Below are 57,671 nucleotides of genomic sequence, written 5' to 3' on the forward strand. Positions count from 1 at the left end.
TTCAGCCATGCATTTCTGGAACCGTACTTTTCCAAATCCGTCCTCGTGAAGATTCCTGCTTCATTGAGCTGGCGTTCCAGTTCTTTTCCGATATTCGGAAGTTTTTCAAGTTCTCCCATAATTAAGCCTTTCCAAGGTAACTTATTATTTGCGTTACATAGTTTCTATGATTAAAAATCAGTATGGCCGGGAACCGGTGCAGTGCCGTCTGAACCGTCCGTGCTGAAGAACAGAAACAGGTAAGGCGCGAACAGGGATGGAACGGCGCAGAGCCAGCCAGGAAGTGATTTTCCGAAGAGCAGCAGCGTCACGGAGGTAATGGGAGTGAAAATTTCCACAGGGAGATAAAGTAAAACGTTTATCTGACCGTAAGCTCCGGTGCGCAGCATAAGCTGTTCCAGAACAAGCGTGATGACAGAGTAAACAACGAGCAGGGACGCAGCCCTGAAACACGTCTGCCGGGTATACGTCCTGCAAAGACGCCGTCCGATGAAAATAAAAAGAACGGCGGAGGCGGCGAGATGGGCGGCAAGGAGGCCGTTGCTCATCCAGACAGACCATTCTGTGGTCAGACTGACAGCAGTCAGTACTACAAAGTAGAAGATAATTCTGGTAATAAGTCCTGCGGCAAGCGTGTAGAGCGGCAATTTGTATATCTGTTTATCCATAAGGAACCCTCCTTTGTATGACAGTCATTTACAGAATGTTGCAGGAAGCTCTAGAGCGTGTTTGAAAATTCATTCCCGCCATCTGCATCTGCACGTTCTAGTGGAAATCCATTCTGTTCCATATTCCGGAAGATTCTCCGGAGTAAAGGCTGTTATCCATCTGTTTCATCATTTTCCGCTCCTCGTCTGTATAAAATTCGATAGCCGTGTCCGTGGGACCGCAGGAAACATAGTATTTGCCGCCATGGCTGCCAAGATATTTCCAGTCGTCGTGCATACCAAGAGCGCTTGTTTCATCCATCTCTTCCCGGCTGTCAAACTGCAGGAGCCAGAACATGGTCTGAGTGACGGAGCTGCGGACTTTCCCGTCTATAATCAGAGGTTTGACGGGATAAAAATTCACATAAAGATTTCCTCCGTTTGTGGAATAACAGTAATGATTTTTCCAGCTATCCGGCAGAGTTAAGGTATAATCCGGGGTAGTTATCTCACTGCTGTCTTTCGGGGCGGTGAGCAGGGACACGGTTCCGTCGTCCAGGCGCTTGCCGCCGTCCGTCCCTATCTTTTGCCCGTACTCAGTCACGGTATCGGCAAGCATCCAGCCGTCAGGACTAAAAAAGTAGTTCTCATAGATGCCGTCCCGGTTTCCATCCAGCCAGAGATCACAGTCGGCGGCAAAGGCGCCGTCATCCTCCTGCCAGCGCCAGTTTGAAACTCCATCTTTTACAGCAGGTCGGTCCTGATCCTGTATCCATTGTCCGGCAAAAGCAGTGGAGAAGCAGCACATTGAAATGATTATCGCGGATGACAGGATTTTGATTCTTTTTTTCATTAAATACCTCCTTTTAGTAGGAATGCTTTTTGGGGCTGTATAAAAAAGAGTATCAAAATAAACACTCTAAGATTACAAGCTTCCATAGTCTCTTAGTAAACGGGATGTAGTTTTCATTCATCCTGAAAAACGCAGTGGCAGCGACAAGCGCCTCCCCCGTTGAAGAACAAGGACAAATCAGCCGCCGCAGGCCGGGGACCGGGCCGCCGTCCTGGCTGAGTCTTTCGTCCCGGCCATAACCTTCCTGCGGGGAAGAAGGGAGAAAAAGATTCCGGAGGGAACCTGGGAGTTCATCGGCACTTACGAGGTATTTTCGAGGTTAGTGACCGTTATGTACTCCAACGAGCGCAAGCGTTTCCCGCAGGAACTTTTTCTGCCCGGATTCCCCGCCCGCGACAACCTGACGCCCGGGACGAAAAACTCATCGATCCCCCCTCACCACCCCGGTCCCCGGCCTGACGGCGGCGTCCTCATTTTTCAATTAATTCCCATTATATCATGTCCCCGGGAGGCAGGCCAGAGCCTGGAGGTGAATTAATATAATAGAAAGAGAAAAGAAAGACAAATTCAAGAATCCCCCCTTTTTACACCCCGGCCGGGGGAGGGGAAAAATAAGTGGCCGTTGCATCTTTCTTTTTTTTAGTATATTATTACATGTGGGAATTTCTGTTACTGTTCAAACCGGATAGGTTACGTGAGGTTTATTCGCGTACTGTTTGTGAATAATCTGAATTTTACGTCGAAAGGAAGAGAGAGATGTACCGCTTATGTATTTTTGATCTTGATGGGACATTACTTAACACGGTCAATGCCCTGACTTATACAACGAATGTAACACTGGCTGCCTTTGGCCTCGGACCGATTGTACCGGAGCAGACGAAGCGGATGGTGGGAGACGGTTACAGGACACAGATGGAACGCGCCCTGAAGGCCTGCGGCGATGAAAAGCTGGCACATTATGAGGCGGCTCTTCCGCTGTATATGGAGAATTTTGCAAAATACTGCATGAAGGATGTAAAGCCCTATGAGGGAATCGAGCATCTTCTTGAATACCTGAGGAAGAAACAGGTAAAGATAGCAGTATTCTCCAACAAACCGCATGACCAGGCGGTGGAGAACATAGAAACCATTTTTGGGAAAAATTATTTTGACTGCGTAAGGGGAGAACAGGCGGGTACGCCTAAGAAGCCTGCACCGGACGGAGCGCTGATTGTCTGCCGTGAGATGGGAATGACGCCCAAAGAATGCCTCTATCTGGGCGATACCAATACGGATATGAAGACGGGAATCGCGGCCGGAATGGATACGGCAGGCGTTACCTGGGGATTCAGGGACAGGGCGGAGCTGGAAGCTTTGAGTCCGAAGTACATTGTGGAGCATCCCTCACAGGTGGAAATGATTGTAGAAAAAGCAAATATGCCGAATGAGGATTTGAATGAAAGAAAATAAAAATAGAAAAAGGGGAAATTGGATGAAGCGTTTCGCCATCCGTTTTCCTATCATGGTTCTGCTTTTTGCAGTCACTGTCCTTGCTGCGGGCTGCAGCCGTTACGGCGGTGGGAGCGGTGGTACAAAAGGCGGCGAAACGGAAAACTATGCTGCCGAAGAGCCGAAAAAGGAAGTCAGGGGTACAGACAGGAAACTGAATGTGGTTACAACCCTGTTCCCCTATTATGATTTTCTGCGCCAGATAGCCGGAGATGATATCGAGCTTACCCTTGTGGTTCCGGCCGGGATGGACAGCCATTCCTTTGAGCCGACTCCGGCAGACATGATTACCATCCAGAATGCAGATCTTGTCGTGTGCAACGGCGGCGCGATGGAACAGTGGCTTGAGAAAGTCCTGGATTCCTTTGGGGACGGCGCAGCTCCCGGCCGTGTTGTCACAATGATGGATTACGTGGACACTATGGAAGAGGAGATTGTGGAAGGGATGGAGGCGGAAGAGCATGATCACTTCTCGGAACACCATAATCATTCGGCCGAAGGCCATGAACATGACGACGGACACGAAATTGAAATAGAGTATGATGAACATATCTGGACCTCTCCGGTCAATGCAATGAAGCTGACGGGAGTCCTGGCAGATGTGCTGATGGAAGAAGATACGGCCCATGCGGCGGATTACCGCAGAAGGGCGGATGATTATATCGGCAAACTGAAGACTCTTGATCAGGAGTTCCGGGATGTTGTTGCGGCGGGCCACAGGAGACTCCTGGTTTTTGGCGACAAGTTTCCGCTGCGCTATTTCTTTGAGGAATATGGTCTTGAATACCGGGCGGCTTTTACCGGATGCAGCACAGATACGGAACCTAGCGCAAAGACGATTGCCTACCTGATAGACAAAGTGAAGGCGGAAAATATACCGGTAGTCTATTACCTGGAGCTTTCCAGCCACCGTGTCGCCGAGATTATAGGGGAAGAGACAGGGGCGGAGCCTCTTCTGTTCCACTCCTGCCACAACTTAACGAGGAGGCAGTTTGATTCGGGGGTAACTTATCTGGAGCTGATGGAGCAAAATGTGGTGAACCTGAGAAAAGGACTTGAATAAATGGGATTGTTATTAAGATGTGAGCATGTCGATTTTGGATATGAAAACCAGGATGCGGTCATTGATGTGAGCCTGGAAGTCAATACGGGGGACTATATCTGTATTGTAGGTGAGAACGGATCGGGTAAGAGCACTCTGATGAAGGGGATTCTGGGCCTGTTAAAGCCGACGGCGGGAAAAATTGAGGTGTCGGAGGAGCTTAAAAAAGCCGGGATCGGTTATCTGCCCCAGCAGACAGCGGCGCAGAAAGATTTCCCGGCTACCGTTTTTGAAGTGGTTCTGTCCGGCTGCCTGGGGAAGAGAGGGAACCGGCCTTTCTACTCTTCAAAAGAAAAAGAGACGGCGCTTGCTAATTTGGAGCGCCTTGGAATTATGGATTTGAAAAAAAGCTGTTTCAGGGATTTGTCGGGAGGGCAGAAGCAGAGAGCGCTGATTGCCAGGGCGCTTTGTGCCACGGACAAGCTTTTGATTCTGGATGAGCCGATAACCGGGCTGGATCCTTCCGCGATTCAGGATTTTTATTATATTATCAGAAAGCTGAACCGGGAGGAAAAGGTGGCCATTCTGATGGTTTCCCATGATATGGCTAATATCGTAAAACAGGCGGGAAAAATCCTGCATCTGCAGCAGAAGGCAGTTTTCTGCGGGACAATGAGAGAGTATCTGAAGAGCGGTATCGGCAGACAGTTTCTGGGAGGTGACGAAGGATGAGCATTGTAAGAGAAATGATGTCCTACCCTTTTATCGTGAGAGCGCTCGTGGGAGGTGTGCTGGTGTCCTTATGTGCATCACTTTTGGGGGTCAGCCTTGTCTTGAAACGGTATTCCATGATAGGAGACGGACTTTCCCATGTATCCTTCGGCGCTTTGTCGGTGGCGCTGGCGATCGGATGGTCTCCCCTGAAAGTATCGATTCCCGTTGTAGTCCTGGCGGCATTTTTCCTTCTCAGGATCACGGAGAGGGGAAAGATTAAAAGTGACGCGGCGATCGCAATGATTTCAGCCAGCGCGCTTGCCATCGGCATTATTGTGACCTCCATGACGACGGGAATGACAACTGATGTGAGCAGCTATATGTTCGGCAGCATCCTTGCGATGAGCAGGGAGGACGTGCAGTTTGCCGCCGTTCTCTCCGTAGTGGTATTAGGGCTTTTCCTGTTCTGTTATAATAAGATTTTTGCGGTGACATTTGATGAGAATTTCGCCAGGGCAACCGGCGTGAACGTTTCTCTTTATAACGTGCTCATTGCGGTTCTGACCGCCGTGACTATTGTGCTCGGAATGAGGATGATGGGGGCGATGCTGATTTCCAGCCTGATTATATTCCCTTCCCTGACTGCGATGAGGATATTTAAAAGCTTCAAGGGAGTTATGATTGTCTCCGGAATTCTTTCTATTATCTGTTTCTGCATTGGAATGGTTATTTCCTATGTCTATTCCACTCCGGCGGGAGCCAGTGTGGTCGTAGTTGATCTGGCGGCTTTTATACTGTTCAGTCTGGTGCAGGCGGTACGGCAGGGATTTAAGTGGTAAAACGGAGAAAGCAGTAAGAAGTTCGAATTGAGAAACGGATGCGGAAAAGATTTGGCAGGCCGGAAGTTTAAGATGGCAAGGACAGCATAATTCCTGAGGGAATCAGATGCTGTCCTTTTTGCGTACGGAAGGAGCCGCAGGCCGTTTTGTCTGATACGGAACATGGTATAAAAAAGCTGATTGAAATTCTCACCTGCTTGACTTTATCCTGTATTTGTGTAAAAATAATAAATTAGGTTTAAACTATTGTAAAAAGAAGAAAAGAAGGTTGATAATAATGACAAAGATTGATATCATTTCCGGTTTCCTTGGAGCAGGAAAGACTACATTTATTAAGCAGCTCCTCAGGGAAGCCATCGCAGGTGAGAAAGTCGTGCTGATTGAAAATGAATTTGGTGAGATCGGAATCGACGGAGGATTTTTAAAAGACGCCGGGATTGAGATCCGTGAGATGAATTCAGGCTGCATCTGCTGTTCCCTGGTTGGGGATTTCGGCAGGTCGCTTAAGGAAGTGCTCACAAAATACCAGCCGGACCGTGTCATCATCGAGCCGTCGGGCGTTGGAAAGCTTTCCGATGTCATGAAGGCAGTGAGAGATGTGGCTTCTGAAATAGAAGTAATGCTCAACAGCGCCGTTACCGTTGTAGATGTAAACAAGTGCCGTATGTATATGAAGAATTTCGGTGAATTTTTTAATAACCAGATTGACAATGCGGGTACCATTGTGCTGAGCCGTACCGATATAGCAGCGGCCGATAAGGTCCAGGCAGCTGTTGAGATGCTCAGGGAGCATAACGCAGCGGCAAATATTGTAACAACTCCATGCGGCCAGCTTACGGGTGCGCAGCTTCTGGAAATTATCGAGAAAAAGGATGATATGGCGGAAGAACTGATGCAGGAGGCCAGGGAATACAGACAGCATGAGCATCACCATCATGACCACGGGGAAGAAGAGTGCGGCTGCCACGATCACGGGCATCACCATCATCATGACCACGATGAGGAAGAAGAATGCGGCTGCCATGATCACGGGCATGAGCACCACCACCATGATCACGGTGAAGAAGAATGCGGCTGCCACGACCATGGGCATGAGCGCCATCATCATGGCCACGATGAGGAATGCGGCTGCCATGATCATGAACATCATGACCACCACCACGACCATGATCACGGCGAAAACTGCACCTGTGGCTGCCACGATCATGATCACCATGACCATCATCATGCAGATGAAGTTTTCACAAGCTGGGGAAGAGAGAATGTATCCGCCATCAGCCGCGAAAAATTGGAGGCAGTGCTTCATGAGCTTGCTTACAGCCGGAAATACGGCGAGGTACTCCGTGCAAAAGGCATGATTCCAGGCGAGAAAGAGGGAATCTGGCTTCATTTTGATCTGGTTCCGGAGCAGGTGGAAATCCGCGAAGGAATTCCGGACTATACCGGTAAACTCTGCGTAATAGGCGCAAATCTGGATGAGGAAGGCCTGGAAGCGGCGTTCAAAGCCTGATGAACCACGGAGGGAGATATAAGTAATGGATGACGAGAAGATGCCGTTATTTCTGATAAACGGTTTTTTGGAAGCCGGTAAAACCGCCTTTATAAAATTTACACTTCAGCAGGACTACTTCCAGTCTGAGGGAAAGACATTATTAATTGTCTGCGAAGAAGGCGAGGAAGAGTACGAGGCGGATTTGCTCAAAGAGACAAAGACGGCGGTAGTCTATGTGGAGGAATTCTCAAAGCTCACTCCGCAATATCTGGAAGAGCTGGAGCTTTTCTATAACCCGGAGCGTATGCTGGTGGAGTGGAACGGCATGTGGAACCTTGATGAGCTGAAACTTCCGCCCGACTGGGAGCTTTACCAGCAGATCACGATTGTCGATGGTTCTACCTTCGATTTATATCTGAACAACATGAAACCGCTGGTGGGCGCCATGGTCAGAAACACGGAAATGCTGATTATGAACCGGTGTGACGGGATTGAAGACCTGGATACCTACCGCAGGACCTTAAAGGGAATGAATCCTCAGGTGCAGATTGTCTTTGAGGATGCAGAGGGCGAAATACAGGAAATTTCCGAAGCGGATTTGCCCTATGATGTAAATGCAGAAGTGATAGAGATTTCACCGGAAGCTTATGGAATCTGGTATATCGACATGCTGGACAAGCCTGACCGCTACCGTGGAAAGACTGTGGAATTTACCGCGATGGTTTTAAAGACTCCGGATTTCCCGAAGAACTACTTTGTGCCGGGAAGAATGGCGATGACCTGCTGTGAAGCGGATATGACCTTCCTGGGCTTCATGTGCAAAGCCAAAAATGCCAGACTCCTGGAAACTAAAGAGTGGGTGAAAGTTACCGCGAGAGTGGAATACGAATTCAGCCCGGAATATGAAGGTGAAGGCCCGATGCTCTACGCGGACTATGTGGAGAAGGCAAAAGAGATAAAAGAGATAGTGCAGTTTTAGACTAGAACGTGTTTTGATCTATAGGACGTAACTTTCTATGGATTAAAAAAGTGCCATACCCGGTACAGGAATCCAGCATTCCTGGCGCCGGGTATGGCACTTTTTTATCATCTCTTTTCTACTCGCTCATCTTCGCGACCGGAGTAGGCCTTCTTCTGTCAAATACCTCGCTAACATCAAATAAATCGCTCAAATGATCTTTCGTCGGATTCGTCTCCGGAAGGTCGTAATACATTCGGAAGCCATCCAGGTTTCTTCGTCCCTGCCTCATGTAGTCGTCGCCAATCTGTACCCAGTACTGACTGGAATCCACGTTGCAGAAATACCGGAATCCCTTGGAATGGAGATACTGGTAACGCTCCCCGCTGGTGTCGTAAGGCATCCAGCCGCCGATATCGCTGCCGAACGGGAACAGGATGATATCGCATGGGCCAATCAGGGTTTCCACCTCTGCCTCCCACTTATCCGTATCTGTGCGGAAGTTCTCCATCGAGATCGTTCCCATGTTTCTGTGGCCCCAGCTGTGGGAAGCCAGCTCAAAACCGTTTTCTTTCAGGCACTCGGCTACCTTGGCGGCCTCTTCCCGCTCTTTTGCATAGTCAAAGCCCGGGTTCTTGGCTCTGTACTCGTCTGAGTCGTAAGACGGGGCAGTACGGTAACCGAGGATACCGTTATATCCCGTAAGAGCAATAACTGCTTTTGCTCCCTTATAGGAGAAATCAGGGTGCTCTTCGATAAAGTCGTCGAGCAGCGGAACCAGGTCGTAGGAACCTACGAGTACGGAACCGTCTTCCAGTTTCATCTCATTGGTAGGTTTTCCGTCTTCTCCGATAATCATCTTTGTGGCAAAACCGTCGTCTGCCATATATTCATAATAACATACGTCATCCTGTGACATGACGAAAGGCTGCTTGCCCGGAGGCAGCATAATGTCGCCCTGGACAAAGTGCGGATTGCCGTCCTCGCCGGTGGTCTCGTAGGCTACATCATGGAGCTTGACAAGAACAAAACCGCGGTCATACATGGACTGAAGAATTTTCATAAATTCCTCTTTGGTGGTCATCATCTGATTATAGCCCTTTTCCCTCGAATCGCCGTCAAAGGCCTTGGAGGTATCCATAATCAGGGTGTGGAAAAATACATGTGTGACTTTCTTCGGATCGGCGCGCACAAGAGTGCTCTTTGTCTCCTCAAAGCCTGCGATTGCCGCAGTAACCTGCTCATCCGATGCATAAGGGCTTTCATTTAAAAGCGCGATGGCAGCGTCGTAATCATAACCGGCTGCAATGAGATTAGCGCGGGCCAGATAGCTCTCCAGGCTGTTTGCATTGGCGGAAGCTTCCGCGGCATCCTGGGATTCGGAAGAATCTCCTACCGTCCCCGCAACTCCCTGATTGTCTGGATCGGGTCCCTGCATGGACGGATCCGAGGCAGTGTAGACCTCCCCAAGTACGCCTCTGGTCTCCAGGCTCTTATTTCTCATGTAGAGATATGCCGCAATGCAGAGTAAAATAGCCAGAATCGACACCAGGACAATATAAGGCAGTACCCGCAGGAACTTCCTGCGCCGGCGCCTGGAATAACTGGAATATCCGCTGCTTTTCAGTAAAAAATCATCTTTTCCCATAGTATTAAATCACCTTTATCTAAGAATATGTTTTGTTTGAGGCGCCTGTAAGGCATGAAATTAAAATTCAGGATGACAGACAGGCAAAAAAGTAGACCGGAAAAAATTCCGGCTTCCATTGTTGTCGATGGAAATAAAAAAGAAAATGCATTTCATCGTTTGGATAACATTATAGCATAGATTTTTGGGAATAACTATTACAGTTTACTTAAAATTTATCCCTTTATTTGGTTATAAGAGGGGATTTAGTTGAGATGCGAGGACGCCTCTGTAAGACGGCGGACGGGGGAGTGGGGGGATGGATGAGTCTTCAGTCCCGGTTTATAGGTTGTGGTGAGGGGGAATCCAGGAGAAAAAATTCCTACGGGGACTCGCTCCAGCTTGTGGAATGCGCTGCGGATGCTAGTGCGCCCAGAAAAGGGTGTGATATTTAACAGGTGGAAACCCTGTCCGGCAAGGTGCTAACCACACCACCGGTAGCGAGTCTTGGGCTGACAACAGTAATGCGGCCAGTTAAGCGTAGACAGCCAGGTAATAGGGTTGAGTGATAGAGCACCGAAACGCTGTGAAAATCCAGCAGGCCGACGCTTTTAGTGTAGTGGAAGGCAATATGTGGGCTTATCGATAGGGTGAGATTTTCCACACTGCTGCGGTGTCCGAGAGCCAATCATGTTATACAATGATATCATGTCAACTGGGGAGAGCCTGCCGTCTCCCCTCCTTGTGTGGGGAAGGGGTATGCCGACCGGAAAGGGAGGCAAACGGGTGGCAGGCAGTCGGAAGGCCGAATAGTACCGAAAAGGCGGGGAACCGCACCGCTAAAGGGAAGTCGAGAAGGGGCCGGGGAATCCTCCCGGCCCTGCCTTATAAGGCAATATCAAAGAGGAAACATCAACTGCACACAGAGGTAGGAGAAAAAAAGATGGAAACGAAATTGGCGAGAATATCACAGATGTCAAGCGAAAATCCGGACATGGTATTTACGTCCATCGGGCATCTCATCAACAAAGAGCTGTTGAAGAGCTGCCATGAAAAGATGGATGGAAAGAAAGCAGTGGGAATCGATGGAGTGAGCAAAGCGGAATACGAAAAGAATCTGGAAGGGAATCTGGAAGATCTGGTACTGCGGCTGAAAAAGAAATCGTATAAGCCAAAGGCAGCCAGAAAAGTGGAGATACCGAAGGAGAATGGGAAAACGAGGCCGCTGAGTATCTACTGCTATGAGGATAAGTTGGTACAGGAAGCGTTAAAGGAACTGCTGGAAGCCGTGTTTGAACCCCATTTCTATGAAGAGATGATGGGATTCCGTCCGGGAAGAAGCTGCCATCAGGCAATAAAGAAACTGAACGGGATGCTGGAACGGGAGAAAACGAATTATGTACTGGATGCAGATATAAAATCCTTCTTTCAACATCTTGACCATGACTGGATTGTACGGTTTATAGAATCCAAAATCAAAGACCCAAATATCACGCGCCTGGTAAGGAGAATCCTGAAGAGTGGAATCCTGGAGGATTACCAGTACCATGAGACCTTGGAAGTAAGCGTCCAGGGAGCCGTATGCTACCCGGGGCTGGCTAACCTGTATATGCATTATGTGCTGGTATGGTGGTTTGTGGAGCAAGTGAAGCCGGGGATGAAAGGCTACTGCGGCATGGTGGTGTAAGCCGATGATTTTGTAGTGTGCTTCCAAGATAAAGAGGAGGCGGAAGAATTCTATGAACGGTTGAAACGTAGGCTGGGGCACTTTGGGCTGAGCCTGGAAGAGGATAAAAGCCGTCTAATTGAATTCGGTAGGTATGCGAAGGAACGCAGCCAAAAAGAAGGGAAAAAGGCGGGGACATTCGACTTTCTAGGCTTTACACACTACTGTAGCGAGAACCGGAACGGGAAGTTCAGAGTGAAGAGGAAAACCAGTAAAAAGAAGTTGGCGAAGAAGAGCCGGGAAATGAACGCGCATATTAAGCGGAAGAGACATGAAGACCCCAAGGAGCTCATCAAAAAGCTGAACGAAATTTTAATTGGCTACTACCATTACTACGGAATCACAGATAATAGCCGAAGTATCTGGTGTTTCTACGAGCGTGTAAAAAGACGGCTGTACTACTGGCTGAACCGAAGAAGCCAGAGAAACAGCTATACGTGGGAGGGATACAGGGAGTTGTTAAAACAGTATCCCCTCAAACGGCCAAAAATCTATGTCAACGTATACGCATGATAGAAGTGAACGATGCGCCTTATAAAGAGCCGGATGCGGGAAAGCCGCACGTCCGGATTTCTGTGAGGGGTGTGCCCTGTAAGGGGCACATCTACTCGACGATTCGAAAATACCTCATCAAGCACCGGCGGATTCCAAGGTCCCCTTCGGAAAGTTTTCTCCTTCCTTCCCCGGGCAGGTGATCGGCGGGACTGAAGACTCAGCGAAGGTTATTGCCCCGTCCGCCGGCTTCAGGGGCTGATTGTCTCTTTCGTCAAGTGCGGAGGGAGGTCTTGTCGCGGCCACTATATAGTCGTGAACCTTTCAATTGAATACCATACAAGAGGCATTCCCCTGAAATTCAAGGAAACGTAGTGGCAGCGACAGTAGCCCCCGCACTTGAAGGAAGAGAACAAATCAGCCCCCGCAGGCCGAGTTTCGGGATGGCGAAAACCTTCGCGTCTTCAGTCCCGGGCCATAACCTACCTGTGGGGAAGAAGGGAGAAAAAGATTCCGGAGGGAACCTGGGAGTTCATCGGCACTTACCGAGGTTTTTCACGAGGTTAGTGTCCGTTATGTACTCCGAAGAGCGCAAGCGTTTCCCGCAGGAACTTTTTCTGCCCGGATTCCCCACCCGCGACAACCTAACATACGGGACTGAAGACTCATACCCTCCCCCTCCCCATCCCGCCCCCCGCCCGTACCGGCGGCGTCCTCATTCCTCACATTAAAATTTTGTCGGAAAGAAAAGAACACTTCCTGTAACACAGTGGCATAAGTACATGCATTCTGTCCATATCCTGATTAAAGAAGGAAATAGATGCGGAGAAAAGGTATGAAACGATTAACGGCGGTTATTTTTACGATTATGATGGTCCTGCAGGCGGGGCTTAGCGTGTATGCTTCAGTTCCGGAGATTCCGGCCGCGGCTGCTTCGGCGATGGTCCAGGCTGCGGACGGGCCGGAAATTCAGGCTCCGGAGGCAATCCTCATAGAGGCGTCCACCGGAACGGTGATTTATGAAAAGAATGCCGATGAGGCCAGGAACCCGGCCAGTGTCACGAAGATTATGACGCTGCTTTTGACATTTGACGCCCTGAAGTCCGGAAAAATCCATCTGGACGACGAAGTTGTCACCAGCGCCCACGCAAAATCCATGGGAGGTTCCCAGGTATTCCTGGAGGAGGGCGAAGTCCAGACCGTAGAGACACTGATCAAGTGTATCGTCATTGCGTCCGGCAACGATGCCAGCGTGGCAATGGCGGAATTCATAGGCGGGGATGAGGCAACATTTGTAAAAATGATGAATGAGCGGGCAAAAGGTCTTGGAATGGAAAACGCAAACTTTGAGGACTGCTGCGGACTGACTGATTCCACAACCCATGCAATGTCGGCCCGTGATATAGCATTAATGTCAAGGGAGCTTATCACAAAATATCCCGAGATTTTTAATTATTCCACGATATGGATGGAAAATATCACCCACGTGACAAAACAGGGCACAAAAGAATTCGGTCTTTCCAATACCAACAAACTGCTCAAAATGGCCACTAATTTTGAGGTGACCGGCCTGAAAACGGGTTCAACCTCCCTGGCTAAATACTGCCTGTCGGCAACGGCAAAAAAAGACGGTGTGGAACTTATCGCCGTCATCCTTGCGGCTCCCGATTTTAAAGCCAGGTTCGGCGATGCTCTGACGCTTTTAAATTACGGCTATGCCAACTGCCGGATGTACCGCGATGAAGATCCGGGCACGGTGCCGCCGGCCACGCTTATAAACGGAATTCAGGACACCGTACAGGGAAGGCTGAATGGAACCTTTTCTTATCTGACAATGAAGGGGGAGGACTTCGGAGGCATTGAGAAAGAATGGGTGTTTGAAGAAGGGATCAAAGCTCCCGTCAACGAGGGCGATATTCTGGGCCGTCTCGTCTACCGGTTAAACGGGCAGGAGCTTGGAAGCGTGGATATCGTAGCGGCGGAAGATGTGAGAAAGGCCAATTTCTTTGATTATCTGAAGCGGGCCGCCTCCAGCTTCTGCGTATAGGAACTGTGTATATCATATACCTTTAAAACGAAACAGGGATTTGTCACTGACAGCCAGATTTTTGGCGCTATTACATAGTGACAAATCCTTGTTTCTTCATGTTGAAATATTTCCCTCAGGGCGGGTATAATAAAACTATCAAAAGGAACGACCGGCCGGTCACTTTTACCAATTTGGAATTACATGAACGGAAATTGGAAATTGGAAAATAGAACATAAAAGTGGAAAGAGGGTATCAGTATGAAAGAAAAAGTTCAGTTATTTGGACGGTTTTTAAGCGGAATGGTTATGCCGAATATCGGCGCGTTTATCGCATGGGGCTTAATTACGGCATTGTTCATCCCGACAGGCTGGATGCCGAATGAGGCGCTGGCCACGCTTGTTACACCAATGTCAACCGTGCTTCTGCCGCTGTTAATTGCCTATACGGGCGGCGCTGCCGTACACGGACAGCGGGGCGGCGTAATCGGCGCCATTGCGACCATGGGCGTAATTGTAGGTTCCGATATTCCAATGTTTATCGGCGCTATGATTGTAGGTCCTCTGGCAGCATGGATTATGAAAAAGACAGACAATGCAATAGAAGGTAAAATTCCGGCAGGTTTTGAGATGCTGGTTAATAACTTCTCACTCGGTATCGTAGGAGCAATCCTGACGCTCCTTACCTTAAAGGGCGTTACACCTCTCGTAGAATCATTAAATGAGGCAATGAGGGCAGGCGTTGGTTTCTTCGTTGACAACAAACTCCTCCCAATGGCAAGTATTTTCATCGAGCCTGCAAAGGTTCTGTTCCTGAACAACGCAATCAACCACGGAATTTTCTCCCCAATGGGAATTCAGCAGGTGGAGGAGACGGGAAAATCCATTTTCTTCCTGCTTGAAGCTAACCCGGGTCCGGGACTCGGCGTGCTGCTGGCATACTGCCTGGCAGGAAAGGGTTCTGCCAAGAGCTCCGCACCGGGCGCCGTAATCATCCATTTCCTTGGCGGTATCCATGAGATTTATTTCCCATATATCCTGATGAACCCGCTTTTACTCCTCTCCGTAATCGCAGGCGGGGCCAGCGGTATCTTTGTGGAGCAGATGCTGGGCGCAGGGCTTTCTGCACCGGCTTCACCGGGAAGCATCATTGCAATCCTCGGAATGACCCCGCGAGGCGGCTATATCCCGGTTCTGCTGGGTGTTCTTGTAGCAACGGCGGTATCCTTCTTCATCTCCATGCCGATTCTCAAATTCGCAGGCAGGGATGAAGACCTGGAAGCTTCAAAGAATAAGATGAAAGAAATGAAGAATGCGGCAAAAGGAATTGCCGAAGAGCGTAAAACAGTTAATACAGGTGATGCAAAAGAAATCAGAAAGATCGTATTTGCCTGTGATGCCGGAATGGGTTCCAGCGCAATGGGAGCAACTGTACTCAAGAAGAAACTGGCGGCGGCAGGCCTTGGAAATATCGAGGTTATGCATTCACCCGTATCATCCATCCCGGCCGATGCGCAGATTGTGGTAACGCATCAGGAACTGGGGGAGAGAGCCGGACACAGTAATCCGGACGCACAGCTCATCCTTATCACCAATTTTCTGGCAGCGCCGGAATACGATGAACTGATTCAGGAATTACTGAACCGATAAGGAAAAATGTTCTGGTTCCGTTACATTGACGGGATGGGACACGTATAGAAGAATGTTAAGGCAGAAACCGGGTGTGGCTTCACACCCTGTTCTGTCTTTCTATCGTATAAGAGAACCGGGCGGAAAAGGGCCTGAATGACAAAAAACAGGTAAGCGCGGTTAAGTGTCGGAAAATGGGAGAGGGAACGGTAAATATATGGATTTTACGCCGAGAATGCAGCAGATACTTCGGATCATGCTGAATGAAGATAAAGTCATATCCGTCAAAAATCTGGCGGAGCAGATGAAACTGAGCAAGCGCACGGTCCAGAGGGAACTGGAATATCTGGGAAAAGCGCTGAAAGAATACAATGTGACATTCTGTTCCAAGACGGGAACGGGAGTGTGGCTGGAAGGAGAAGCGGAAGATAAAGAGAGGCTGTATCATCAGCTGAGTGAGAAGGATACGCTGGACGTTTCGGACAGGACGGAGCGCCGCAAGCGGCTGCTCCTGGAAATCCTGAAGGACAAGACACTGAAAAAGCTCTACTATTACAGCGATCTGTTCGGAGTCAGCGAAGCGACCATCAGCGCGGATCTGGAGGCGGCGGAGGAGTGGTTTGCCCCATTCAACCTGAAAATCAACCGGAAACCCGGTTATGGGATATCCATAGAAGGCAGGGAGAAGGATTTCCGCCTGGCTCTCAGGTCCTTTATCGATGAAAATATCGACACACGCTTTATCCGGGATATTTACGAGGAAAAAGACCAGGCGCTGTTTGAACTGGTGGAAAATAAAAATGATAAAAACATCTATAAGATTTTAAATAACGATCTTCTGCTGCGCGTCATTGCGTGCATCCAGAGGGTGAAGGACAGAAGACTTTTAAATCTGACCGAGAATTCCTATGTGGGACTTGTCCTCCATGTGACGATCGCGGTAAACAGGATTCTGGGGAAAGAGATTCTGGAAGAGAATGAGGCTATGGTCAAGTCCCTGTACGGCGATGAAGATTATCGTCTGGCCGGCAGAATTGTGGAAGAACTTAGAAAGGAATTTGAGATCGAAATCCCGGAGATCGAGGTCGCATACGTCTGTCTTCATATCAAGGGGGCTAAGGTGCAGCAGATAGAGCTGGATGAGGACTCAAAGGCCAGGGTGAGCGGCCAGAGAGAACTGCTGTCGGTGGTAAACGCGATGATTGACCGGTTTGATCCGGCCGTTGCCTGGCAGCTCAAGCAGGATGAGGAGTTCGTCGTCCAGGGGCTGGCCGCCCATCTGCAGCCGACGTTAGTGCGCCTTGCCAACAATATGAAAATTGAGAATCCTCTTCTGGAACAGATAAAGAACGACTATGCCGCCATTTTCGAGCGGTGCCGCGACGTTGCCGAAGTAATAGAGGAACATTACGGTTTCACGGTACCGGAGCCGGAGATAGGCTATCTGGCTATCCATTTCGGGGCGGCTATGGTGCGCCTGGAAAGCCGGAAGGAAGTAAAGAGAAAAGTGAACATGGGTGTTGTCTGTGCCAGCGGAATTGGAATATCACGTCTGATGTGCTCCAGGATCAACAAGTTTTTCAAGGAGCGCATCGAACTTACGGCATACGGGGTCAACGATTTGAACCCGTTCGCACTGGAGCATACCGATTTCTTTGTATCCACACTCCCTGTCAGGGAAAATGCGGATATCCTTTACGTAAGCCCCCTTCTGACGTCCCAGGAGATGGAGCAGATAGCCGCCAGGGTGCGTGAATACGAACGCATGCCCGCGGCCGGGAAAGAGAACGAGGCGTTTACAAGACAGCTCGAGGAAGTCAACTATCTGGCGACCCAGATTAAATCGCTGATCAAACGTTTCAGACGCACAAAGATTGGGACGGCGGCAACATTCGGGGAACTGCTTTTAAAGGCGGGGGAGGAGCAGACGCCCTACGCGGATCGGCAGACCATGATCATAGAGGCATTAAAGAGAAGGGAAACGATGGGCTCCCAGTTTTTTCCGGATTACTCTTTCGCACTCCTCCACGCACGGACGGCGGGGGTCACGAAACCGGTATTTACGGCCTTTGTACCGGAATCGGGAGAAAGATTTACCGCCCCTGATATGAAGGGGATCAGGGCAGCTATTGTCATGCTGATGCCGGAGGAAGGCCACACGCAGGAAAACGCAGACATGCTGGGCTATCTGAGCCAGATGCTGGTGGAAAAGGATGAGTTTCTGGATACCATCATAACAAAGGAAGAGGAGGACGTACGGGATTTGCTGTCGCGGTATCTCAAAAAATATTTTGATCAGTACCTGGACAGGATGTGACCACGGAGACTTCCGCCTTCAGCTTTTGTCACTATCTGATGATGCCAAATGCATTTTTGTTTCAGTTGAATTATACGGTGCGGCGGGGCTATAATTGAGACATAAAAGGGAACAAAAAAACACCGGAACGGGAAAACCTGTAGACAATGAGGAGGAATAAGAAAATGTTTGGTTTTGGAAAGAAAAAAGAACAGGCTGAAAAAATTCAGAAACCGGAGCTTTTAGAGAAGAAAAATATCCGTTTAAACTGCAGCCCGATGCCGAAGGATGACGTAATCCGGGCGGTGGGACAGCTCCTTTGCGACAGCGGGTATGTAAATGAAGGTTATATCGATGCAATGATAAAAAGGGAGCTTTCATTCCCTACCAATATAGGAAACGGAATTGCGCTTCCCCATGGAGTCGAGGAAGCAAAGAAAGAGATTAAACAGTCCGGAATTGCAGTAATGGTATTCCCGGAAGGCACCGACTGGGGGACCGAGAAGGTCAATCTTGTAATCGGAATCGCCGGAGTAGGGGAGGAGCATCTGGAAATCCTCTCAACCATTGCAGAAAAGATGGCGACGCCGGAGGCTGTCGAGGAACTGATTAAAGGCAGCGAGGATGATATCTACGCCACATTTACAACAAAAGCGTGATGGAATCATTTTCAGAATGATGGAATTTAAAACTGGTAATCATAGATAATATAAGGATATCAAACAGAACAATCATTGGAGGTTGAAAATATGAAAACAAAAGCAGTGAGAATGTATGGGCTCGATGACTTAAGATTAGAAGAATTTGAATTACCGGAGATAAAGGATGATGAAATCCTTGTAAAGGTGATGAGTGACAGCATCTGCATGTCTACCTACAAGCTGGTTAAGCAGGGTAAAAAACATAAACGCGCTCCGCAGAACATTGATACCAACCCGATTATCGTCGGACATGAATTTGCCGGAGATATCGTACAGGTGGGAAAGAAATGGCAGGATCAGTTCAAACCGGGACAGAAATTCTCCATCCAGCCGGCTATCAACTATCAGGGAAAACTGGACTCCCCGGGATATTCCTATGAATTTTGCGGCGGAGCCGCCACATACTGCATTATCCCTCACGAGGTAATGGAGATGGGCTGCCTCTTAAATTACGACGGCGAGAGCTACTTCCAGGCATCCCTCGGAGAGCCGATGAGCTGTATAATCGGCGGATACCATGCTAATTACCACACCAACAAAAAGAATTACGAGCATGCGATGGGAACAAAAGTGGACGGCAATATTTTAATCATGGGAGGCTGCGGCCCGATGGGCTTAGGAGCCGTAAGCTACGGCATCCAGTTTGAAAATAAGCCGAAACGGATCGTTGTAACCGATGTAAATGAGGACAGAATCAACCGCGCAAGAGAAGTGATTTCCGAGGCCCACGCCAAGGAGATGGGAGTGGAACTCCACTATGTAAACACAGCGGCAATGGCAGATCCGATCGCTGAGCTTATGGATATTACGGAAGGTTTGGGATATGATGACGTATTCGTATACGCCCCAATCAGACAGGTAGCCGAGATGGGAGATAAACTGCTGGCATTTGACGGCTGCATGAATTTCTTTGCAGGCCCGACCGACAGCCAGTTTTCAGCAGAGATTAATCTCTACAACTGCCACTATACAAGCACCCATATCATGGGAACCACAGGCGGCAATACGGATGATCTGATTGAGGCCAACGACCTGTCTGCAAAAGGCGTGATTGAGCCGGCCGTTATGGTAACCCACGTAGGCGGAATCGACAGCATTGCGGAGGCCACAAAGAACCTTCCATCCATTCCGGGAGGAAAGAAGCTGACGTACACACAGTTTGAGATGCCGCTGACGGCCATCGACGACTTTGCTAAGCTGGGAGAAACGGATCCGCTTTATAAGAAGCTGGATGAGTGCTGCAAGGCCCACAAAGGCCTCTGGAACGCCGAAGCGGAGAAAGTTCTGTTTGAACATTTCGGAGTAAAATAAGTTTTATATATGGCAGTGAAAAGCACGCTTCGCGAACTTTTCATTGCCAATCAACAAAAAGAGACAGGCGCCAGATGTTTAATCATCTGCCGCTCCGTCTCTTTTTTGTAACCATTATATTGCGTAAATAACAGGGGATTATTTCTCCTGTGTCACAGGGCCGTAGAAGCCGATGAGATATAATCCGCAGATCCCTACCAGGGCGTAAATGACTTTGGACAGCATGGAAGCGGAACCAAAGAGATAGGAAACAAGGTTAAAATTAAAGAACCCGATCAGTCCCCAGTTGATTGCACCAATAATGGCTATGGTGAGAGCAATTACATTTATAGTTTTCTGCATATTCTACCATCCTTTCCTGTATGCGGATTTCTCCGTTTTGCTTATTATTGTCCGGAGAGTAAAAAAATATACGGACCTTCCAGGAAATTTTTAGTAATTGCACAAAAAATTGAAAAAACCGGCCCGATTTTCGGGCAAAAAGCAGAGAATCAACTTGAAGTAAGATCCCATTTATTGTAAGATAGAACGAGGAGTTAACAAGCTGAAGAATCAGAATCTTACAGTCAGAGGACGGAAGCATTTAAGTTTAAAACGAAATCTGAAAAGTTAGAAAAGGAGGGGCTTTATGATAAAAACATTTTTGTGTTTTGAATTAGAAGCTGCTCTTTTTTTGATTCCGCTTGAACTTGTAAAGCATATTCTTCCGGGAAAAGAAGACGACGGGGGTAAGGTTGTCTATGGCGGCAATGAGGTGTGCCCTTTTGATCTGTGCAGTCTGTGGGGCAAAAGCGCCGGTATTTTTGGGAAATATATGATACTCCTGAACCGGGAGGACTGTCTCTGCGGATTCCGGGCCGATGAAATCATGGGGATTTTTGAACTGGACGCCTCCGGCCTGAAGGAGATGCCGGAAGAAGTGACGGAGGGAAATGGTTCCCGCCTCAGGCGCGCGGCATATGTGGAGAGCCTCGATGCATGGGCGTTTGTCATAGAGACAAGCATACTTTTATAACGGAGGCAGCGAAGATGGCCGAAGAGAAAAGAAAAATTCTCAGATTATATTCCGGGGACGGATATGGTGAGGTTTTGATGGAACAGATTGGAAGAATCCTGCCGAAGCCCCGTGTGATTAAAGTACCGGGAGCGCCGGACGGTATTGCGGGCATGGTATATTTCCACGGCCGGCTTATCGCAGTAAAATATCTGGATGGAGCGCAGCACAAAGAGGAGTTTGGGTGTGCCGTACTGATGATCCGGGAAGACGGCAGCCTCTGGGGACTGCTGGCAGACGAGTTGTCCGGAGGTGAGCGGTTTGATACGGTTTACGAGTAAGGAGTTTGAACTCCTGATAAAGTATATGAATGGACAATATGGAATCGATCTTTCCCAAAAGAAAGTCATTGCAGAGTGCAGGATGAACCAGGAGATGGAAAAGAAAGGGATTACCTCCCTGAAACAATACATGGAGATGATGGAGGCGGACCGGACAGGAAGGATGAGGGCCGCCCTGCTGAACCGCCTTACGACGAACTACACATATTTTATGAGGGAACCGAAACATTTTGAATTCCTTGAGCAAAATATACTTCCCGAGTTCCGGCCGGAAACGGCGAAGTCGCCGTTCAGAGTCTGGTCTGCCGGCTGTTCCAGCGGGGAAGAGTGCTATACGCTGGCGATGCTGCTTCAAAATTATACTGACGGAGGGGGAGGTCTCCCTTCTTTTGAAATCCTCGGCACGGATCTTTCCGAGAGTGTGATAGGAAAAGCAAAAGAAGGACGGTACCCGCTCAGTGAGCTGGATGCGATACCGCTGTACTGGCAGCAGAAGTACTGCAGGAAGGAAAAGGACAAAGGCAGTTTTACAATCATTCCGAAGCTCAGGGAAAAGGTCAGATTTCAGATAATGAATCTTATGAGACCCAATACGGGTATTGAGCGTTTTGAGCTGATTCTGTGCCGCAACGTGATGATCTATTTTGACGATGCGTCGCGTAAAAAATTAATAGAGAATTTATACCGGGCGCTGAAACCGGGCGGCTATCTGTTTGTGGGCCATACCGAGCTGCTCCCCCGGGACCATGAACTGCTTACTTATGTGCGCCCGGCTGTCTACAGAAAATAGAGGGAAATGCATATGGAAGAAATCAGGGTTGCAATTGTCGCGGAGACCGTAAGGATACAGGAAATGCTCAGGACCGCGCTGCAGTGCGATGGAATATCGGTCTCTGTCCTAAGAACCGGCCTGCGGCGGAATGGAACTCAGCCTGCCCCAGAGTATGATGCAGTAATACTGGGATGTGAGACCGCGGCGTTTTTTGAAGGGGAATACATGTCTGTCCACACATTCGGGAAAAAGGATAAACATCTTATCGCAGTCTGCGGGGATAGGAACGGAGAAAAATTTGCCCGTAAAAGCGGATGCGATTTTCTAAAGATGACGGCCATGGATACGGAACGCGGCAGGGATCTGTTCGCCAGGGAACTGATCATCAGGATCAAAGTGGGAAATTCCCAGGCAGGAAGAAACTTGTTGTGCGGACGGGAAGATAAAAACAGCCGTTTTTTAGTGGGAATCGGTTCATCGGCCGGAGGCCCCAAGGCGCTTCTCCGAGTTTTAAAAGACTTGCCGGCGGATACCTGCGGAATTCTGCTCGTACAGCATCTGAGCAGTGGATTTGCAAGAACCTTTGCACAATATATGGATTTACAGATTAAGATGAAGGTAAAAGAGGCTGAGACCGGAGAGATAATTCAGGACGGGACAGTTTATCTGGCTTCCGACGGCTGTCAGATGAGCGTGGGCAGGAGTGGTATGGGATATGTCGTCAGAAATACTCCGGGAGAGAAAGTAAACGGCTTCGCACCCTCGGTCAACTATCTTTTTTCTTCCCTGGCCGGTGCGGCGGGGGAGAATGCGATGGGAATGATTCTGACCGGCATGGGAGATGACGGAGCTAAGGGGTTACTGGAAATGAAAAATGCGGGAGCCTGCACCGTTGTCCAGGACAGGAGGACGAGCGAAATTTATAATATGCCTTCGGCGGCGCTTGAGCTTGGAGGCGCGCAGAAGCAGCTTCCGTTAGACAGTATGGCCGGAGAGATAAGACGATTTTGTATACAGATGCGGGATAAAGAAAGGAGATAAAACCGGATGGAATCAAAGATAATGATTGTAGATGATGCAATGTTTATGAGAATGGTAATTAAAAGGGCGCTTAAAACAGTGGGATATGAGAATTTCACGGAGGTTGGCGATGGAAGAGAGGCGCTGGAACGCTATAAGGAGGTCCGGCCTGATCTGGTGCTTCTTGATATCACCATGCCGGAGAGATCCGGGCTGGAGGTTCTTGACGATATCCTGACTGAGGATCCCGGGGCAAGAGTCATCATGTGTTCCGCTCTGGGACAGGAAGCGGTCATTGCCCAGGCAATCCAGAGGGGAGCCAGGGATTTTATCGTGAAACCGTTTAAAGACGAGATGCTGGTGCAAATGGTCAAAGTCAATTTGCAGGCATAGGATAAGACGGAAAAGAGAGAAGATAAGCAGGGGGCTGGAAAAGCAGATTAAAACTGCGTCCGGAACAACCCGGTGGAAGGGGATAGACGTAAGAAAATGAAGAAGCTGAAGTTTAAGGATCTTAGGATTGGAAACAAATTACTGGTTTCCTATATGTCAATTATTTTACTGTATATTGTCACTGTGATGGCGGCTCTGTTTGGAGTTACAGAAACTTCCAGGACCCTGGATACATTCTATAAGAAGGCGTTTGCCATATCGTACACGGCTCAGGATATGAAGTCCTCCGTCCAGGGAATCGGAAGGTGCATTCTCGATGTGGCTACGAAAGTTACAGAGCAGGAAAAGATAGAAAAAATAAAAGAAGCCAGGAATATGGAATCGGTGCTGCTCAAAGGATATGATTATCTTGCGCAGAATCTGGAAAGCGACGAACTGCTTGTCGGTCTGAAAGGACAGATGGATAAGATCAATCCCGTCAGAGCGGAAGCGATCGGGCTTCTTGAGGAAAACCGCTATGAGGAGGCGATGGAACTTTACGATGCCGAGTATGAGCCGAATACCGAGGTGGAAAGGGAGTATCTTCAGAAAATCGCTGACAAATCCCTGGAGCGGGCCAAGATATACCTGGATAATGGCCATGACGTGAAACGGCGGATGAGCGGCATTATCACAGGACTTGCCGCTGTCGTCCTCATTATTTCCACATTACTGTGGATTCGCATCACAAAAGGGATCACAGGCCCGGTTAAGGAAATCCAGGAGGCGGCCAGACAGATGGCTGAGGGGAATCTGGATGCATGTGTAGCTTATGAATCGGGTGATGAATTAGGCGCTCTGTCGGACAGCGTGAGAGAGACTCTGGGTACGCTTAAGGCTTACGTATCCGACATAGAGAAGTGCTTATATGCCATCGGAAACGGCAAGCTTACCTATCGTTCAGAGATTACATATAAAGGCGATTTTGTTGCGGTCGGTCTGGCTATGGAGCAGATTACGGAGCTTTTAAACAGGGCGATCCTGCAGATTGCCAATACGTCCGAACAGGTGGCGGGAGGTTCCGAGCAGGTGGCGGGCGGCGCTCAGATGCTGTCCCAGGGGTCTGTGGAACAGGCGGCCGTGATGCAGGAGCTGGCGGCCAGTATCAATGAAATTTCCGATAAGGTAAAACACAATGCCGACGATGCGGTGGCGGCCAGCCGGAAGGTTGATGAGGTGAACAGAATCGTTGCCGGGGGAGACCGCCACAAGACGGCCATGCTGGAGGCAATCGGCGATATCAGTGAGAATTCAAAGACGATTGGAAAAATTGTGGAAGAGATTGAAGATATAGCGTTCCAGACCAACCTGCTGTCCCTGAATGCATCGGTGGAGGCAGCCAGGGCAGGTGAAGCAGGACGCGGATTTGCAGTCGTTGCCGCCGAGGTGCGCAATCTTGCCGTCAAGACGGCGGAGGCGTCCAGGATGATGGCGGAGCTGGCGGAACAGACCGGGGATAAGGTGGACAAGGGCGCAGATGCGGCAGGAAAGACGGCGGAAGCGTTCGACCGGGTGGTACATGGAACCGGAGAAATCCTGACTATGATTGACCGGATTTCGGATGCCTCCGTACAGCAGGCTGATTCAGTACTTCAGATCAGGGAGAGTATCGAGCAGGTGATTTCCATTGTGCAGGATAACTCTGCGACGGCAGAGGAGAGCGCCGCGGCCAGTGAGGAACTGTCGGCGCAGGCTCAGATTATGAAACAGCTTGTGGAGGAATTTGAATTATAGAAAGCATGATGTGCGCAATAAAAGAAATGTATCTGTCTTTCAGGGATATATTCCAGGAGAAGCAGAGAAGAGAGGCAGCGGATGGGGAAGTATTACAGTTTAAATGACAGTATGAGCGATATACTCAGGGAGCTTGGTAATATTGGGAGCGGTAAAGCGGCGACTGCCCTGTCGGATCTGATGGGACATGCAATCGGAATGAAGATTCCGGCGGTAAATATCAGGGGATTTGAACAGGTTTCCAATATACTGGGAGGAACTGAAAATACCGCAGCCGGCGTTCTGATGGATTTAACCGGTGATATCCGGGGGATGTTCATGTTCCTGTGCAGTGAATCCTTTTTAAAAAGTGTCATAAAAGGAATGTTGGGGTGCGAGACGGAAAATGTTTTTACTCTGGATGAGATGGCTCTTTCGGCATTCAAGGAGATCGGAAATATCATGTGCTGCTGCTACATCAGCGCTCTGGCGGAAATGCTGGATATCACGATTGATGTGTCGGTTCCGGATGTAAATGTGGACATGGTGGGAGCGCTTTTAAGTGTCCCAATGATCCGTATTGCGAATGTAAGTGATGAGTTTTTGTTTATAGAAACCGAGATCAGCACCGGCGGACTGTCGGAGCAGGGTTATGTCCTGTTCTTCCCGGAGCAGGAATCTCTGGAGAATATCGCTTCGATACTAGAGGAGAAATATGAAAAATAGCCCGGTTAATGTGGGGATTGCCTGTGCGCTTGTGGTGAAGGAGCCGGGGGCGCTGATTACTTATGCGCTGGGTTCCTGTGTGGGAGTCTGCCTTTTTGACAGAAAAAAGCATATTGCAGGCATGGCCCATATCATGCTGCCGTCTTACGAAGATGCAGCAGACCGTCAGAATTTATATAAATTTGCGGACAGTGGATGTGAACTCCTGCTCCGTTCCATGCTCCGGCAGGGAGCCGGGCGTGACGATATCACCGCGAGGCTGGTGGGCGGAGCCAGAATGTTCCGCACCGGAGGTTCGATGGAAGGGATCGGTGAGCGGAATGTCAATGCGGTCAGGGAGACGCTGCACCGCCTGGGAATTCACATTACTGCGGAAGATACAGGGAAAGATTACGGAAGAACGGTAACTTTGGATTCGGTAACCGGGGAGGTAACCGTGAAAGCCGTCAACGGAGAGATTAAAAAAATTTGACGGGCAGATGCCTGCCAAATGGAGGGAGAAAGAGAAATGGGAAGCGGACAGACAATATTAGCGATTGATGACAGCCTGTTAATTTGTCAGCAGATAGAAAAAGTTTTAAAGAGTGACGAGGTGGCAATCCACAAGGCACACTCGGCAAAGGAAACAATGGATATGCTGGATCAGATTCAGCCGGATCTGATTCTGCTTGATGTGGTTCTTCCCGATATGGAGGGGTATGACCTGTTCCAGAAAATCAGGGATCACGAAAACGGCCGTGCACCGGTTATTTTTATCACATCAAAGGACAGTGAACAGGACATTACAAGAGGATTTTCCCTCGGCGCCTGCGATTACATCAGAAAACCGTTTCTTCCGGAGGAACTGAGATCCAGAGTCAAGGCCCATCTCCATGACAAGCAGGAGAAGGATGAACTCCGTTCCCTGAATGAGACGCTCAAGGCAAATATGGAGAAGCTGAATCGGGCGGCATTCCGTGACGAGCTGACGGGACTTTACAACCGCCGTTTTATCGTGGAGAAGCTGGCGAAGGATTTGAAGGAAGAGGGCCGCGACGATGCCCTAGTCATGGTGGACGTGGATAATTTTAAGCGGATCAACGACACCTACGGCCATTCAGTGGGGGATATGGTTCTTGTCTGTATTGCCAATATCATGGAAAGCATCTGCCGGAGGCATAAGGTAGTGCGCTGGGGCGGAGAGGAATTTCTCCTGATCCTGATGGCGGTCACAAAACAGGAAGTGCTTGAAATCTGTGAGGAAATCCGTAAGGAGATTGCAGAATTTCCGTTTATGTTTGGGGATACGAATTTCACATGCACAGTTACGCTTGGAATCGCACTCTATGATAAAGCAAAAGACTTTGATGATAACACGAACTGTGCCGATAAGGCTCTCTATTATGGCAAGACGTCGGGAAAAAACCGGGCGGTACTGTTTGGAGCGGAGAAGGAAACAGGGGTGTGATGTAGATGGGATTTTTTGATACAGATATGGAAGATATGCTGGACATCTATCTTCTTGAGACGAACCAGCTTCTCGATCAGGCAGACGAAATCCTGTTAAATGCGGAACAGGAAAAAGCGCTTACAAAAGATGAAATCAATGGGATTTTCCGTGTAATGCATACGATCAAGAGTTCTTCTGCTATGATGGGTCTGACCGGTTTGTCGGTGCTGGCCCACCGCCTGGAGGATATTTTCGCCGTATTCAGGGAAGGGCCGTTCCGGCTCGGGGGTTTTGAGCAGGAAACCTTTGACCTCGTCTTTGCCGCCGCCGATTTTATCAGAGGCGAATTGGGGAGGATGAACGAGGAGACATTCCAGCCGAACGAACCGGAAGGATTTGATGAAAGGATTGACGCCCTGGTCGCGAAAGTAAAAGAGAAAAAGGATTTTACCGCCCATATACGGTTTGAAGCAGACTGTAAGATGGAGAATATACGGGCTTATATGGTTGCGCGCCAGATAAAAGAGGATTGCACCGAGATGCATACCTTTCCTGAGAATGTGGAGTCGGATCCGGGTACGGCGGACTATATCCGGGAACATGGATTTTATATCCATTTTGTTTCAGAAACCCCGGGCCGTGTGTTCGATAAGCTGGCCGAAGCCCTCTTTGTGGACCGCGTGACTGCATCTGAAGCCATGCCGGGGCAGACCGGGATGGGAGAAGAAACAGTGACGGTGTCAGGGCAGCAGGAGACAGGCTCCGGGGATAAATCCGCAAATAAGGAGGGCTGCAAGGAGGCTGATAAAACAGCAAAACAGGCGGGCCAGAATGGGGCAGCGCAGGCCGGGAGCGAATTTATCCACGTAAAGGTGGAACGCCTGGACGAACTTCAGAATCTGACGGGAGAGTTAATGATAGCTGCCCAGGCCGCCGATTTATACGGAAGCAGCGCCGCGGGAGCGGGAATGCGGGAAGACAACCAGAAACGCCAGCTGGAACGTCTTTTAAGGGAATTGGAGGAACTTGTAATTTCCATCCGTATGATACCCTTTTCCAGTGTTGTCCCGCAGATTAGCCGCGTGGTCAGGGATATCAGCCGGAAAGAAAATAAAAAGATAACATTCACTGTGACAGGCCAGGACGTGGAAGTAGATAAGAAAATCGCGGACAATATTTTGGAGCCCCTGCTTCATCTGATCCGCAATGCCGTGGATCATGGCATTGAGACACCGGAAGAACGTGAAGCGGCAGGAAAATGCCAGACCGGGCAGATAATGTTGAGCTTTGAAAATATGGGCGGAGAAATCTGTGTATCCGTCCAGGATGACGGCTGTGGAATCGATACGGAGAAGGTGCTTAGAAAAGCAAAAGATAAAAAACTATTTACCGGAAATGAGGAGGACTATTCTGAGACAGAACTGATGGAACTCTGCCTCCTGCCGGGTTTTTCAACAAGAGAGCAGGCTAATGAATTTTCCGGCAGAGGCGTCGGTCTAGACGTGGTCCGCCAAATGGTGGAAAAATTCGGAGGGCACCTCCATCTGGAAAGCAAAAAGGGAAGCGGAAGCCGGTTTATACTTCACCTGCCCTTGACACTGACGATTATTGACGGCATAAGGCTTCTGGCGGGTGACAATTGTTTTGCCGTTCCAGCCAGGCAGGTGATGCAGTTTTTCCCTTATCCTCCGGAAGAAACAGAGCTTGTAAGACGGGGAGATAAGGAATTCTGGCTGCACGAAGGACGCTATATCCCGATTATTTCCCTGAGCCGGTTTTACGGCATGGACAAGAGTGTAACGGGACGCCGAGTGATGGCATACGTAAGGGGCAGTTCCCGGGAGGCCTGCATCCTGGCCGATCGGATTGTCGATCAGATGAGTCTTGTGGAAAAGCCGCTCCCGCAGATATTTGGCCCTCATTTCAGGTATTATACAGGCATTTCAGGCTGCAGTCTTCTTGGAGACGGTTCAATCTGTATGCTGCTTGACATAGAAGATTTAATCCGCGTTGCGGGAGGTGCAAAATCGTATGAGTGATTTAAGCGGGCTGAACGCCCAGATGGCCTTTTTTAACGAGGAATCAGAAACGACCGCCGATTTTCGGGAGAATCTCGAATTAATGGCAGTTGACATGGGTAATTTCTACTTTGGAATTGAGCTGGAATGCGTAAAAGAACTGATCCGTGATCCGAATATTACGCATGTTCCTTGCCTCCCCTCCTATTATGAGGGCGTATGTAACTGGAAAGGCAATATTATTCCCGTAGTATCCATGCGCGCCGCCGGAGGAATTTCTCAGAAGGAACCTTCGCAGAAGCTGGTTCTGATTGTGAAATCGGGAAGCCTGGAATGCGGTATACTGATCGGAGCGGAACCGCGGATCCTGGGTATCGCACCCGAGCGTGAGCTGACAGGGGAACTACCGGAAGCCGTTGGGAGCATGCTTGTCGTCAAGCAGGCATTTGAGGGGGAAGATAAGGTCATTTCGGTGATTGATGTGGAGAAATCCCTCAAAAAGATGGTAGTGTTTGGGTAGAAAAATGAGGACGCGGCGGGATGGGCGAAAAACTACGCGTCTTCAGTCCCGGCCGCGTCCTCATTTTTTAACCTACTTTACAGCTTCTTCCGAAAATGTCGTAGTTACAAGATCTTCATAAGGAACCCTCTCATTCAGTTCTCCGGCCTCTTCCAGGATATTCTCCAGAAGTTCGAAGCTCTCTTTTTCAAACACGGTATCATTTTTCCACGTATCCTGCTCTTTATAACGCTCAATGATAGTCGCGATGGTATCGGCGTCCGTCTCCTTAAACTGCGGCTTGATTGTCTGCGCAATCTCTTCCGCGGAATGTGTGTTTACATATTCAAGGCCGCGCTGAATGGCGTTGGTGAATTTCTGGATGATTTCAGGATTTTTCTCCAGATAGCTCTTCTTTACACAGTAAGCGGTGTAAGGAACATAACCGGAATCTACGCCGAGAGAGGCTACGACGGTTCCGTTGCCCTCTTTTTCAAGGCCCGTGGCGAACGGTTCGAACTCGACGGTGTAATCGGCATCATTGCTGGTAAAGGCAGCGGCGGTCAGGCCGAAATTGATGCTCTGGTCGATAGTCAGATCGGTTTTTGGATCAATGCCGTTCTTTTTCAGGATGTATTCGAATATCATCTCCGGCATTCCGCCTGCGCGGCCGCCTAATACTTTTTTCCCTTTCAGATCCTGCCAGGAGAAGTTTTCCTGGGGACCGCGGGCAACGAGAAAGTTTCCGGCGCGCTGGGTTAACTGGGCAAAATTGACCGCATAGTCTTCAGAACCTTCCTGGTAGACGTAAACGCTGGCCTCAGAGCCCATGAAACCGATGTCGGCGTCCCCGGAAATCAGGGCAGTCATGACTTTGTCGGCGCCTGCGCCGTTGACAAGGGTAAGATTAATCCCTTCATCTTTGAAATACCCCAGTTCAATGGCAGCATACTGAGGAGCATAGAAGATGGAATGAGCCACTTCATTTAATGTAACTGGAGTAAGAGCATCAGATGCCTCTCCACCCTGACAGCCGGAAAGGGCGGCTGCAGTCACGGCGGCTGTCAGAAAAACAGAAATAAATTTTTTCATAAAACTCTCCCATAGATTTTGTCTATATTATTTAAGATATAGGAAAAACTGTAGGTTGGTGCCTGTTTCGTTGAAAGGAATTATTCGGTTATTTTTTGTAAAGTGAACCCCGGTTACGATTATTTAATTGTATTTTCTCCCCACTTCCTTTATAATAACGCTGGGGAATAGGAAAGGCCGGTATCAGACCGGTGTGCAGAATTTACAGGAGCAGAGATGCAGATGGACAATTATGAAATTATCGTTCTGGATTTAGATGGAACGCTGACAAACCGTGATAAAGTGATTACTCCAAAGACAAAAAAGGCCCTGATGGAGATTCAGGACAGGGGGAAAAAGATTGTACTTGCCTCCGGACGTCCGACGGACGGGGTAATGCCACTTGCCCGGGAACTGAAACTGGAGGAGTATGGAAGCTATATTCTCTCGTTCAACGGCGGTATGATAACGAACTGCCGGACCGGAGAAGTGGTATTCAGCCGCCTGCTTCCGGTGGAGGCCAATGCAAAAATTATTGGTTTGGCCGAGGATGAGAGGGTGACGGTGCTCACCTATGACGGACATACCCTGATCACCAATGATGCGGAGAGTCCCTATTCAAAGCTGGAAAACAAGATTAATAATATGGAAGTCCGTCAGATTGATGATTTGAAGTCATATGTAACGTATCCTGTACCGAAATTTTTAATGATGGATGACGGGGATTATCTTGCCATGGTGGAACCCAGGGTGAAGGCGGCAATGGGAAAGAACTTCAGTATTTACCGTTCCGAACCGTTCTTCCTTGAAATACTGCCGAGAGGAATCGATAAGGCCCAGTCCCTGGCCAGGCTGCTTGAGATCCTTGGACTTCAAAAGGAGCAGATGATTGCCTGCGGAGACGGTTACAATGACCTGACGATGATTAAATTTGCCGGTCTCGGCGTAGCGATGGAGAATGCGGTGCTCCCGGTGAGAAAGGCCGCCGGCTACATTACATTATCCAACAATGACGATGGCATTGCCCATGTTGTGGAAAAATTCATGCTGTAGAACGGCTTAGAAACGGTTTCCTGTCAGAATATTCTCCGAGGTTGCGAAAACTTTGCAAAAAGAAGTGGAAAAAATATGGACTTTACAACTTTAGTATGCTAAAATTGTAAGGAGCTGGTGGTTTACGGAAAGCAAAAATATATAATGAAGAGGTGCTTTTACATGAATAAAAAACTCAAGACAGAGGCGGTTGACCATTTGTTTCAGGCGATTCTGACCCTTAAGAGCACGGAAGAGTGCTACAGCTTTTTTGAGGATGTCTGCACAGTCAACGAGCTGTTGTCCTTCTCACAGCGTTATGAAGTTGCCAAGATGCTGAGAGAGAAAAGAACGTATCTGGAGATCGCCGATAAGACGGGAGCGTCCACCGCGACAATCAGCCGCGTTAACCGCTCATTGAACTATGGAAATGACGGTTACGACATGGTATTTAAACGCCTGGAAGACCAGGCAGGGGATGAGGAAAAAGAGGCGGCAAAGGCTGCTGAATGACATAAAAACAGGACAGATTTTAAAGAAGAGCCGGAGATTTTCCGGCTCTTCTTTATTGCCAAAAAGACTGCTAAGAGCACACACAGCATATGTATATTGATGTATTGTGTATATTATTTTACTGCAGGTTTGACATTGCTGCCGAACCTGTCTTTTTTTCTGCCTTTTCCGCTGTGCGCGCATAGAAATTGGCAAGCACGGCACCGGAGATATTATGCCACACGCTGAATACGGCTCCAGGGATTGTAGCTAACGGATACTGGGCAAAATGAGTAGCGGCGAGGGAAGTAGCCAGCCCTGAGTTCTGCATGCCGACTTCGATCGATATAGCACGGCACTTGCTTTCGTCCAGTTTTAAAACCTTTCCGATGGAGAAGCCCAGCAGATATCCAATCACATTGTGGCAGATAACTACTGCTACGATCAGGAGTCCGCTTGTCAGAATCTTAGATGAATTGGCGGAAACAACGGCAGCGACGATGGCTACGATGGCGGTCGTGGAAATCAGAGGCAGCACCTCCACGATCTTCTGTGTAACCGCAGAGAAAAAATGGTTGATAATAAAACCGGCGGCAATCGGCACAATCACGACCTTGACGATGGATAAAAACATGCTGGCCATGTTGACGTCGACTCTGGCGCCCGCGTAAACGTAGGTGAGAAGCGGGGTGAGGAAAGGAGCCAGCACGGTGGAAACGGCGGTCATGCCGACGGACAGGGCCACATCTCCTTTGGAGAGGTAGGTCATGACGTTGGAGGAAGTGCCGCCCGGGCAGGTTCCCACCAGGATCACGCCGATAGCCAGTTCCGGCGGAAGGTTAAATGCCTTAGTCAGTCCGAATGCCAGAAGCGGCATCACCGTGAACTGAGCGATACATCCGATAATAACGTCCTTGGGGCGGGAGAAAACAACCTTAAAGTCTCCAGGTTTCAGGGTAAGGCCCATCCCGAACATAACAATGCCCAGGAGGGTATTGACGTAGGAAGTTTTGATGAAACTAACGCTCTGTGGTACAAACAGGGCGAGGGCAGCGACGGCGATGACAATGACGGCCATATTCTGTCCGAAGAAATTACTCAGCTTTTTCAATGTGTTCATAATGAAAATCCCCTTTCAATTTTGTGTGTATTCCACAGAGGTTTATTGCTTTACTGGATATAAAAACAAAAAAACCTCTGTCTCTGTTAAGAGACAAAGGTTATATTCCTCTGCGGTACCACTCTTATTGCCGTAAAACGGCCCCTTAGCCACATCTGACAATGTGTAACAGGATAACGGCTGTTAACCGTTCAGTCTTACTGGGTGAACTGTTCAGGCTGAAAGCTCAGAGGTGATTTTCTTCCGGATTTCCTGCTGACTTGCACCTGCCGTCAGCTCTCTGAAAGGATGTACAGCGGAATACTTTTCCTCGTCATGGCTTGTTGTTGCTTGTTTCTAGTGATTCTACTGCGCTGAAGTGGAAATGTCAATAGTCAGATTTATCTTATTTGAAAAATGAATTGACCTTTATTGACATACGGCAGCTCCTTATTTTTTCTTCTTGGGAGGATTCTCCTGTCTTAACTGTTCCGCCAGAAGCTCTATCATCTGCTTTTTCAGGTATACGTCAAAGGCCAGTTCACAAATAAAAGAAAAGAGGCGCAGATATTCCTGATCATCTCCCTCGGCATCGGGAAACGTCTCGGAAGCTGCCTGGAATTTGGCCATCACGTCCTCTTTCAGGCGCTTGCGCTGGCCCCGCTCCAGCGAGAATATCTCCGTGTAAAGCTCAGCCAGTTCCGGATTGGAGCCTTGGGAGAAATGGTTCTCACTGATTGGAGAAAAAAGCTGCTCAATATCATTAAAAGAAAGTACATTCTTAAAGTAGTAGATAAAAATCAGCAGCAGGATATGGTTCTTTGAATACTTTTTCTTCTCCGGGGGAGGAAGCAGGTTGTTCTTTGCATAGTTGTTAATCATTGTCTTTGTCAGGATCTTGTCCTCGCCGAACCGCTTACAGCCCGACAGATGGCTGTCCATGAAAGTAGTGACCTGATCCATATATAAATCAATAGCGGGAATGTCGGACGGGTTGATCCTGGTCATACTGTCCAGATAAGCCATCAGATCCTGCAGACGTTCTTCGTTCGTTTTCATAAAATTCACCTCATGTCTTATTATATAGTATTGAATACTAGATGACAAGGGGGAAAAGTATTTATTTGAAGTTCCGGTTGCTCTGCTTTTTTCCGTGACAGGAGCAGTAAAATATATTATAATAATGGTTATTGTCCGTGCCTCTATGGAAAGCACAGGTACCGCGGACAGCAGAACGAAAGAGGTTCGCATCGGTTACCGCCCCTGGACGGCCTGCACAGTGCATGCTGCGGAGCACGGAGGATACGGTAACTGACATCACCCTGAAGATGGAATCAGAAAAGGCGGTAGGAAACATGAACAAATACGAATTACTCAATCCGATGCAGCAGGAGGCGGTTTACCACACGGATGGCCCCCTTCTCGTGCTGGCGGGCGCGGGTTCCGGAAAGACCAGAGTTCTGACTCACAGGATTGCATATCTGATAGAAGAAAAAAAGGTAAATCCATGGAATATCATGGCGATCACTTTTACCAATAAGGCGGCGGCCGAGATGAGGGAGCGTGTGGACAAGATTGTCGGCTTTGGCTCCGAGAGCATCTGGGTGAGCACCTTCCATTCCTCCTGTGTGAGGATTCTGCGTCGTCATATCGAATATCTCGGCTACAGTACGAATTTTACAATTTATGACGGTGACGATCAGAAGACCCTGATGAAGCAGATATTCAAGAAACTGGATGTCGACACGAAACAGTTTAAGGAGAGGGCGGTTCTTGGCAAAATTTCTTCTGCAAAGGATGACATGATCACGCCGGAAGAATTCGAACTGAATGCAGGCGGAGATTTCCGTGAGAAGAAGGTTGCCCAGATTTATAAAGAGTACCAGAAAGAGCTGAAAAAAAATAATGCCCTGGATTTTGACGATCTGATTGTAAAGACCGTGGAGCTGTTCCAGAACGTGCCGGAGGTTCTTGATTATTATCAGGAGAGATTCCGTTACATAATGGTGGATGAGTACCAGGATACCAACATGGTCCAGTTTAAGCTGGTCGATCTGCTGGCTGCAAAATACAGGAATATCTGTGTAGTGGGTGACGATGATCAGTCGATTTACAAATTCAGGGGAGCCAATATTGAGAATATCCTGAGCTTTGAGAAGGCATTTCAGGGAGCGAAGGTCATCAAGCTGGAACAGAATTACCGCTCTACCCAGAATATCCTGAATGCGGCTAATGAAGTAATCCGTAACAACCGCGGTAGAAAAGACAAGACGCTCTGGACGGCCAATGACGAGGGAACCCAGGTGCGTTTCCTGCAATTCGACACGGCTTATGAGGAAGCGGAGGCGATTGTGAAGGATATACGCCGGGAAAAGGAAGATTCCGGATGCGAATATTCCGATTTTGCGGTGCTTTACAGGACGAATGCCCAGTCGCGTCTTTTAGAGGAGAAATGCATTCTTTACAGTATTCCGTACCGTCTGGTGGGAGGCGTTAACTTCTACCAGAGAAAAGAAATTAAGGACATTCTCTGCTATTTAAAGACGATCTCCAACGGGCAGGATGATCTGGCCGTACAGCGTATCGTCAATGTGCCAAAGAGGGGCGTCGGTGCGACGTCCATCGGAAAGGTAACGATGTTTGCCTCCGCCAACGGGATGAGCTTTTACGATGCGTTACTGCGCGTCAAGGGAATCCCGACCATGGGAAAAGCGGCGGATAAGATAGGCGTTTTCACGGAGCAGATCGAAGATTTTAAAGCGCGTATGCCGGAGATGACGATCCAGGAGCTGATTGAAGAAATTCTTGAAAACACCGGTTACAAAAAAGAGCTGGAGGCAGAGGGCGAGATTGAGTCGGAGACACGCCTCCAGAATATAGAGGAACTTATCAACAAGGCGGTCAGCTACAGCGAGAATGCGGAAGAACCGACGCTGGACGGCTTCCTGGAGGAGGTTGCGCTGGTTGCCGATGTGGATAATATGGATGAGTCGGAAAACCGGATTATTCTGATGACGCTCCACAGCGCCAAGGGACTGGAATTTCCGTATGTATATTTAAGCGGCCTGGAGGACGGACTGTTTCCAAGCAGCATGTCTATCATGTCGGACGACAAGGATGCGGTCGAGGAAGAACGCCGCCTCTGTTATGTAGGCATTACAAGGGCCAGGGAAAAACTGACGCTGACCGCGGCCAGACAGCGCATGACCAACGGCGAGACGAGATTTTCCAAGGTCAGCCGTTTTGTGGAAGAGATTCCTTCATGGCTGTTGGAACAGGTGGAGCAGCCGTCCGTATTCGGAAGGGCAGCCGGAAGATCCTGGGGAGGCGAAAACTCCGGGAACGGGGACGGATTTGGCGGTGCCGCATCCTCCGGCTGGGGCGGGAAGTCTTCCGGAGGAGAGGAGGCAGACCTGCCATGGAACCGTTCAGGCGGTATTACGACCGGATGGGGAGCATCCGCCGGCGGCCAGGGCGGAGCGGGAGAACGTAATTCCAGCGTTTCCATCGGCAGCAGAGCCGGATCAGCCGGCAGCTCCGGCGGCGGACGCGGTCTCAGCGCTTTTGGCCAGAAGCCAAATGCCTATGCCTCAAAGACGGCTCCGGGAGCCCCTTCCTTCGGAAAGGCATTTTCCGTACAGAAGGCATCTCACCTGCCGTATTCCGAGGGAGACCGGGTAAAGCATATGAAGTTCGGCGAGGGTACCGTTAAACAGATAGAGGACGGCGGCAAAGACTACGAGGTCACCGTAGAGTTCGAACGCGTAGGTGTCAAAAAAATGTTTGCATCTTTTGCCAAATTGATAAAATTGTAATAAAAATCTGTTTTTTATTCAAAATAAGATAGTAAAAACCTGACTTTGATGATATAATATAAAAGAAAAAACATCGGTGCAGGATCACGGAAGAAAGGATGTGGAACCTATGAATAAATTCGATATGATGGGTAAGGATGCATTATCTAAAGTGGAAGAGATCATGAACGCAACAAAGCTGAATGAGTTTTTACACAGAAAAGAAGAGGAAGAGAAGAAGAAAACCTGTATCCTCTGGATTCTTGCCATTATCGGTGTTGTAGCGGCTGTAGCAGCTATCGCTTACGGTGTTTACCGCTTCTTTACACCGGATTATCTGGAAGACTTCGAGGACGATTTTGAAGATGATTTCGACGACGATTTCTTCGAAGATGATGCAGAAGACGAGAAAGAGTAAGAAAAGTAACAAAGGATCGGCTCAGAAGGTACGTTAAGAGTGGCTGAGAGCATGAAATACGGAACGATAAAGTACAAGTATAGTAAATACGGATAAAGATAAAATATAAGATAACGGCAAGGATTACTCTATTATGAGTGCCTTGCCGTTTTTCGCTGTTACATTCCCGCCAGCTCGGAGAGCTGATCGAGGATACCTTTACCACCGCTCACGGAGATGCTGCCTACTTTATCGCAGATTCTCTCCAGATACTCCATCTCTTTCAGTTTCAGCAGTGTCTTGTTCTCATCCATCAGCCGGGCTGTGTTCAGCAGGCTTCTGGTGGAGGCTACCTCCTCGCGGCGCATGATGACATTAGCCTGGGCTTTTTTCTCGGCAACCAGGACTGTGTTCATGATGTCGCGGATTTCACCGGGAAGTATGATGTCTTTGATACCGGCGTTTACAATGCGGACGCAGTAATCCGACTCCCGCTCTTTGAGCTGTCCGCAGATGGAACGGCCGATCTCTTCCTTTTGAGCCAGCAGCTCATCGAGACGGAAACGGCCCACATACTCCCTGATGCAGAGCTGGGCTCCGGTGTAAAGCTGGGCGGATGCACCCTCGATCGTCTGCACAAGTTTTTCCGGATCGGTGATTCGGTAGCTGCAGACTACGTTTAAACGGATGCTTACCTTGTCGGCGGTCAGGATTTCCTGGCCCTGGATTTCGAGCTGCTGTACTTTCATATTGAAGATTTTGCAGGTCACCTCTTTACCGTAATTCCAGAAATACCAGGTACCCTGCTCCAGGCGCTTCTCAAACCGGCCGTCGAAGTACAGAAGGCCGATCTCACCGTCCTTGATTGCGATTTTTTTATAGAATTTCATCGGCATTAAATCGATGTAATATCTCGGCAGAGTCTGATCCATGTAGGGATTGGTGATATCTACCAGGCGGATTTCCACATCCTCATAGACATTCCAGTAGAGAGCCTCAGGGCCGGTAAGTACCTCTTTGAACGCTTTGTTTACAAAACGGATACCGAGACATTCGTCGGGAATCGTTACGTGTACGACTCTGTCCGCAAAAGCCTGATTTCTCAGCAGGATTTCAGCCGGGATACCGCAGGTGTCGACGCTGCCCGTCATTGGTACGGTTTTCAGTTCGTATCCCAGTCTCTTTATGTAATGGTAGCCGCCGGCGGTGAGAAAACTCTGAAATCTCCCGTCTTTTAACAGATAACCGCATTCTTGCTCTTTGATTGTATATTTCATACTACTACCTCCTTTAGAGTTTAAAATTTGTCACTTTGTTTTAATCGGATTTTTTGAGAATGGAAATGCCCCTTCTTCATCAGAATGCTGCGGACCGTTCGTTGAGGGACGGCGTTCCCCGTATGGAGACGGCGCCTCTAATCGGCGCTGTCCCGGAGCGGATTCTGCCGGGCCGGTATCCTGATTGGCACAGGCAGTTTCCGACTGCTTTCCGTGGAAATTGTCCGGCTTTGAAAAGTCCGCTGAGCGTCTTTTCTTTGCTGCACGATTTCTACAGAGTGCGGAAGGAGGGACATTTCTGATCCCTGGTGGTTTTGGTTTGGCCAACATCTTATCAGGATGTTCCAAAGTTTTAATGATTGCTATACCCGCTTAGCTACATGCTTTCGCAAGGAAGGATTCGAACCTCCGACACATCATGTGTTCCTGACTGCCCGGAATACCCTCCGTTCAGGGACGGCGGCACCGCGGAGGCTCCTGTGTGGAAAACCTCCCGCCCGTGAGACAGCCCGCCTGGCAGTTCCGTACCGGATTGCCATGGCTTAATAATAGAGGATAGAGGGAGAAAGATCATTTAAAAAAAGTTGCGAACTTCCTGAAAATGGTATTTCTCAAAAATAGATGTGTTCATATACCAGTGTGTATCTGAAAGCAGTTTGTTTCGGGATGCGCGACACACTTTGTGGGAGACTTTTTAGAAACGTTCTAAGATTTGACAACGGGAGGGGCAGACGTTAGACTAAAGACAAACAGTTACGGTTTTCCGGTAAAGGGAATGAAGATAAAGGGAATGAAGATAAAGGGAATGAAGATAAAGGGAATAAAGATAAAGGGAATAAAGATAAAGGGAATGAAGATAAGGGGATATGGAAGATGACGGAGTTTCAGGAACTGATAAAAAATTTTGACCGCATCCGCGATTATATGCGGCAGTTTTATATATACGGATTTAAGGTGCGGGGAGACTATGATAAGAAGAGCGCCAGAACCTATGATAATGAGAAGCGGAGGATTGAGAGCTGGCTCTCCGATTATATGGAATCGGAATATACCCAAAAGGGAAAACAGGTCTATATCAATGTGGACAGCAGGACGGTCAGCCAGAACCCGCTCTATGCCGCATGGAAGGCAAAAAGCTTTACAGACAACGATATTATGCTCCACTTTTTTATTCTGGACCAACTGTGCGGGCGGAGTGAGGGAATGAGCGCAGGAGAGCTGGGCGACAGGATAGCGGAGAGCTACGGGGTTGTCTTTGACAGCCAGACGGTTCGGCTGAAGCTAAAAGAATATGAGGAACTGGGGATTCTGGGAGCGGTGAAAAAAGGAAAATCGCTGGCGTATTTTCTAAAACCGTGCTTTTCAGAGAATACGGAGTACATGCCGGAACCGGAAACGTGGGAACATGTTTTGACGGCAGTAAAATTCTTTCAGGAGGCGGCCCCCTTCGGATTTCTCGGCAGCACCATTCTGGATCGGGAAAGTGCGTCCAACGATAGTTTTCAGTTTAAGCACCATTTTATCGTTCATACATTAGAGGACGGCGTGCTGTTTCATATTCTGGAGGCGATCCGGGAACGGCGGAAAATATCCTTTGTCAATAAGAGCAGCCGCAGCGGCAATACGTCGGTTATTAAGGGACTGCCCCTCAGAATCTTTGTAAGCGTCAGAACCGGACGGAGGTATGTATGCTGTTACCTGGAGAACAGGAGGCGGTTTATGAATTACCGGCTGGACTGTATCGAGCATGTCAAAATGGCGGAGGAATGCGGAGAATGTGAACAGTGGAAGGAACTGCTTAATAAGAATATCGCCCGGTGCTGGGGAGTCTCATTCGGAGGTCCCGGCCGGCTGGAAGAAATTCGGATGAAGGTGTACATTGATGAGGAAAAAGAAGATTACATATTGAACCGGCTCCGCCGGGAAGGGCGCGGAGGGGAAATTACCAGAACAGGGGAAAATGAATATCTCTACAGTGGCACATTTTTTGACACTAATGAGATGCTTTCCTGGGTTAAAACTTTCACAGGCCGGATTTTAGATATCGAGGGCAGCAACCCGGCTGCCATAGCCAAAGTAAAGCGGGATTGGGAACGGATGTACGAGATGTATTGTGAGGAGTAGGAAATGGAATTATTTGATAAAGTTTATAGCTGCTATTATCAGGTGGTAAGACAAATCCTGGCAGAGGCCAAGAAGCAGCCGCTGACGGAAAAGCAGATGGAGGCGCTGATAAGGAAATATGGATTTCAGGAGAGCGTTTTCGTGATTCTCCCTAAACTGCTGGACGGAGAGTGGGCGCTTTTGAAAAAAGAAAAGGAAGACAGCAGAACTTATTCCCCGGCCGTAGACGGAGAACTCCGCCCTGCCCTTACCCGGCTTCAGAAGAGCTGGTTAAAATCACTGCTGGCGGACAGAAGAATAGGCCTGTTTTTAGATGATCGGGAACGCGAGTGGGCGGATGAGGCCCTGAAAGATGTTATGCCTCTTTATAATGAGGCGGATTTTTACAATTATGACAGATACAGCGATGGGGACGACTATGAGTCGGAATTGTACCGGGAGAATTTCAGGACGGTACTGAATGCGCTTCAACAGGGGCGGGCTCTGTTCATCGCGTATGAGGGAAAACAGAAGGATACATTTACCTATGAGGTACTGCCGTACCAGCTTCAGTATTCTTCTAAAGACGACAAGTTCCGGCTCTGCTGCCGCCAGTATACGCACAGAAGTTTTTGCAGGGAAATCCTGCTGAACCTGGGCAGGATTCGGGCCTGCCATCCCTCAAACCGGGAAGTTTCAGAAAATGTGGAATCCTTCCGGTTCAAAAACGGCAGAAAATCGAAGGAACCCGTCGTGATAGAAATCAGCGGGGAGAGAAATTCACTGGAGCGATGCATGCTCCACTTTGCAAGCTATGAAAAACATACGGAATTTGACGGGGAGAAAAATACCTGCCGCTGTTCCATCTATTACGACAGGGCGGATGAGACGGAGCTGCTGATTGATATTCTCTCATTTGGCCCCGTAGTGCGTGTGCTGGGGCCGGAAGCTTTTTTAAACCTGGTCAGGGCCAGAGTGGGCAGGCAGCACAGGATGATGGGAGAGGAAGAAAGATAGTTACTGTTTGCAGCAAAGCCGCTTTCTGGCTGTGACGTGAACCGTAACAAAAGGCGGCCTGGGAGGACAAGATTAGCGGAATTTACTTTTCATCTACCCGGTTTTCGTGTATACTAAAGCATGTTTAAAGCGGCCTTAATAAGTTCTTGATGGCAGCGTTTCATATAGAATCAGAGAAGGAGTTAATTATAGAGATGAAAAAAGGCGAAGTATATGAGGGAATTGTGGAGAAAATTGAATTCCCGAACAAGGGAATTGTCAGAATAGAAGATGAGAAGGTAATCGTAAAAAACGCTCTTCCGGGTCAGAAGATCCGCTTTCTGGTCAATAAGAAGAGAAAAGGAAAATGTGAGGCCCGTCTGATTGAGGTTCTGGAACCTTCTGATATTGAGACGGAAAAGAAGGTATGTCCTCATTACGGAATCTGTGGCGGCTGTCTTTATCAGACCATACCGTATGAGAAACAGCTGGAGATCAAGAGGGAACAGGTGAAGGAACTGATTGACGGCGTATGCGGCGATTATGAATTTGAGGGGATCAAAGGAAGTCCCATCCCGGACTGTTACCGCAACAAAATGGAATTTTCCTTCGGCGATGAGGTGAAGGACGGCCCGCTGGCCCTTGGCATGCACCGCCGCGGAAGTTTCTACGATGTGGTGACTACCGGGGAATGTCAGATTGTGCACAAAGATTTCTGTGATATTCTTCTCTGTTCTAAACAGTATTTTGAGAAAAAAGGGACAAGCTTTTATAAGAAAATGCAGCATACGGGATATCTGCGCCATCTGCTTGTGAGACGGGCGGTTAAGACCGGGGAAATATTGATTGACCTGATTACGACAACCCAGATTGAGGCGGAGGAGGAGAAAGCGCTTCTGAACGGATGGATTCAGGAAGTCCTGGCCCTGCCTCTGGAAGGAACGATGGCGGGAATCCTGCACACGAGAAATGATTCCCTGGCCGATGCCGTGAAGGACGAGGGGACGGACATCCTGTATGGTCAGGATTACTTTTTTGAGGAGCTCCTCGGCCTGAAATTCAGGATCTCACCGTTTTCCTTCTTCCAGACTAATTCTCTGGGAGCGGAAGTGCTCTACGAGAAGACCAGGGAATACGTGGGCGATACAAAGGGAAAAGTGATTTTTGACCTGTACAGCGGAACCGGCACGATTGCCCAGATTCTCGCTCCGGTGGCCGAGAAGGTGGTTGGTGTCGAGATTGTGGAGGAGGCCGTGGAGGCCGCAAAGAAGAATGCGTTGTTAAACGGCCTGGAAAACTGCGAGTTTATCGCAGGAGATGTCCTGAAGGTGGTGGATGGGCTGGAAGATAAGCCGGAGCTGATCGTGCTTGATCCGCCGAGGGATGGAATTCATCCCAAGGCTATTGAGAAGATTATTGATTTTGGGGTCAACCGGATGGTGTATGTGTCCTGTAAGCCGACCAGTTTGGCGAGGGATCTGGTGATTTTGCAGGAGAGAGGGTATCGGGTGGAGAAGGTTTGTTGTGTGGATATGTTTCCGGGGACGGCGAACGTCGAGGCCGTAATTATGATGCGGAATTGTGGTTTGAATGGAAAAATAGAAGAATAAACCACAAGATATAGTGGCTTTGGAGAAAAAACGAGGCTAAAATTGAGCAAAAAACGGCCGATTTTAGCCTTTTTTTTCAATGATGTGAGAGCGATTTAAAGAGATATCAAGCGTAAGATGTTACTTGACCGTGAGCCATGATCTTCATTTTTGAGGAACATGGCTCACGGTCAATTTGTAAGATTTGAAGGACCAAAAGACGAAAATGTGAGGAAGGAGGTATCATGCCAATGAGAGATTATGAGGTGAACACCGCCGTGTTATTTCATACCGGTTTCGATGACATGGAATGCAACCGCCTGATGTTTGAGGGTATGAAAGATAAAATCGTCAATGAAAGGAAAGAAGGGGAGGACTTAAACTATTTGGAGTCGATGCTTCTAGAAGACAATGGTCAATGGTGATTCCAATCTAAGGCATTAAGCATGAGTGGTTTTAGTATATGCTGCATATCATCCTTTTTGTAGGCGTACTCTACCACCATCATTTCAAGTAACGCACGGATGCTGCAGTCATCTTCAATCTTGAAATGGATATATTCAGCGGCAAACGAGTTGGTAGCCGGGTCAAGCAAAAAATGAAATAACTTTGAGGTGGCAGACAGCATAGGGAGGTGCTCGTCTGAGCTACTTCTCCTACATCTGCTTTGAAGAAATTCCGCACCGTGCCAAGGCTGTTTATATGTACCTTAAAGACCGCTCCAACAAGGACGGCAAATGTGGCCCGCCATTGGCACCATGGATCGTGAACGCCACCTCTCCCGCAGAACGGTAAAGTTCACAGGCCATCGCCGATCTGGAGAAAGCAGGCAGGCTCACCAAGGGGAATCTCTGTGCTTTCGGTGGCGTGAGGTAAAATGCAGATCCAAAACGGATAGTAATACATATTAATGAGTCCTCTGGTTGCTCTGGTGAAGCTACACTTAGATTTAAGATTTTGAAATGCTAGAAGTGCCAACCGGTTTATAATATTTTAGATCTTGACAGGATATCTTTAATAATTCTCAAACAATTTTCAATCAATACAAGAACAATTAGGAGATAGAATACAAATATCAAGTGACAAACCATTAAAAATATTGGAGGAAATTTAGTATGGAGAAGAAAAATTTTGTATCACTAATTATGGGAACTGTCGGCGGTATTTTGTTCGCAGTTGGTATGTGCATGTGTATGTTGCCTGAATGGAACGCATTTTCTCAAGGCATTGTAATTTCTGCCGTAGGATTAGTTGTGCTGCTAGCAATGATGGTTGTTCGACGTAAAATGGAAGGGAAACCTGCAATCAAGTTAAATGCAAAAGTGCTTGGTACCATAACACTTGGTATTGTTGGAGCTTTAGCACTAGGAATTGGCATGTGTTTAACAATGGTGTGGGGTATGCTTGTATCTGGTATCATAGTAGGAATTATTGGTATCGTCTTACTGATGTGTTTAATTCCAATCTGCAAGGGATTAAAATAGAAAACTATGAAAGGTTTAAAAAATCTGTTCAGATAATAATCTTGAATTTAATAGGATGAAACAAGATGAAAATTCAAATCTTATCATTGGAAGAGAACTCTGTGCAGGAGCTCGCATGTTACCAGAATTCGATTAGGGAAAAAATTGCGGAACAATAGATATGGTTATATATGTAAAATAGTATAACTCAACGCAATAAACAATGTACACATGGGGGATGAAAAACATGATTCCGTATTTTGACTGCTTTATCAGCTACCTTAGTGAATCGCAGCAATTGTAATTGTTATAATGAGGTTAAATAAAAATACTAAAATTAGAAGGAGATTATAAAAATGGCTAAATCAAAGCTGGTTGAAGTAAATGAGAAGATTGCAGAGGGCGTAGTTAGTGGTTATAAGAAAATAGAGGAAGGCGTTGTCCAAGGCTATCAGAAAATGGAAGATGGCGTAGTTGGCAGTTTTACAAAAGTGACGGATAAATTTGTGGAATCATTTTTAACAAAGGATGTGGAATCAATCGAGGAGGCAAAACTGCGCATGACAGAGGCACAGGATGCCCGAGAAGCGGCCAAAAAGGCAGCAGAAGAGAAACATGCTGCACATCCTAACTATAAACACGAGAGTAAATAATGCAAATAGATATTAATAGAATACAGACCGAATTACAGAGAATTATATCTTTGTGATTCGGTCTTTTTAATTCGATTATTGGTATTTCCAGTAAGAAGTAACATATTGAGTCGGTGCGTTCAACTTTAAATGTAGAAGAGTAATTAATTATTCTCAAACAAAACTCGAATAGTATCAAAATATAGACATGGTAATCTATCAACATGATTAACAGAGGGGAGGTGAATGGGGAAACAAATACTTATATAAGACAGGTACAGAAAACATAAAATGAGAGGAGATTATTTATGAAATTATTTGAAAGTATTGACTGGCTGTTAATAGGAACTAAGTATTTATCTTGGTCCATAGGCCTGATTGGGATTATAGGGTCTGTAATTTTATTTTTTGTAAATATTCCGCTGGGGATCGGATCGGCAATGGTATTTGCAGCCACATTTTTTTTGGCTATTTCCGTTACACTCCTGTTACTTCCGAGTCGATTTGCAAAGGGGAGATTGGAGGGAAATAAACGTTATATTACAGGCGCAATTACGTTTGTGATTGCTTTGGTTATTATGTTTGCTGTTTGGAATGTAAGCGGTGGATTTCCAAACCTGAACTTAATCTTTGCGTAAAATATATGATAGTGAATAATCAATATTTGGAGGGGCTGGTACTCTCCATTGATTTCAGAACAATGCATGACATGCGCCATAAAACAGATTACAAAGCGGAGTAGGAATATTTGTTCATGCTTGAGGGTCAGAATTACGTTCTCTATCAGCCGGAGCAAGGAAAATTTGTAAGACGGGGTAATGATAAATATCAGCTTGAATATGTAAAGGAAGCGACAAATGGATTTAAGGAGTATGTAGAAAAATCCAGGCTTACCCTGGAGAACACACCAACCGGGCAGGCATCTGTTGCGGGAAGAACTTGTGATATTTATTCGATCTCTATAAAATTTGCTAACTTTGAACAAAGATATCAGTATGCGGTTGATCAGGAAACATTTGCCTGTTTGGAAGTAAAGAGCGAAGAGAGCATATCCGGTTTTGAGAAATCCGGAAGCGGTAGCTTTACTTGCATCAGATTTGATATAGATCAGATTGATTTACAGAAAGAATTATTGGACAACAAAAGTTTATAAAAACTGAGAAACAGAGGGGATTTTTTGGGAAATATAATTTCTTATCTGCATTGGAGGGGGGACTTAACATGGTTAGAAGCACCTTTTAATGAGGTGGACAATCTAATTTTGTCTTGTTTATCTTATTTTGATTTTGAGGGTATTGTACCGGGAGCAGAAGAAAATCCAGTTTCCTTAAAACAAGCGGCAGTTCGAAATTCCATTATTTATTGGAGGCGGTGTCTTCACATCACAGGATAAAGAACACTTTTTAAGTTTGGGAGCGGATGGTGTGCAGGTTGGGACACGCTTTATAGCGACAGAAGAATGCGACGCCATAACCCAACAACCGCAAAATATTGTATATCCCAGGCTTTAATTAATGCGGTTAAGGGAGATGTGGAAAACGGGTTGATCTTTTGCAGTGCAAAAGTAGGACAGATTAAACGGATACAGACGGTCAGGCAGGTAATGGAAGAGCTGGGAGTATAGGAGGAGTGTTTGTGGAAGATATTTTATATGAAAAGCTGAAGAGGACTGATATTACCATTGGGTAAAAATAAGACATGTCATAATTAATATGATTCAAACAATACTCGAATCAATCTAAAACAAAAGGGAGGTATAGTATCATCATAGTAACTTTTGAGTGCAAATAAGAAAGTGAGCAAAATTATGAAAACAATTCTGAAGGCAGTGGCATGTATTTCTATGATTGGTCTGGTTGTATATTGTGTTAAAACATTCTGGGAACGGCATCAGGAAAAGAATTATTGCTAAGAAGCAATGATAGAATGATTATGGGGAGATGGCGGCTTGGACATTAGGAGAAAAGAAATTTATTTTGACTTATTAAAACAAATGGAGGAAAATCCAAACCTCCAGGAAATGAAAAAATATCCGCAGCATGGAACAAATAATTGTTTTCAGCACAGTCACAATGTCGCGGTATATAGTTTTTTTCTTGCCGTAAGAAACGCCAGGGAGCATTTTATACTGGATAGAAAAACGGAAAATATCATAAACAGTCATATGTGGCCTTTACCATTTTCTGAGATGCCGAAATCAAGAGAGGCAGTACTGGTGAATCTGTCCGATAAGTTTTGTGCCTATCAGGAGATGAATAGGGGGATGCGGTCGATTGAACAGATGTCAGGTAAGTCGATTTTCCTACAGTCAGTGGACGGAAGGGAAAAGAAATTTTAATAATTCTCAAACAATTGGTATGGTATACTCTAGGCAGAAGTTATGCTATACGTGTATGATGGAAGGAGAAATTACTATGATCCATATCTTAATTGTGGAGGACGATTCCGGGTTGAATCAGTTTGTCTGTTCTTATTTGAATAACAGCGGTTTTATGGCAAAAGGCTGCTTAAATGCCCAGGATGCCTATGATGAAATGTACAACAGTATTTATGATTTGATTATATCGGATATTATGATGCCGGGGATTGATGGGTTTGAATTTGCAAAATCAGTCAGGCAGGTGAATAAGACAATTCCCATTCTGTTCATGTCGGCAAAGGATGATTTATCTTCCAAGCAGAAGGGATTTCAGTTCGGGATTGATGATTACATGGTAAAACCGATTGAAGTTGAGGAGCTGCTTCTGCGCGTGCGTGCCCTTTTGCGCCGGGCCAACATTGAAATGGAACGGAAACTGACCATTGGCAATCTGGTGCTGGATGCTGATGCGGTGACTGCCGTTGTGGATCAGACAGAGATCGCAGTTACGACCAGGGAGTTTAATATCCTGTATAAGCTGCTTTCCTATCCCAATAAAACATTTTCCAGAGGGCAGCTGATGGATGAATTCTGGGGGGTGGAAAGTGACATCGGGCTGCGGGCGGTTGATGTATATATCACGGGGATCCGTAAAAAGTTTTCCGATTGTGATGGTTTTCAACTCAAAACTGTCCGTGGGCTTGGGTATAAGGCGGTGCTGCAATGAATGAGAAACGAGCGGAACTCCGCTACAAAAGAAGCTTGTTTTCCATACGGTCTTATATATTTTATTTTCTCCTGATTGCTTTTGCAATTACTTGCTGCTTACTGCTGTTTTTGAGTCATTTGGAAGTGGATTATGGAAGTGTTTACGAAAGCGGTAAGCTGACCGCGGCAAATGTGGTATTAATCAGTCTTATCATTACCGTTTTAGATGGAATATACCATAAAATAACATTGGAGTATCCCATGAAACGTCTGTTAAAGGCTTCACAGACCTTGATAGAAGGTGATTTTTCTGTGCGGATTCCCCTTTCCCATGGGTATGACAGCAGGAATCAGCTTGATGTACTGATTGAAAATTTTAACCGGATAGCGGAGGAATTATCCAGTGTGGAAACGCTGAGGACTGATTTTATCTCCAATGTATCTCATGAAATTAAGACACCACTGTCAGCGATGCAGAATTATGCTTCTTTACTGCAGACAGAAGACCTTTCGGAAGAACAAAAGAAAGAGTATGCAGGAACAATTGTCGATGCCTGCCGTAGACTGACAGGGCTGATTACAAATATTCTAAAGCTTAATAAGCTGGAAAATCAACAGATATTTCCAGAAACAGAGGAGTTTGACTTAGACACACAGCTGTCAGAGTGTATTTTAAACCTGGATGAGGTGCTGGAACGGCAGAATCTGGATGTGGTGGTAGAGCTGGAGGAACGGGTAAAGGTAAAATCTGACGCAGAGCTGTTAAGTCTGGTCTGGAATAATCTTTTGTCCAATGCCATAAAATTCACACCGCCCGGCGGACAGATTGGGATCAGCATGAAAACAGAGGATCATATGGCAGTAATTAAAATCTGGGATACAGGATGTGGAATCAGCAGCGAGGTAGGAAAACGGATCTTTGAGAAATTTTATCAGGCAGATGGTTCCCATGCAACACAAGGGAATGGTCTGGGTCTTGCGCTGGTAAAACGGGTGGTGGATATTGTCGGGGGCGATATTTCTGTTGAAAGCGAATTAGGAAAGGGAAGTACCTTTACGGTACATCTTAAGAAATCATAGGAGGTTTCTATATTATGGAAGAAAACGAAAAGAAATTTATATATACGTATTCTGCGGGAGAGCAGGAAGAAATTAAAAATATTCGCCGAAAATACATTCCGCCAGAGGAAAATAAGATTGAACAGCTGAGAAAACTGGATGAAAGCGCTACAAAAAAGGGTACGATTTTTTCACTTATTTTAGGCATTGTCAGCGCACTGGTATTGGGAATTGGTATGTGCTGCACTATGGTATGGGCGGATACTCTATTCATTCCAGGCATTGTGATCGGAGTGATAGGGCTTGCAGGAATTGGGGCGACCTATCCGCTGTATGTACGTATTACAAAAAAACAGCGGGAAAAATTAGCACCAAAAGTTATGGAACTTACCAATGAACTGATAAAGTAACCTGCACTTTTCGTATGGTGAAAATGATGAAAGTGTGCAGAAATGAAAGGAATAGATTTATCACAAGGTAATATTAATAAATTAGTGGTGCGGACTGCAGTCCCTATGGTGGTCGCACAGCTTGTCAGTATGCTCTATAATATTGTTGACCGTATTTTTGTAGGAAGAATACCGGGTATCGGAGCCGTAGCTCTGGGTGGTGTAGGAATTTATCTGCCTGTCAATATTATATTTATGGCAGTCAGCCTGCTATTCGGAGGAGGAGGTGCTCCCCAGGCAGCCATTGCACTTGGGACTGGGGATAAGAAAAAGGCAGAGAAATATCTTGGTTACTGCTTTCTTCCTCTGGTGGCGGCAGGAGTATTGTTCAGCGTTTGTCTGTATTTTTTTGGAGAACAGATTTTGCCTCTGTTTGGCGCTACAGAAACCAATCTTCCCTATGCACTCACCTATGTGCGAATTATCTGTGTTGGAATCCCGTTTTCCATGCTGATTACCGGTATGAATATATTTATCAATACCCAGGGAAAAACATTTGTCGGCATGATAAGTGTCATCATGGGCGCAGTGATTAACATCGTATTAGACGCAGTATTTATTCTTGTTTTGGATATGGGAGTTGCGGGAGCGGCATGGGCGACCGTAATCGGGCAGATGGTTTCGTCAATATGGGTCATTGGGTATCTTGTGTCTCCTCATTCATTGATCCGTATCAGAAAATCAAATATGATTCCGGATTTAACGACACTTGGAAGTAATCGTATCTTTGGGGATTTCAAATTTTATAACGACAGGAGCGGAGAGTATTGTCAATATTATTTTAAATTATTCCCTTAAGAAATATGGTGCAACGGCACTGACGGGGTATGCAATGGATGGAGCGACACTTGCCATTTCAGTCGGAACGATTGTTACAGTGACCTCTTCCTTCATCAGACAGCCAATTAACGGGTTTTGTCAGGGGCTTCAGCCTGTCATTAGCTATAACTTTGGAGCGGGAAAGCATGAACGTGTCCGTCAGGCCATTAAATGTTCCATCTTGATAACGACCGCTTACGCTGCAGTTTTGTGGCTATTTATGATGGTGGTGCCGGGAAGATTTTCCCAGATGTTCACAGAAAGCGGAGATGTGATCGGAGTTTCTATGAATCTGATCAGAATCTATATCTTTGGTATGATATTTGCCGGAGTGCAGTCTACGCTCATCCAGTCCTTTGTTGCCAGAGGAATGAAAAAGCAATCTCTTTTTGTATCAGCATTCAGTAAATGCCTGTATGTACCATTTCTTTTAATACTTCCGGCAATAGTGAAACCGGCATTCAGTATGCCGGCTATTTACGGAGCACAGGCGATTACGGATGTGATAGGGGTATTGTTTATTGTGATACTCTATAAAAAAGAACAGAGAACAGGAATGGCAATCTAGTGGTAGTTGTTTGAAATGGGGGCAGAATATGAAACTAAACTTGCCGGAAAAAAGTAATAAAAAGTTTGAACTGCCGAGACTTTCTGGGGGATTCCGTCTGATGCTCTATGGCGTTACTGTACTATGCAGTGCATGTTCCCTGCTGGAGACAATGGGGAGCCATTTAGGAGATGCGGCTGACATGGCCATCTATGTGGCAGCTGGTTGTGGGGTACTGTTATCCGGTTATTATTTGTATTACGATCTGACAGTAGGAATAAAAAAAATGGTCAAGGATGTGAGGGATAAGTATGCTTTGGCAGATCGGATTTACGGAGATTATCACTACCGTACTGTCCTGTTTACGACATTTTCATTTCTGATTAATGTTTTCTATGCAATCAGTAATGGTATTTTTGGCTGGTTTCAGCATTCAGCATGGCTGGGAACTCTTTCTGCCTATTACTTGGTTTTAAGTGTAATGAGGTTTGGGTTGATTCGATATGGCTGGAAGATATCAGACAAGCAGACTGACAGAAAACTAAAGCTGAGAGAGATCCGGATATACCGTAATATTGGTATTTTAATGTTAATGAATACGATTGTATTAGATGGAGCGGTGCTTCTTCTGGTACATAGTGAAGGTGGAAAAAGCTATCCGGGAACTTTGGTTTTTGCGGTTGCAGCCTATACTTTTTACAAAATTATTATGTCAGTCATACATATGGTAAAAGCGAAACGACTGAAATCGCCGCTTTTGGTGGCTGTCCGTAATATTGGTTATGCGGATGCGCTGGTGTCCATGTTATCCCTGCAGACTGCGATGCTTGTTTCTTTTAGCGACGGAGTGCTGGATCCAAGAAGGCTGAATGGAATTTCAGGGGCAGCTGTCTGCGTGATTGTATCTTTTGTTGGAATCTATATGATATATTCCGCAGACAAGCAAAAAAAACTGTTGCTGGAGGAAAGCTAATCAGTTATAAAGTATAAAACCTGTCTCAAATTGGCAATGGAAGCCGTTTTGGGCAGGTTTTTTTGTGCGGCGATTATGTGTCTGCTGGGAAATTTTCCTGTGGGCCTGGGACTGTTGATTCTTTATGTTGTTATTACAGCCATTCGTAATATATTGGAGCCTAAAATTGTAGGCAAACAGATAGGACTTCATCCGTTGGCAACACTTATATCTATGTTTGTGGGATCATTGGATTGATTGTATTTCCTGTTGCGCTTTCTATTCTTTCTAGTATGGGGAAAGAAAAAATTATATATATTTTTAATAGAGAGTAATATGCCATAAAAATAACGATAGGTACATTTGAATCCTCCTGTTATTCGGTCTGCTTTATTAAAGCAATATTCAAATTAATATCAAATAAGGAAAGGATAGAATGATAACAACAAGGAGTTGGATTACGGCAGCTTAAGATGACAATTAATAAAACTCAAACAATATTCGATTATAATTCAAACAATGAATTGATAGAATCCATATAGCGGATAAGCGTTAATCCAGACATTTATAAATAGGTTTATAGAAAGGGAAAATTATGAAAAAGAAGGTTTTAATTGCCGGTGCAGTTGTGGCAGCCGCTTTTGTTGTAGTGCTTGGGTGCGGATTGTTTCGCCATACGGAGGAGGCAGAAGCAGCAGCTTTGCCAAATGTGGAGACGGTTCAGCCTCATATAGGCAGCATTTACTTAACTACAGATCTGACCGGAACGGTGGAGCCGGAAGAGGTCATTTATATCTATCCTGAGGTGACTGGTACGGTAACGGATGTTTCCATAAAGGCAGGGGACATCGTTGCCCGGGGACAGCTGCTCTGTGTCATTGACACAAAGCAGGTAGAGAGTTATAGAAATACACTGGAAACCGCTGAACTGGCATTGAAGGAAGCACAGACGGAGCTGACAAGGCAGCAGGTACTGTACAGCAGCGGAGGCATTTCACAGCAGGTATATGAAAGCTATGTGAATACAGCGGAGCGCGCACGTCTGTCCTGTGAACAGGCAAGACGTAATTATGAAAATCAGGTTTCCTACAGCCAGATAACCGCACCGATTAATGGAGTGGTGGAGAGCTGTGACGCAGAAGTATTTGACAAGGTTTCGCCTTCCGCCCCTCTTTGCGTAATCTCCGGTGAGGGAGATAAGGTTATTTCCACCGGATTGACGGAACAGATGAAGGATGCTGTCCGGATTGGGGATGAAATCAAAGCGGAGAAAAACGGCCGTATTTATAGAGGACTGATATATGAAATCAGTACGATGGCGGATTCATCAAATGGACTTTATAAAACAAAATGCAGAATAGAAGGGGAAAATCCTTTATCAACCGGCTCAGTGGTAAAAATGTCTTTTGTCTCGGAACGCGCCGAGCAAGTGATGACCGTACCGGTGGACGCGGTCTACTATGAAAATGGAAATCCTTATGTATATACTTATGATAATGGAACCGTACATAAAATATTTATCGAAACCGGAATTTATGATTCCGAACAGATGGAGATCCGGTCAGGACTGGAAAATGGAAGCCAGGTAATCGTGACCTGGAGTCCCGAACTTTATGAAGGCGCCTTAGTGGAGCGCAAACAGGCGGGAGGCGAAGAGGAAGAATGACAGGTTTGACAAAATATGTACTAAAACGTCCTCTTACCGCAATCATGGCGGTACTCTGTCTGGTTGTATTTGGATTCTCGTCTGTTATGAATACAAAAACAGAAATCACTCCGGAAATGAATATGCCTATGCTGATTATCCGAACGGTCTATTCAGGGGCGAATCCGGAGGATGTGGATGAACTGGTAAGTAAAAAGATCGAGGATGCAGTTGGTGCTTTAAGCGGTGTGAAAAATGTAACATCGACATCATCAGAGAGTATGTCTATGGTTATGGTGCAGTATGATTACGGACAGGACATCGATGAGGCATATGATGATTTAAAGAAAAAGGTGGATGCCGCGGTTTCTGAACTGCCGGCCGGAGCAAATGAACCGGTAATTATTGAGATGGATTCCTCCTCCCAGGCAGATATTACCCTGTCGGTCAGCAATGAAGCCAGAGATAACCAGTACAGCTATGTTAATAATGAAATTGTACCGGAATTAGAAAAGATCTCTAATGTGGCAGAGGTCAGCATTGCCGGAGGAAGCGAGGATTATGTAAAAATTGAAATAATTCCGGATGCCATGGCTCAATATCATTTGTCTCTGCAGTCTATTTCTGCGGATATTGCGGCGGCCAGCGTAACGATGCCGGGCGGTTCTGTAGAAATGGGCAGAAAGGAATTGTCCCTATCCACCCGTCTGGATTTTGAAACGGAAGAAACCTTAAAAAATATTCCGCTCACTGCAGCCGGACAGAATGTCGTATATCTGGGAGATGTGGCGAACATATACACAACCTATGACGAAGAGGGCAGCATTGCACACTATGACGGACATGATACCGTTTCTGTCATGCTGACAAAGCAGCAGAGCTCTACCGCAGCGGAGCTTTCCGCAGCGGTGACGGATGTGGTCGAAAGCCTGACGGCGTCCGATCCCGATCTGGAGATCGTGATTGTCAACGACAGTGCGGACGATGTCCGGGATTCCATCATGTCGGTTGCGGAAACGCTGGTCCTGGCCGTTATTATTTCCATGATCGTGATCTGGCTGTTTTTCGGTGATTTAAAAGCATCTGCCATTGTCGGCAGCTCCATACCGTTCTCCATTCTGGCGGCCCTGATCCTGATGAAATGCATGGACTTTTCCTTGAACTTGATTACGATGGCGGCCTTGACCATGGGCGTTGGCATGATGGTGGATAACTCTATTGTTGTGCTGGAAAGCTGCTTCCGGGTTTCTGAGGAAAAGGATAAGGGATTGCTCGGTTATACTCAGGCAGCACTTGAAGGCACCGGGATTGTGGGAATGTCGGTATTCGGTTCTACACTTACCACCTGTGTCGTGTTCCTGCCGCTGGCATTTTTAGGGGGCATGGCGGGGCAGATGTTTAAGCCGTTGGGCTTTACGATTTGTTTTTGTATGGCGGCTTCGTTAATCTCCGCTATCACCATTGTTCCGCTGTGCTATATGCTTTATAGACCAAAAGAGAAGCGAAAGGCTCCCTTTTCCCATCCGATTAACCGGCTTCAGCAGGAATACCGCCGTGTTATGAAAAGAATTCTCCCGAAGCGTAAGACGGTTATGGTGCTCTGCGTTCTCTTTCTGGTGTTTTCGTTCTTGCTGGCATCAAAATTGGGTATACAGCTGATTAGCTCCGACGATCAGGGGCAGGTGCTGATTACGGTACAGATGCAGCCCGGACTTAAGACAGCGGAACAGGCCCGGATTCTGAACACAGTGGAGGAGCAGATTGCAGGTTATGAGGAATTAGAATCCTATATTACGAGTATGGGAGAAAATGATTCAGAAGCGTCAGTTGTCGCTTATCTGATGGCGGGACGAAAGACAAAAACCAGAGACGTGGTAAAGCTTTGGGATAGACAGCTTTCCGAAACACCTGACTGCAATATCACCGTGGAGGAAAATACCCAGACGGCTTCCATGAATATGGATATGGACAGCTATGAATTGATTCTGCAGGGAACCGACTATGAAGAGCTGAAATCTGCATCTTCGGAAATCGTGAAGGAGCTGATGAAACGGGAGGAACTCACCAGAGTCCACTCAACACTGGAAAATTCCGCGCCGGTTCTCGCCGTGTCGGTAGATGCGGTAAAAGCAAAGGCTGCGGGAATATCTCCCGCGACAATCGGCGCCAGTGTGTACGAGGCGACCAATGGAGCCGTTCCCACGACGTTGACGGTAAACGGAAATGATGTGGATGTGAAGGTGCGCTATCCCAAAGAGATATACCGGACTGTGGACCAGATTAAAACGATGGTGCTGACGCTTCCGGGCGGTAGTTACATTTCTCTAAACGCGGTGGCGGATGTTCATTTCGAGGACAGTCCGGCATCTATTTCCAGAAAAAATAAACAGTATCAGGTGACAATTACCGGAGATTATGCGGAGACTGCCGGTCAGACCGATGTGTCCGTTCTAAACCGGGAGGCGGTGCTGCCCCACATGACATCCGGCGTGAGCATGGGTTCCAGTATGGCGGCGGAAATGCAGGGAGATGAATTGAGCTCTCTCGTGTCGGCCGTCATGACAGCTATATTCCTGATCTTTGTTGTGCTGGTCTCCCAGTTTGAATCAATCCGTTATGCTGTTATGGTCATGCTGACCATCCCATTCTCCCTGATTGGCTCCTTCGGACTGATGTATCTGACCGGATGTGATTTAGGCATGGTGTCGATTCTTGGCTTCCTGATGCTGGTGGGGACTGTGGTAAATGCGGGAATTCTCTATGTTGACACAGTATCTCAGTATCGGCTTACGATGGATTTGGATACTGCGCTGATTGAAGCGGGAGCAACCCGTCTGCGGCCAATTCTCATGACAACGTTGACGACAATTGTATCGATGGTGCCGATGGCCCTGGCACTGGGAAACTCCGGGCAGATGATACAGGGGCTTGCCATCGTAAATATCGGAGGCCTGACGGCTTCCACGCTGTTAAGCCTCCTGATGCTGCCGGTTTATTATAGTATTATGAGTAAAAAGAAATCAGGTGCTCAGCCATAATCCAGCCGTAAATGCTTGTGTCTTTTTGTAACGGATAGTTGGAATAAATTAATGGTATGTTAAAGTTGGGTTATCAGTGTTAAAGGAGGAAGGGTAATATGTGTGCCTTTAATTATAAAGGATTTTATGTGGAAACGGCTGAAAAGCATAAACAGCGGGGGGCCTCAAAAAGCAAAGCTTATGAGCTTGCGGCCCTGTCGCTTGCTATGGCATTGACACTTTTGACGCCGATGAAAGTGCTGGCCTCCAGTCCGGAATTTGCAAGAAGCGAAGACGAATGGAACCGCCTGCAGGATGATGTTTTGGAATATGAAGAGATTCCAGATCTGATTCAGGAGTACAATTCGACAGTTCAAAGTAATCAA

Annotated in this window: 58 protein-coding genes and 1 other annotated feature (2 of these 59 cut by a window edge); of the genes, 48 read left to right on the forward strand and 10 right to left on the reverse strand. The window is 47.3% G+C overall.

All coding sequences use genetic code 11. The features are described from left to right. The 4 genes in view from EJL91_RS17820 to EJL91_RS17830 are tightly spaced (at most 51 nt apart) and all read right to left on the reverse strand, a layout consistent with a single transcriptional unit that may run on beyond the window. On the reverse strand, window positions 1-119 hold the beginning of the coding sequence (locus EJL91_RS17820) for a TfoX/Sxy family protein (RefSeq protein WP_125143332.1). It extends 151 nt beyond the left edge of the window; the window shows 119 of its 270 coding nt (coding positions 1-119); it begins with the start codon at window positions 117-119; its stop codon lies beyond the left edge, outside the window. A 51-nt stretch (window positions 120-170) separates the two neighbouring features. After that, the gene (locus tag EJL91_RS17825; protein ID WP_125143333.1) at window positions 171-668 is read right to left on the reverse strand and encodes a hypothetical protein; all 498 of its coding nucleotides are present in this window, start codon (window positions 666-668) and stop codon (window positions 171-173) included. 28 nt (window positions 669-696) lie between these two features. Then, window positions 697-762, reverse strand: coding sequence for a DUF6783 domain-containing protein (locus tag EJL91_RS25400; RefSeq protein ID WP_423243458.1), 66 nt, complete (start codon window positions 760-762; stop codon window positions 697-699). A gap of 3 nt (window positions 763-765) precedes the next feature. Then, a complete protein-coding gene (locus EJL91_RS17830) occupies window positions 766-1,500 on the reverse strand; it encodes a hypothetical protein (RefSeq protein WP_125143334.1) in 735 nt (244 codons plus the stop codon). A 756-nt stretch (window positions 1,501-2,256) separates the two neighbouring features. On the opposite strand from EJL91_RS17830, the gene EJL91_RS17835 reads away from it, so the two are divergent. The 6 genes from EJL91_RS17835 (at window position 2,257) to EJL91_RS17860 (ending at window position 8,054) form a co-directional block, all read left to right on the forward strand. Then, on the forward strand, window positions 2,257-2,949 hold the full coding sequence (locus EJL91_RS17835) for an HAD family hydrolase (RefSeq protein ID WP_125143335.1): 693 nt from the start codon (window positions 2,257-2,259) through the stop codon (window positions 2,947-2,949). Beyond that, the gene (locus EJL91_RS17840; RefSeq protein ID WP_423243456.1) at window positions 2,936-4,051 is read left to right on the forward strand and encodes a metal ABC transporter substrate-binding protein; all 1,116 of its coding nucleotides are present in this window, start codon (window positions 2,936-2,938) and stop codon (window positions 4,049-4,051) included. The genes EJL91_RS17835 and EJL91_RS17840 overlap by 14 nt, the downstream gene beginning before the upstream one ends. Then, a complete protein-coding gene (locus EJL91_RS17845; protein ID WP_125143336.1) occupies window positions 4,052-4,762 on the forward strand; it encodes a metal ABC transporter ATP-binding protein in 711 nt (236 codons plus the stop codon). Beyond that, window positions 4,759-5,583, forward strand: a complete 825-nt coding sequence (locus EJL91_RS17850; protein ID WP_125143337.1) for a metal ABC transporter permease — start codon at window positions 4,759-4,761, stop codon at window positions 5,581-5,583. The genes EJL91_RS17845 and EJL91_RS17850 overlap by 4 nt, the downstream gene beginning before the upstream one ends. Window positions 5,584-5,860: 277 nt before the next feature. Further along, the gene (locus EJL91_RS17855) at window positions 5,861-7,093 is read left to right on the forward strand and encodes a CobW family GTP-binding protein (protein ID WP_125143338.1); all 1,233 of its coding nucleotides are present in this window, start codon (window positions 5,861-5,863) and stop codon (window positions 7,091-7,093) included. A gap of 25 nt (window positions 7,094-7,118) precedes the next feature. Beyond that, complete coding sequence (locus EJL91_RS17860) at window positions 7,119-8,054, forward strand: TIGR03943 family putative permease subunit (protein WP_125143339.1); 936 nt, start codon at window positions 7,119-7,121, stop codon at window positions 8,052-8,054. A 118-nt stretch (window positions 8,055-8,172) separates the two neighbouring features. Here the strand turns inward: EJL91_RS17860 and EJL91_RS17865 are convergent, their stop codons facing one another. Further along, a complete protein-coding gene (locus EJL91_RS17865) occupies window positions 8,173-9,681 on the reverse strand; it encodes a polysaccharide deacetylase family protein (protein WP_125143340.1) in 1,509 nt (502 codons plus the stop codon). A gap of 922 nt (window positions 9,682-10,603) precedes the next feature. Here EJL91_RS17865 and EJL91_RS25285 point away from each other — a divergent pair. From EJL91_RS25285 to EJL91_RS17895, 7 genes are all read left to right on the forward strand, one after another. Next, window positions 10,604-11,347: a reverse transcriptase domain-containing protein gene (locus tag EJL91_RS25285; protein WP_341467028.1), complete on the forward strand. Its 744-nt coding sequence runs from the start codon at window positions 10,604-10,606 to the stop codon at window positions 11,345-11,347. Between the two features lie 60 nt (window positions 11,348-11,407). Continuing rightward, window positions 11,408-11,899, forward strand: a complete 492-nt coding sequence (locus tag EJL91_RS25290; protein WP_341467029.1) for a group II intron maturase-specific domain-containing protein — start codon at window positions 11,408-11,410, stop codon at window positions 11,897-11,899. Window positions 11,900-12,713: 814 nt separating this feature from the next. Further along, window positions 12,714-13,925: a D-alanyl-D-alanine carboxypeptidase family protein gene (locus EJL91_RS17875; RefSeq protein WP_125143341.1), complete on the forward strand. Its 1,212-nt coding sequence runs from the start codon at window positions 12,714-12,716 to the stop codon at window positions 13,923-13,925. A gap of 240 nt (window positions 13,926-14,165) precedes the next feature. Continuing rightward, entirely contained in the window at window positions 14,166-15,554 is a 1,389-nt protein-coding gene (locus EJL91_RS17880; protein ID WP_125143342.1) for a PTS mannitol transporter subunit IIBC, read from the forward strand. Between the two features lie 196 nt (window positions 15,555-15,750). Then, a complete protein-coding gene (locus EJL91_RS17885) occupies window positions 15,751-17,850 on the forward strand; it encodes a BglG family transcription antiterminator (protein WP_125143343.1) in 2,100 nt (699 codons plus the stop codon). A gap of 164 nt (window positions 17,851-18,014) precedes the next feature. After that, on the forward strand, window positions 18,015-18,488 hold the full coding sequence (locus EJL91_RS17890) for a PTS mannitol transporter subunit IIA (protein WP_125143344.1): 474 nt from the start codon (window positions 18,015-18,017) through the stop codon (window positions 18,486-18,488). A gap of 90 nt (window positions 18,489-18,578) precedes the next feature. Then, window positions 18,579-19,841 (forward strand): zinc-binding dehydrogenase, encoded by a 1,263-nt coding sequence (locus tag EJL91_RS17895; RefSeq protein WP_125143345.1) that lies wholly within the window; start codon window positions 18,579-18,581, stop codon window positions 19,839-19,841. 138 nt (window positions 19,842-19,979) lie between these two features. Here EJL91_RS17895 and EJL91_RS17900 read toward each other — a convergent pair whose 3' ends face one another. Then, window positions 19,980-20,183 carry a DUF378 domain-containing protein gene (locus tag EJL91_RS17900; RefSeq protein ID WP_003500020.1) on the reverse strand — a complete coding sequence of 68 codons (204 nt, stop codon included), beginning with the start codon at window positions 20,181-20,183 and terminating at the stop codon, window positions 19,980-19,982. 286 nt (window positions 20,184-20,469) lie between these two features. Between EJL91_RS17900 and EJL91_RS17905 the strand changes: the two genes are divergently transcribed. From EJL91_RS17905 to EJL91_RS17955, 11 genes are all read left to right on the forward strand, one after another. Further along, complete coding sequence (locus EJL91_RS17905; RefSeq protein WP_125143346.1) at window positions 20,470-20,856, forward strand: CheW domain-containing protein; 387 nt, start codon at window positions 20,470-20,472, stop codon at window positions 20,854-20,856. Between the two features lie 14 nt (window positions 20,857-20,870). Beyond that, window positions 20,871-21,176, forward strand: coding sequence for a chemotaxis protein CheW (locus EJL91_RS17910; protein ID WP_125143347.1), 306 nt, complete (start codon window positions 20,871-20,873; stop codon window positions 21,174-21,176). After that, on the forward strand, window positions 21,157-21,966 hold the full coding sequence (locus tag EJL91_RS17915; RefSeq protein WP_125143348.1) for a CheR family methyltransferase: 810 nt from the start codon (window positions 21,157-21,159) through the stop codon (window positions 21,964-21,966). Before EJL91_RS17910 ends, EJL91_RS17915 begins: the two co-directional genes overlap by 20 nt. A 12-nt stretch (window positions 21,967-21,978) precedes the next feature. Then, window positions 21,979-22,989, forward strand: coding sequence for a CheB methylesterase domain-containing protein (locus EJL91_RS17920; protein WP_164516878.1), 1,011 nt, complete (start codon window positions 21,979-21,981; stop codon window positions 22,987-22,989). Window positions 22,990-22,995: 6 nt separating this feature from the next. Next, window positions 22,996-23,361 (forward strand): response regulator, encoded by a 366-nt coding sequence (locus tag EJL91_RS17925; RefSeq protein WP_125143350.1) that lies wholly within the window; start codon window positions 22,996-22,998, stop codon window positions 23,359-23,361. A 96-nt stretch (window positions 23,362-23,457) separates the two neighbouring features. Beyond that, on the forward strand, window positions 23,458-25,134 hold the full coding sequence (locus EJL91_RS17930; RefSeq protein ID WP_125143351.1) for a methyl-accepting chemotaxis protein: 1,677 nt from the start codon (window positions 23,458-23,460) through the stop codon (window positions 25,132-25,134). Between the two features lie 81 nt (window positions 25,135-25,215). Then, a complete protein-coding gene (locus EJL91_RS17935) occupies window positions 25,216-25,839 on the forward strand; it encodes a chemotaxis protein CheC (protein ID WP_125143352.1) in 624 nt (207 codons plus the stop codon). Then, window positions 25,829-26,311 carry a chemotaxis protein CheD gene (locus EJL91_RS17940; RefSeq protein ID WP_125143353.1) on the forward strand — a complete coding sequence of 161 codons (483 nt, stop codon included), beginning with the start codon at window positions 25,829-25,831 and terminating at the stop codon, window positions 26,309-26,311. The genes EJL91_RS17935 and EJL91_RS17940 overlap by 11 nt, the downstream gene beginning before the upstream one ends. Window positions 26,312-26,347: 36 nt before the next feature. Next, on the forward strand, window positions 26,348-27,286 hold the full coding sequence (locus EJL91_RS17945) for a GGDEF domain-containing response regulator (protein WP_243125449.1): 939 nt from the start codon (window positions 26,348-26,350) through the stop codon (window positions 27,284-27,286). A 5-nt stretch (window positions 27,287-27,291) separates the two neighbouring features. Continuing rightward, entirely contained in the window at window positions 27,292-29,307 is a 2,016-nt protein-coding gene (locus EJL91_RS17950) for a chemotaxis protein CheA (protein WP_125143355.1), read from the forward strand. Beyond that, on the forward strand, window positions 29,300-29,806 hold the full coding sequence (locus EJL91_RS17955) for a chemotaxis protein CheW (RefSeq protein WP_125143356.1): 507 nt from the start codon (window positions 29,300-29,302) through the stop codon (window positions 29,804-29,806). The genes EJL91_RS17950 and EJL91_RS17955 overlap by 8 nt, the downstream gene beginning before the upstream one ends. 72 nt (window positions 29,807-29,878) lie before the next feature. Here the strand turns inward: EJL91_RS17955 and EJL91_RS17960 are convergent, their stop codons facing one another. Next, entirely contained in the window at window positions 29,879-30,877 is a 999-nt protein-coding gene (locus tag EJL91_RS17960; protein ID WP_125143357.1) for an ABC transporter substrate-binding protein, read from the reverse strand. A 222-nt stretch (window positions 30,878-31,099) separates the two neighbouring features. Here EJL91_RS17960 and EJL91_RS17965 point away from each other — a divergent pair, with 222 nt between their 5' ends. Beyond that, window positions 31,100-31,909, forward strand: coding sequence for a Cof-type HAD-IIB family hydrolase (locus EJL91_RS17965; protein ID WP_125143358.1), 810 nt, complete (start codon window positions 31,100-31,102; stop codon window positions 31,907-31,909). Between the two features lie 162 nt (window positions 31,910-32,071). Beyond that, the gene (locus tag EJL91_RS17970) at window positions 32,072-32,401 is read left to right on the forward strand and encodes a YerC/YecD family TrpR-related protein (RefSeq protein ID WP_125143359.1); all 330 of its coding nucleotides are present in this window, start codon (window positions 32,072-32,074) and stop codon (window positions 32,399-32,401) included. 118 nt (window positions 32,402-32,519) lie between these two features. Here EJL91_RS17970 and EJL91_RS17975 read toward each other — a convergent pair whose 3' ends face one another. Both EJL91_RS17975 and EJL91_RS17980 read right to left on the reverse strand, forming a co-directional pair. After that, window positions 32,520-33,500 carry a bile acid:sodium symporter family protein gene (locus tag EJL91_RS17975; protein ID WP_125143360.1) on the reverse strand — a complete coding sequence of 327 codons (981 nt, stop codon included), beginning with the start codon at window positions 33,498-33,500 and terminating at the stop codon, window positions 32,520-32,522. 86 nt (window positions 33,501-33,586) lie between these two features. Further along, window positions 33,587-33,826 (reverse strand) — a binding site (T-box leader). A 103-nt stretch (window positions 33,827-33,929) separates the two neighbouring features. Continuing rightward, window positions 33,930-34,538, reverse strand: coding sequence for a DUF1836 domain-containing protein (locus tag EJL91_RS17980; RefSeq protein ID WP_125143361.1), 609 nt, complete (start codon window positions 34,536-34,538; stop codon window positions 33,930-33,932). Window positions 34,539-34,834: 296 nt separating this feature from the next. Here EJL91_RS17980 and EJL91_RS17985 point away from each other — a divergent pair, with 296 nt between their 5' ends. Together EJL91_RS17985 and EJL91_RS17990 are read left to right on the forward strand one after the other, a co-directional pair. Beyond that, entirely contained in the window at window positions 34,835-37,294 is a 2,460-nt protein-coding gene (locus tag EJL91_RS17985; RefSeq protein WP_125143362.1) for an ATP-dependent helicase, read from the forward strand. A gap of 109 nt (window positions 37,295-37,403) precedes the next feature. Next, entirely contained in the window at window positions 37,404-37,691 is a 288-nt protein-coding gene (locus EJL91_RS17990; protein WP_125143363.1) for a DUF4366 domain-containing protein, read from the forward strand. A 158-nt stretch (window positions 37,692-37,849) separates the two neighbouring features. Here the strand turns inward: EJL91_RS17990 and EJL91_RS17995 are convergent, their stop codons facing one another. Then, on the reverse strand, window positions 37,850-38,947 hold the full coding sequence (locus EJL91_RS17995) for a slipin family protein (RefSeq protein WP_125143364.1): 1,098 nt from the start codon (window positions 38,945-38,947) through the stop codon (window positions 37,850-37,852). Between the two features lie 712 nt (window positions 38,948-39,659). Here EJL91_RS17995 and EJL91_RS24640 point away from each other — a divergent pair. The 20 genes from EJL91_RS24640 to EJL91_RS18100 all read left to right on the forward strand — a co-directional run. Next, window positions 39,660-39,824: a hypothetical protein gene (locus EJL91_RS24640; RefSeq protein ID WP_164516879.1), complete on the forward strand. Its 165-nt coding sequence runs from the start codon at window positions 39,660-39,662 to the stop codon at window positions 39,822-39,824. Further along, the gene (locus EJL91_RS18000) at window positions 39,821-41,071 is read left to right on the forward strand and encodes a helix-turn-helix transcriptional regulator (RefSeq protein ID WP_125143365.1); all 1,251 of its coding nucleotides are present in this window, start codon (window positions 39,821-39,823) and stop codon (window positions 41,069-41,071) included. Before EJL91_RS24640 ends, EJL91_RS18000 begins: the two co-directional genes overlap by 4 nt. A gap of 3 nt (window positions 41,072-41,074) precedes the next feature. Next, a complete protein-coding gene (locus EJL91_RS18005; protein WP_125143366.1) occupies window positions 41,075-42,067 on the forward strand; it encodes a WYL domain-containing protein in 993 nt (330 codons plus the stop codon). A gap of 194 nt (window positions 42,068-42,261) precedes the next feature. Beyond that, window positions 42,262-43,656 (forward strand): 23S rRNA (uracil(1939)-C(5))-methyltransferase RlmD, encoded by a 1,395-nt coding sequence (gene rlmD / locus EJL91_RS18010; protein WP_125143367.1) that lies wholly within the window; start codon window positions 42,262-42,264, stop codon window positions 43,654-43,656. Window positions 43,657-43,886: 230 nt separating this feature from the next. Then, on the forward strand, window positions 43,887-44,060 hold the full coding sequence (locus tag EJL91_RS24645; RefSeq protein ID WP_164516874.1) for a hypothetical protein: 174 nt from the start codon (window positions 43,887-43,889) through the stop codon (window positions 44,058-44,060). A gap of 690 nt (window positions 44,061-44,750) precedes the next feature. Beyond that, complete coding sequence (locus EJL91_RS18025) at window positions 44,751-45,119, forward strand: hypothetical protein (RefSeq protein WP_125143368.1); 369 nt, start codon at window positions 44,751-44,753, stop codon at window positions 45,117-45,119. Window positions 45,120-45,454: 335 nt separating this feature from the next. Further along, entirely contained in the window at window positions 45,455-45,751 is a 297-nt protein-coding gene (locus tag EJL91_RS18030) for a hypothetical protein (protein WP_125143369.1), read from the forward strand. A 287-nt stretch (window positions 45,752-46,038) separates the two neighbouring features. After that, a complete protein-coding gene (locus EJL91_RS18035) occupies window positions 46,039-46,368 on the forward strand; it encodes a hypothetical protein (RefSeq protein ID WP_125143370.1) in 330 nt (109 codons plus the stop codon). A 116-nt stretch (window positions 46,369-46,484) separates the two neighbouring features. Beyond that, window positions 46,485-46,883: a hypothetical protein gene (locus tag EJL91_RS18040; RefSeq protein ID WP_125143371.1), complete on the forward strand. Its 399-nt coding sequence runs from the start codon at window positions 46,485-46,487 to the stop codon at window positions 46,881-46,883. A gap of 208 nt (window positions 46,884-47,091) precedes the next feature. Then, a complete protein-coding gene (locus EJL91_RS25405; protein ID WP_243125483.1) occupies window positions 47,092-47,241 on the forward strand; it encodes a nitronate monooxygenase in 150 nt (49 codons plus the stop codon). A gap of 903 nt (window positions 47,242-48,144) precedes the next feature. Beyond that, entirely contained in the window at window positions 48,145-48,816 is a 672-nt protein-coding gene (locus tag EJL91_RS18055) for a response regulator transcription factor (protein ID WP_125143373.1), read from the forward strand. Next, window positions 48,813-49,877, forward strand: a complete 1,065-nt coding sequence (locus EJL91_RS18060) for a HAMP domain-containing sensor histidine kinase (protein WP_125143374.1) — start codon at window positions 48,813-48,815, stop codon at window positions 49,875-49,877. Before EJL91_RS18055 ends, EJL91_RS18060 begins: the two co-directional genes overlap by 4 nt. Window positions 49,878-49,891: 14 nt before the next feature. Then, window positions 49,892-50,266 carry a hypothetical protein gene (locus EJL91_RS18065; RefSeq protein WP_125143375.1) on the forward strand — a complete coding sequence of 125 codons (375 nt, stop codon included), beginning with the start codon at window positions 49,892-49,894 and terminating at the stop codon, window positions 50,264-50,266. A 42-nt stretch (window positions 50,267-50,308) separates the two neighbouring features. Next, window positions 50,309-51,103: an MATE family efflux transporter gene (locus tag EJL91_RS18070; protein ID WP_125143376.1), complete on the forward strand. Its 795-nt coding sequence runs from the start codon at window positions 50,309-50,311 to the stop codon at window positions 51,101-51,103. 34 nt (window positions 51,104-51,137) lie between these two features. Continuing rightward, window positions 51,138-51,692, forward strand: a complete 555-nt coding sequence (locus EJL91_RS18075) for an MATE family efflux transporter (protein WP_125143377.1) — start codon at window positions 51,138-51,140, stop codon at window positions 51,690-51,692. Window positions 51,693-51,720: 28 nt separating this feature from the next. Continuing rightward, window positions 51,721-52,644: a hypothetical protein gene (locus EJL91_RS18080; protein WP_125143378.1), complete on the forward strand. Its 924-nt coding sequence runs from the start codon at window positions 51,721-51,723 to the stop codon at window positions 52,642-52,644. Between the two features lie 75 nt (window positions 52,645-52,719). Beyond that, window positions 52,720-52,881 (forward strand): AI-2E family transporter, encoded by a 162-nt coding sequence (locus EJL91_RS25000; RefSeq protein ID WP_243125484.1) that lies wholly within the window; start codon window positions 52,720-52,722, stop codon window positions 52,879-52,881. A 337-nt stretch (window positions 52,882-53,218) separates the two neighbouring features. Beyond that, on the forward strand, window positions 53,219-54,289 hold the full coding sequence (locus EJL91_RS18090; protein WP_125143379.1) for an efflux RND transporter periplasmic adaptor subunit: 1,071 nt from the start codon (window positions 53,219-53,221) through the stop codon (window positions 54,287-54,289). After that, window positions 54,286-57,306 (forward strand): efflux RND transporter permease subunit, encoded by a 3,021-nt coding sequence (locus EJL91_RS18095; protein WP_125143380.1) that lies wholly within the window; start codon window positions 54,286-54,288, stop codon window positions 57,304-57,306. The genes EJL91_RS18090 and EJL91_RS18095 overlap by 4 nt, the downstream gene beginning before the upstream one ends. A gap of 98 nt (window positions 57,307-57,404) precedes the next feature. Beyond that, window positions 57,405-57,671: the beginning of a TolC family protein gene (locus EJL91_RS18100; protein ID WP_125143381.1), read on the forward strand. Its footprint extends 954 nt past the window's final position; 267 of the gene's 1,221 nt are visible here — the first part of the coding sequence; the start codon lies at window positions 57,405-57,407; the stop codon falls past the right edge of the window.

Origin of the sequence: Clostridium transplantifaecale (assembly GCF_900626075.1) — a bacterium.
Classification (GTDB): domain Bacteria; phylum Bacillota; class Clostridia; order Lachnospirales; family Lachnospiraceae; genus Otoolea; species Otoolea transplantifaecalis.

Bases quoted from the DNA above. Each gene is read 5' to 3' on its own strand.
- EJL91_RS18095 (WP_125143380.1), top strand. From the start codon at position 54,286: ATGACAGGTTTGACAAAATATGTACTAAAACGTCCTCTTACCGCAATC.
- EJL91_RS18040 (WP_125143371.1), top strand. From the start codon at position 46,485: ATGCTTGAGGGTCAGAATTACGTTCTCTATCAGCCGGAGCAAGGAAAA.
- EJL91_RS17930 (WP_125143351.1), top strand. From the start codon at position 23,458: ATGAAGAAGCTGAAGTTTAAGGATCTTAGGATTGGAAACAAATTACTG.
- EJL91_RS18030 (WP_125143369.1), top strand. From the start codon at position 45,455: ATGGCTAAATCAAAGCTGGTTGAAGTAAATGAGAAGATTGCAGAGGGC.
- EJL91_RS17920 (WP_164516878.1), top strand. From the start codon at position 21,979: ATGGAAGAAATCAGGGTTGCAATTGTCGCGGAGACCGTAAGGATACAG.
- EJL91_RS17840 (WP_423243456.1), top strand. From the start codon at position 2,936: ATGAAAGAAAATAAAAATAGAAAAAGGGGAAATTGGATGAAGCGTTTC.
- EJL91_RS17940 (WP_125143353.1), top strand. From the start codon at position 25,829: ATGAAAAATAGCCCGGTTAATGTGGGGATTGCCTGTGCGCTTGTGGTG.
- EJL91_RS17910 (WP_125143347.1), top strand. From the start codon at position 20,871: ATGGCCGAAGAGAAAAGAAAAATTCTCAGATTATATTCCGGGGACGGA.
- EJL91_RS17980 (WP_125143361.1), bottom strand. From the start codon at position 34,538: ATGAAAACGAACGAAGAACGTCTGCAGGATCTGATGGCTTATCTGGAC.
- EJL91_RS18025 (WP_125143368.1), top strand. From the start codon at position 44,751: ATGGAGAAGAAAAATTTTGTATCACTAATTATGGGAACTGTCGGCGGT.
- EJL91_RS18035 (WP_125143370.1), top strand. From the start codon at position 46,039: ATGAAATTATTTGAAAGTATTGACTGGCTGTTAATAGGAACTAAGTAT.
- EJL91_RS17935 (WP_125143352.1), top strand. From the start codon at position 25,216: ATGGGGAAGTATTACAGTTTAAATGACAGTATGAGCGATATACTCAGG.
- EJL91_RS17850 (WP_125143337.1), top strand. From the start codon at position 4,759: ATGAGCATTGTAAGAGAAATGATGTCCTACCCTTTTATCGTGAGAGCG.
- EJL91_RS17830 (WP_125143334.1), bottom strand. From the start codon at position 1,500: ATGAAAAAAAGAATCAAAATCCTGTCATCCGCGATAATCATTTCAATG.
- EJL91_RS17835 (WP_125143335.1), top strand. From the start codon at position 2,257: ATGTACCGCTTATGTATTTTTGATCTTGATGGGACATTACTTAACACG.
- EJL91_RS17825 (WP_125143333.1), bottom strand. From the start codon at position 668: ATGGATAAACAGATATACAAATTGCCGCTCTACACGCTTGCCGCAGGA.
- EJL91_RS17955 (WP_125143356.1), top strand. From the start codon at position 29,300: ATGAGTGATTTAAGCGGGCTGAACGCCCAGATGGCCTTTTTTAACGAG.
- EJL91_RS17875 (WP_125143341.1), top strand. From the start codon at position 12,714: ATGAAACGATTAACGGCGGTTATTTTTACGATTATGATGGTCCTGCAG.
- EJL91_RS17970 (WP_125143359.1), top strand. From the start codon at position 32,072: ATGAATAAAAAACTCAAGACAGAGGCGGTTGACCATTTGTTTCAGGCG.
- EJL91_RS17885 (WP_125143343.1), top strand. From the start codon at position 15,751: ATGGATTTTACGCCGAGAATGCAGCAGATACTTCGGATCATGCTGAAT.
- EJL91_RS25000 (WP_243125484.1), top strand. From the start codon at position 52,720: ATGTGTCTGCTGGGAAATTTTCCTGTGGGCCTGGGACTGTTGATTCTT.
- EJL91_RS17865 (WP_125143340.1), bottom strand. From the start codon at position 9,681: ATGGGAAAAGATGATTTTTTACTGAAAAGCAGCGGATATTCCAGTTAT.
- EJL91_RS24645 (WP_164516874.1), top strand. From the start codon at position 43,887: ATGAGAGATTATGAGGTGAACACCGCCGTGTTATTTCATACCGGTTTC.
- EJL91_RS18060 (WP_125143374.1), top strand. From the start codon at position 48,813: ATGAATGAGAAACGAGCGGAACTCCGCTACAAAAGAAGCTTGTTTTCC.
- EJL91_RS18005 (WP_125143366.1), top strand. From the start codon at position 41,075: ATGGAATTATTTGATAAAGTTTATAGCTGCTATTATCAGGTGGTAAGA.
- EJL91_RS17895 (WP_125143345.1), top strand. From the start codon at position 18,579: ATGAAAACAAAAGCAGTGAGAATGTATGGGCTCGATGACTTAAGATTA.
- EJL91_RS17960 (WP_125143357.1), bottom strand. From the start codon at position 30,877: ATGAAAAAATTTATTTCTGTTTTTCTGACAGCCGCCGTGACTGCAGCC.
- EJL91_RS17990 (WP_125143363.1), top strand. From the start codon at position 37,404: ATGAATAAATTCGATATGATGGGTAAGGATGCATTATCTAAAGTGGAA.
- EJL91_RS17925 (WP_125143350.1), top strand. From the start codon at position 22,996: ATGGAATCAAAGATAATGATTGTAGATGATGCAATGTTTATGAGAATG.
- EJL91_RS18090 (WP_125143379.1), top strand. From the start codon at position 53,219: ATGAAAAAGAAGGTTTTAATTGCCGGTGCAGTTGTGGCAGCCGCTTTT.
- EJL91_RS18080 (WP_125143378.1), top strand. From the start codon at position 51,721: ATGAAACTAAACTTGCCGGAAAAAAGTAATAAAAAGTTTGAACTGCCG.
- EJL91_RS17855 (WP_125143338.1), top strand. From the start codon at position 5,861: ATGACAAAGATTGATATCATTTCCGGTTTCCTTGGAGCAGGAAAGACT.
- EJL91_RS17965 (WP_125143358.1), top strand. From the start codon at position 31,100: ATGGACAATTATGAAATTATCGTTCTGGATTTAGATGGAACGCTGACA.
- EJL91_RS18065 (WP_125143375.1), top strand. From the start codon at position 49,892: ATGGAAGAAAACGAAAAGAAATTTATATATACGTATTCTGCGGGAGAG.
- EJL91_RS17880 (WP_125143342.1), top strand. From the start codon at position 14,166: ATGAAAGAAAAAGTTCAGTTATTTGGACGGTTTTTAAGCGGAATGGTT.
- EJL91_RS17905 (WP_125143346.1), top strand. From the start codon at position 20,470: ATGATAAAAACATTTTTGTGTTTTGAATTAGAAGCTGCTCTTTTTTTG.
- EJL91_RS18075 (WP_125143377.1), top strand. From the start codon at position 51,138: ATGGATGGAGCGACACTTGCCATTTCAGTCGGAACGATTGTTACAGTG.
- EJL91_RS25285 (WP_341467028.1), top strand. From the start codon at position 10,604: ATGGAAACGAAATTGGCGAGAATATCACAGATGTCAAGCGAAAATCCG.
- EJL91_RS17995 (WP_125143364.1), bottom strand. From the start codon at position 38,947: ATGAAATATACAATCAAAGAGCAAGAATGCGGTTATCTGTTAAAAGAC.
- EJL91_RS18070 (WP_125143376.1), top strand. From the start codon at position 50,309: ATGAAAGGAATAGATTTATCACAAGGTAATATTAATAAATTAGTGGTG.
- EJL91_RS17900 (WP_003500020.1), bottom strand. From the start codon at position 20,183: ATGCAGAAAACTATAAATGTAATTGCTCTCACCATAGCCATTATTGGT.
- EJL91_RS17860 (WP_125143339.1), top strand. From the start codon at position 7,119: ATGGATGACGAGAAGATGCCGTTATTTCTGATAAACGGTTTTTTGGAA.
- EJL91_RS17985 (WP_125143362.1), top strand. From the start codon at position 34,835: ATGAACAAATACGAATTACTCAATCCGATGCAGCAGGAGGCGGTTTAC.
- EJL91_RS17945 (WP_243125449.1), top strand. From the start codon at position 26,348: ATGGGAAGCGGACAGACAATATTAGCGATTGATGACAGCCTGTTAATT.
- rlmD (WP_125143367.1), top strand. From the start codon at position 42,262: ATGAAAAAAGGCGAAGTATATGAGGGAATTGTGGAGAAAATTGAATTC.
- EJL91_RS17975 (WP_125143360.1), bottom strand. From the start codon at position 33,500: ATGAACACATTGAAAAAGCTGAGTAATTTCTTCGGACAGAATATGGCC.
- EJL91_RS17950 (WP_125143355.1), top strand. From the start codon at position 27,292: ATGGGATTTTTTGATACAGATATGGAAGATATGCTGGACATCTATCTT.
- EJL91_RS17890 (WP_125143344.1), top strand. From the start codon at position 18,015: ATGTTTGGTTTTGGAAAGAAAAAAGAACAGGCTGAAAAAATTCAGAAA.
- EJL91_RS18055 (WP_125143373.1), top strand. From the start codon at position 48,145: ATGATCCATATCTTAATTGTGGAGGACGATTCCGGGTTGAATCAGTTT.
- EJL91_RS18000 (WP_125143365.1), top strand. From the start codon at position 39,821: ATGACGGAGTTTCAGGAACTGATAAAAAATTTTGACCGCATCCGCGAT.
- EJL91_RS17845 (WP_125143336.1), top strand. From the start codon at position 4,052: ATGGGATTGTTATTAAGATGTGAGCATGTCGATTTTGGATATGAAAAC.